Origin of the sequence: Pseudomonas sp. NPDC087814, from assembly GCF_044742865.1 — a bacterium.
In the GTDB taxonomy this organism is placed as follows: Bacteria; Pseudomonadota; Gammaproteobacteria; order Pseudomonadales; family Pseudomonadaceae; genus Aquipseudomonas.
In genome coordinates this window covers 291,350-344,615 of the sequence record NZ_JBIUVK010000001.1, presented here as the reverse complement: position 1 = coordinate 344,615, position 53,266 = coordinate 291,350, and the positions used below count along the sequence as shown (strand labels likewise).

Below are 53,266 nucleotides of genomic sequence, written 5' to 3'. Positions count from 1 at the left end.
CTGCAACGCCAGGAAGTTGGCATCGAAGCCGAACGTATCCGGGTCTTTCAAACCGTTGGTTTTCTTCCACAGCCAGTCGTTTTTCCCCGGCAGCAATACCAGGGAAATGCTGCCGTAGCGGGCGGCGGTCAAGCCCATCACCGACAGCGAAATCAAACCGCCGGCGCCCATCACATCCGGCACGAACTCCACCGGTTTGCCGGCGATATGGATGGTCAGTTTCTCGGTCTTGAAGGTGGAGGTCTCCACCGGCACGCTGGGACCGGAAGCCACGTACGCCTCGCGCTGCACTTCCAGCAAACCGACCGTCTTCACAGGCGCAAGCCACTGCTCGATCTGGCCGAACAACTCGCCGATCTTCTGCGCCCAATGGGCCGACTGCACTTCGAACTGCTGTTTCTTGTGGGCTTCGCTGTCGGCGTAATGACGCAGCATCTCGCCCAGTTGTTGTACATCGTCCATTGCCGTGTTCCTTGGGTGACCCATGTTGCGAGCCTTGATCATGGCAGATGCCGCACACCGGCGTATGACTAAAGCGCAGCGCGCGGGTAATGTGGTGCCCTCGCCCGTCCAATTCAGGAGCATCGCATGCGCACCATCGGCCTTATCGGCGGCATGAGCTGGGAGTCCAGCGCCGAGTATTACCGCATCATCAACCAGAACGTGCGCGACCAGCTCGGGCCGCTGCGCTCGGCACAACTGTTGATGTACAGCGTCGACTTCGGCCCGGTGGAGCAGGCCCAGCACGCCGGGCGCTGGGACGATGCGGCGCTGATCCTCGAAGACGCCGCCCGCCGCCTGCAAGCCGGTGGCGCCGAATGCATCGTGCTGTGTACCAACACCATGCACCTGGTAGCGCCGCAGATTGAAGCGGCGGTGTCGATACCGTTTCTGCATATTGCAGACGCTGCCGGCGCGGCGGCCGTGGAAGCTGGCACCCTGAGCGTTGGCCTGCTGGGTACCGCGTTTACCATGGAGCAGGAGTTTCTCAAGTCACGCCTGGCGGCGCAGGGGCTGACCGTGCTGGTGCCCGACGCTGAAGAGCGCCAGGCCGTGCACCGGATCATTTACGAAGAGTTGTGCGTCGGGGTGATCAGCGACGCATCGCGCGAGGTGTACCAGCGGGTGATCGAGTCTTTGGCCGCCCGTGGCGCCCAGGCCATCATCCTCGGCTGTACGGAAATCAGCCTGTTGATCAAGCCGCAGCACAGCGACCTGCCCTTGCTGGACACCACCGAGCTGCATGCGCAGGCTGCGGTGGCGTTTGCGTTGCAGGACGACTAGGCCGGCTTGCGGATGCGCGCCATGGTCAGGGTGTCGACGAATGCGCCGTCACGCACGGCGTAGTCGCGCAGCAGGCCTTCGGTCTCGAAGCCGAACTTGTGGTACAGCCGGTGGGCGGCTTCGTTGTCGGCGTACACCGTGAGTTCCACCCGGTGCAGGTTCATCCAGTTATCCGCCACCTCCAGCGCCGCGCCCAGCAGCCGGGAGCCCACGCCCTTGCCCTGCCAGGCGGTGGCGACGCCCATGCCGAATGAACCGACGTGGCTTTGGCGCACGCGCAAATACTGTTCCAAACCCAGCTGGCCGATCACTTCACCGGCATGCAGCGCCACCAGCTGTAGCCGCCGCTCGTTGTCCTGCACCAGGCGTTTGCGCCAGGCCTCGACTGACTGGAAAGGCATTTGCAGCACCTGACGGCAGACAGCCGGGTCGTTGTAGAGCGCAGCGACGCCTTCAAGGTGGGCCTCGGTGAAGCGCGTGATAACGATCTTGGGTTCAGGTGTGTGCATGGTGTTTCGTCCTTTGAAAAACACGTGGCCGACCAGTGTAGGCGGCAAAGCGGTTTTTTGGCGAGTACAAATCCTGCCGCACATCATGCATCTGTAGGATAGCGATCAGCCCCCGCAGCGCCGATACTTCACCCAGGCCCTGCCCCGTTTCGGCCTTTAAACCCTGTGACTAGAACAATAAAAAAGTCCCACAGAGGAACGCCCATGAGCCGTCTTGATCCCCCCGGCCTGTTACAGGCTTTCAGCACCCTGACGCTTGATCTGCAACGCCTGGCCCAGCATCAGGACATCGAACAGTTTCATGGCCATGCCCTGTCGCGCATCAGTCAACTGCTGCCCTTCGACAGCGCATGGTGGGGGCGTGCCGCGATCATCGATGGCCTGCCGGAAGAACACAGCAGCTACCTGCATCACCTGCCAGACACGTACTTGGCCGACTGGCAGTCGATCCGCCATGTGGACGTGACGGTCGGGCTGGTGCACGAAGCACCCGGCCAGGCAGTGATTGTCGACATGCTCGACCCCGCCAACGGCCCGGGCCAGAATTGGTTGGGTCAGCGCCATGACATTGGCGAGTTGTTGTGTGTGATCCACGTCGACCCGCAAACCCGCCTCAGTGACCACTTGAGCCTGTACCGCAAACCGGGAGCGCCACGGTTCAACCAGGACGACTGCCAACTGCTGAACAACCTGATGCTGCACCTGGTGGCGGCCGTCTCGGCGAACCAGATCCGCACCCTGGTGGCCATGCGCGAAACCCTTACCAGCCCGCGCAACCTGGCCCTGGCGGTCTGCGACCAGCGCGGGGTGTTGCAGTGTGCCGAACGCGGGTTTGTCGACCTGCTGCTCAGTGAGTGGCCGCAATGGAGCGGCCCCGCCCTGCCGGTGCCGTTGAATCAGCGCGGGCATGAGGGCAAGCACATCCATATCGAAGCCTCGGCCGTGGGCGATCAGTTTCTGTTGGCCGCGCGCCTCAACCGCGCCCTGCCCCAGCTCAGTCCCAGAGAGAACGACGTGGCCCAGGGCTTTGGCGAAGGCAAGACCTACAAGGAAGTCGCCCGCGACCTGGGCTTGTCGCCGAACACCGTGCGCCATCACATCCGCGCCATCTACAGCAAGCTCGGGGTCAAGGACAAGGCGCGCATCGCGCACTTGCTGCACGCCCCGCCCGACTGACCTCACCCCTTAATTCGTTGCTTTTTTGCGCTGTCGTTTTGACGGCCTCGGGCGCCCTTTGCCCATTTTCCGCTGCCATCCATCACATTCCATAAGAGATGCCTCGCGATGAATCACTCCACCTTGCGTCACCTGGCCATGCTGCTGGGCGGCACCCTACTGAGCCTCGACAGCCAGGCCGCCGACCTCAACGCCCGGGACTTTTTCGGCGCGCCGTCCGGTACCAGCCTCGGCGTGCTGTACTTGCCGGCGACGCGCTACGATGATTTCCACGGCCCGGCCGACACCACCGGCAAGGCCGACTTGAAGGTCAACGCCGTGGCGTACCGCCAGGTGTTTTTCACTGACGTCTGCGGCACGCTGTGCACCCCGCAATTTATCCTGCCGTTCGCCGACATCAATGCGCGCTTGCCCGGCGCCAGCCAGCACACCGGCGAGAGCGGCTTTGGTGACCCGCAGGTGGGCGGCACGCTGTTTTTCATCAACGACCCGGCCTCACGCACCTACAGCGGGCTGTTGAGCCTGATCACCGTGCCGGTGGGCGAGTACCACAGTAAAAACCCCGACGTGTCCCCCGGGGCCAATCGCTGGGGCGCGACCTTCGTTTACAACTACACCCAGGGCATTGGCGAGAAATGGGTGCTGGAAGCCAACCTCGAAGCCCAGTTGTACGGCACCAATGACGACTATTTCGGCAGCGACCTCAAGCAAGACCCGCTGTACCGCCTGCAAGCCTTCGCCTCCTACGACTTCAGCCCGGCCACCTACGGCGCCCTGCGTTTGATCCACGCCGATGGCGGCGAGCTGCGCATCAACGACCAGCGCATCGACGACACCCACAAGCGCTACACCCAGGTGGGTTTCGAGGTAGGGCATTGGCTCGACCGGCAGAACCAAGTGATGTTCAGCCTTTCGCAAAACGTCGCGGCATCCAACGGCTACGCAGGCACCGACGCCCTGTTGCGGCTGGTCCATGTGTTCTGAATCACTTTCCCGGAGCTTGCCCATGAACACTCAGACCCACGCTGCAACCGCCGGCCTTTCAGCACGGTCATGGCCGTTGCTGGCGGCGATCATTCTGTTCGCCGCCATCACCCCGACCATCCTGATGACCGCACCGGCGGTGGCCGCGCAACTGGCCAGCCAATGGCAGTTGAGCCCGTCCCACATCGGCGACCTGTTCTCCACCGAGCTGGGGGCGATGAGCCTGGCCACCCTGCCCGCCTTCTGGTGGCTGAAACGGGTGGACTGGCGCCTGGCAGCCCTGGTCGCCGCCGTGGCATTCATTGCCGCCAACCTGTTGTCGATGCTCGCCGACACCTACGCCACCTTGCTTGCCTTGCGTTTTATGAGTGCCTTGGCGGGCGGTTCGTTGATGATCATCTGCCTGGCCAGCGCGGCTGCCACTGCCAATCCAAGCCGGGTCTACGGCTTGTGGGTGATGGGGCAACTGGTGGTCGGAGCGATCGGCCTTGGCGTGCTGCCCGGACTGTTTGCGCGCTATGGCCTCGGCGCCTGCTACCTGATTCTTGCGGGACTGATGACGCTGCTGTTGCCACTCGCCCGGTGTTTCCCGTCCGGCAGCCCGCCGCGCGAGCAAACCGATGCAGCGCCGATACCTGTCTCCCGGGTGAAGGCTGCGCTGGGCATCGCCGGGATCCTGGCCTTCTACGTCAGCCTCGGCGGTGTCTGGACCTTTATCGGCGCCATCAGCAGTGGCGCCGCAATCTCCGCGCAACACAGCGGTGAAGTGCTGGCCCTGGCCACCGTGATGGGCATCGTCGGCGCCGGCTGTGCCTCGCTGATCGGTACGCGCTTGCCACGCCTGCTGCTGTTGCTGGTGGGCTACGCCCTGATGGCCGGTGCGGTGCTGTTGCTGAGCGGTACGCCAACACTGCTGCGCTTTGCCCTGGCAGCGCTGCTGTTCAAATTCACCTGGACCTTCATCCTGCCGCTGATTCTCGCCTGCCTCGCCGACCTCGACCGCAGCGGCAAGCTGATGAACACCTCCAACCTGGTGATCGGTGCGGGCCTGGCCATCGGGCCGGCCATTGCCGGGCGGCTCATCGAAGCCAGCGGCGGGTTTGCCTCGCTGCTGGTGGGCGGCGCCGCCGTCACCCTGTTGTCCCTGGCGCTGATGCTCGGCAGCCGCGCCACGCCTGACGCTGTTTTAACCCGCTGAACTGGAGACTCTGATGAACCGAACCACCGCGTTTTTCTTTGATGAACTAAGCCTCTGGCACAGCGCCGGCGCCCACGCACTGACCTTGCCGGTGGGCGGTTGGGTGCAGCCGCCTGCCAGCAGCGGGCATGCCGAGTCGCCGGAGACCAAGCGGCGCTTGAAAAGCCTGCTGGACGTATCCGGGCTGAGCCGTCACCTGCAACAGCACAGCGCAGTTCCGGCCACTGACGAGGACTTGCGACGGGTACACGGTGCCGACTACCTGCAACGCTTCAAGGCCCTGAGCGATGCCGGCGGTGGCGAACTGGGCCCACAGGCACCGATCGGTCCGGGCAGTTACGAGATCGCCCGACTCTCCGCCGGGCTGGCCATCGCTGCAGTGGACGCAGTGCTGAGCGGGCAGGTCGAGAATGCCTACTCACTGTCGCGGCCGCCGGGGCATCACTGCCTGGCGGACGGCGCCATGGGCTTTTGCTTCCTGGCTAATATCGCCATCGCCATCGAGGCCGCCAAGGCGCGCCGCGGGCTGGGCAAGGTCGCCGTGATCGACTGGGACGTGCACCATGGCAACGGCACCCAGTCCATCTTCGAAACACGTGGCGATGTATTGACGATCTCCCTGCACCAGGACGGTTGCTATCCGCCGGGCTACAGCGGTGAACAGGACCGTGGCCGTGGCGCCGGCCTGGGCGCCAATATCAATATCCCGTTGCCGCCAGGCAGCGGCCACGAAGCCTATCTGCACGCGATGGAGCGCATCGTGGTACCGGCCCTGGAGCGCTTCGAGCCGGAACTGATCATCGTCGCCTGCGGCTATGACGCCAACGCCGTGGACCCGCTGGCGCGCATGCTGCTGCACAGCGAGTCGTTCCGCCTGATGACCCGTACAGTACGCCAAGCCGCCGAGCGCCTGTGCCAAGGGCGCCTGGTGCTGGTGCATGAAGGTGGTTACAGCGAAGCCTATGTGCCGTTTTGCGGGCTGGCGGCGCTGGAGGAGTTGGCCGGCGTGCGCACGGCGGTGGAAGACCCGATGCTGGAGTTTGTCCAGTTGCAGCAGCCCAAGGACGTACTGCTGGGGTTTCAGCGCCAGTGGATCGACCGACTGGCGCAGGGCTTTGAGGCTTAGACCGCCAGGGCGGCCACACGCCAAACCCGGGCAATGTCCGAGGCGCGCTCGCGCAACAGGCGCGGTGCGTCGCTGCAGGCCTGTTCCAGGGTAGTCGGGCCGGACGGCAAGGCGAACGCGGCATCCACACCGTGGGCGTACATTTGCTCGTAGCCATCCCCCAGGGTGCCGGCGATCACGATCACCGGCACGTTGTGCTGCCTGGCGATCCGCGCCACGCCAAACGGGGTCTTGCCGCGCAGGGTCTGGGCATCAAACCTGCCTTCGCCGGTGATCACCAGGTCGGCGCCACGCACGGCTTGCTCAAGCCCAACAAGCTCTGCGACCACTTCAACACCCGCGCGAAACTGCGCGCCAAGGAACGCCTTGGCGGCGAAACCCAAGCCACCGGCGGCGCCGCTGCCGGGTTCGTCGCGTACGTCTTTGGGCAATACCCTGGCGCAGTGATCGGCAAAATGGCCGAGGGCCGCATCCAGTTGCTCGACTTGCTGGGGAGTGGCGCCCTTTTGCGGGCCAAAAATCGCCGAGGCCCCGTGAGGACCGCATAAAGGGTTGTTCACGTCGGCGGCGATTTCGAAGCGCACTTCGTTCAGGCGGGGGTCCAGTTGCTCAAGGCTGATGCGCGACAGCTTGCCCAGCGCCAGGCCGCCAAGGGGCAGCGCTGCTCCCTCGGCATCAAACAACTGCACACCCAGGGCTAGCATCGCCCCGGCGCCGCCGTCGTTGGTGGCGCTGCCGCCAATGGCCAGGATGATGCGCTGGGCGCCGGCATCCAGGGCGGCGCGGATCAGTTCGCCAGTGCCGAAGGTGCTGCTGGAACACGCATTTCGCTGACCCGGTGGCACGAGTTGCAGGCCGCTGGCTTCGGCCATTTCGATGATTGCGGTGTGGCTCTCGGCCAACCAGCCCCAATGCGCGTCGACACTGCCGCCCAATGGCCCTTGCACACGGCTGGTGCGCAGCTCGCCCTGGCAGGCGGCGAGTACCGATTCCACCGTGCCCTCACCACCGTCCGCCATTGGGCACTTGATCAGCTCGGCGTCGGGCCACACGCTGGCCAACCCCTCGGCAATGGCATTCGCCACGCCTTCAGCACTCAGGCTGTCCTTGAACGAGTCGGGGGCGATGATGATTTTCATGGGCTTTCTCCGGTTTTTATAACGCCCATGCTGCCAGTTGGCACCGGCAATAACGCCGGTCCATTGCACAAGAGTGGCTGGGGTTTGTTGTTCATTTGGACAAAGCTTGCGGCAATAGCTGCACGCCGAGGTACAACGCGAGCATGCCGTCGAGGGTCAGCGCGTCGACGCCGCTCAGCTCGGCGATGCGTTCCATGCGGTAGCGCAGGCTGTTGCGGTGGATCCCCAGGGCATCGGCGCAGGCCTGGCTTTGGCCGTCGTGGTCGCACCAGCTGCGCAGGGTCGCCAGCAACTGGCCGTTGCTGTCCTTGGCCAGTACCTTGCGCAGCGGGTTGAGCAGTTCGTCGAGGGCGTCGTCGTTGCGGTGGCGCCAGAGCATGACCGGCAGGCGGTAGCGATTGAGGGTCAGCAACCGCGATTCGGGCAGCACATCACGGCCATAGGCGAGCAGGTCGCCGACCCGCCGGTAACAACGGCGCAGGCCGGCCAGCCCGTCCGCTTGCCCGCCGACGGCGACCCGCAGGATGTTCCAGCCCAGGCCGTCGAGCTTTTCCAGCAGGCGCGGGTTATCGACTTGCACCGACGCCGGCCGGCACCACAGCAGGGAAAACTGCGCGGAGCTGACGCACCAGCTGTCGGGGTAGCGCGAGGTCAGCCAGGCGCTCAAGGCCTCGGCCGACTGGCCGCTGCCCAGCTCGAACAGGTACGGCGTGCGCGCCAGCTGCGGCTTGAGGCCCAGTTGCTGGGCTTCATCCACCAGGCGCGGCGAATCACCGGTCTCGGCCAGCAGCAGTGCCAGCAGATCATCGCAGCGCTGGCGCCGCCATTGCTGCTCGGCTTGCTGGTGACGCTGGCTGACCAGCATTTCGGCGGTCATGCGCACCAGTTCGGCATAGGTGCGCAGCAATTCCGGCTCACCGGTAATGCCCAGCACGCCGATCAGGCGCTGGTCGTGCAGCAGCGGCAGGTTGATCCCGGGTTGCACGCCCTTGAGGTGCTTGGCGGTCTGGCCGTCGATCTCCACCACCCGCCCGTTGGCCAGCACCAACTGCGCGCCTTCGTGGCGGGTGTTGATCCGCTCGGGTTCGCCGCTGCCCAGGATCAGGCCCTGGCTGTCCATGACGTTGACGTTATAGGGCAGGATCGCCATGGTGCGATTGACGATATCCTGCGCCAGGTCATGATCCAGCTCGAACATGGGGCTAAATTCCTGAAAAAAACCGGTTGTTCATAGGCACAGCGCAAACCATGCTTCACTGTGCGCGAGCACAAAGACAGCACCCCTTGAGGTGGCCGAGACTCGTTGGGCGATCAACGTTACCCTCGCATCGCGAAAAATCATAATAAAGAGAGACTGCCATGTCACAGAGCGCCGCTGTTACCCAGGCCACCGATGACGATAAAAACGCCGTATACAAGCGCATCACCCTGCGCCTGATCCCCTTCATTTTCATCTGCTACCTGTTCAACTACCTCGACCGCGTCAACGTCGGCTTTGCCAAGTTGCAGATGCTCGACGACCTGAAATTCAGCGAGACCGTGTACGGCCTCGGTGCCGGGATCTTCTTTATCGGCTACGTGCTGTGCGGCGTGCCGAGCAACCTGGCGCTGACCAAATTCGGTCCACGGCGCTGGATTGCGCTGATGATGATCGTCTGGGGCGCCCTGTCCACCTGCCTGTTGTTCGTTACCACACCGACGCACTTCTACGGCTTGCGCCTGCTGACCGGCGCCGCTGAAGCCGGGTTCTTCCCGGGCGTGGTGCTGTACCTCTCGCAGTGGTTCCCGACCTTCCGCCGTGGGCGGATCATGGCGCTGTTCATGTCGGCGATTCCGGTATCCGGCCTGCTCGGCAGCCCGTTCTCCGGCTGGATCCTCAACCACTTCGCCGCCGGCCAGGGCGGGCTTGCGGGCTGGCAGTGGATGTTCCTGCTGCAAGGCGTGCCGACGGTGATCCTCGGCGCCCTCGCCTACTTCCTGCTCAGCGACAGCTTTGCCAACGCCAAGTGGCTCACGTCCCATGAGCGCGCGGTGCTGGAAGCCGACCAGGCGACCGACCTGGCCAACAAGCCGAAGACCACCAGCGACTCGCTGCTGGAAGTGTTCAAGAACCCGGCGATCTGGGCGTTCGGCCTGATCTACTTCTGCATCCAGAGCGGTGTGTACGCCATCAACTTCTGGCTGCCATCGATCATCAAGAACATGGGCTTCAGCGATAACCTGGTGATTGGCTGGTTGAGTGCGATCCCGTACCTGCTGGCGGCGGTGTTCATGCTGCTGGTGGGCCGCTCTGCCGACTTGCGCAAGGAGCGTCGCTGGCACCTGGTGGTGCCGATGCTGATGGGCGCGATCGGGCTGGTGATTGCGGTGAACTTTGCAACCACGCCGGCCATTGCGATCCTCGGCCTGACCATCGCCACCATGGGTGCCCTCACCGGCCTGCCGATGTTCTGGCCGGTGCCAACCGCGATGCTCAGCGCAGGTGCGGCAGCGGGTGGTCTGGCGTTGATCAACTCCATGGGCCAGATGGCGGGGTTCCTCAGCCCGTATATCGTCGGGTTTGTGAAAGATGCCACCGGGTCTACGGACCTGGCGCTGTACCTGCTGGCGGCGGTGATCGTCGCGGGCAGTGTGTTGGCGTTGCGCATGACGCGCACACTCAAGGCTTGAATCAGCGCTGACCGGTGCCGCGATATCGAGGGCGGCGCCGGTCATCTATCTGCTCATATAAAGGCGTGTTTTTATAGGCAAACAACTGCCTGACAGCCGTATTAACCTCTACGCCCATTCCAGGTAACAAATAGGCTACAACCTTTACCCAGCCTTTACTTTCGTACTCCATCATCCCGTCCGAAACCGCTGTCTGAAGCATATGCCCGGGGATATTATCAAGACCGGTTCGGTGCATACGTAGAGGACTTATCATGATCAGTCGACTCTCAAAAATGAAAGTAGCCATGTTGCTCATTGCCACCCTCGCCATCGCAGGGCAAGCAGAAGCCCGTGGAGGATATGGCTATGGCTGGGGTCACGGTTATGGGTACGGGCATGGCGGTGGTTGGGGCTGGGGTGGCCCGGCTTTGCTGGGTGCGGTTGTCGGCGGTCTCGTAGTGGGTTCGGTGGTCGCCAACTCCCAGCCTCCGGTCTATGTGCAGCAGCAACCGGTTTACGTGCAGCCGCAGCCGGTGTACATCCAACAGCCGCCGCCGGTCTATTACCAGGCGCCGCCTCCAGGCTATTACTACCCGCCACAACCGGTTCCGGTGCCACGTTATTAAGCACGGCCCTGTTACTGATAATGCAGGTCCCGCCTGAAAGCGGGACCTTTTTTATTCAGCTGCCTTTAGAGTAATCCGCCGCCGTCGACATCAATCACGCTACCGGTGATAAACCCGTTCTCCATCGCCAACACATACCCGGCAGCCACTTCTTCGGCCTGCCCCACGCGCCCCACCGGCAACGCCCCGCCCGCCTTGGCAAACATTGCCAGTCGCTGCTCATCGGACAACCCGGCATACGCCTCGGTGTCGATCACGCCCGGGCTGACCACATTGACCCGGCGTGGCGCCAGTTCCTTGGCCAGTTGCTTGCCCAGCGCTTCGGTCGCCGCATTGATGCCGGTCTTGATGAATTGCCCCGCAACCGTTTTGCGCCCCAACTGCCCCGACGTCAGGGTGATGCTGCCGCGCTCGGCGAGAAATGGCAGCGCCGACTGGATCGCCCGCAGCGAACCCCAGAGCTTCACGTTGAAGTTGTCTTGCGCCAGGTTCAGGTCGGTCTCGATCAACGCCTTGGCCTGCACCGCAGGCCCTGCGGTGTAGACCAGATGGTCAAACTGCCCCACGGTTTCGAACAAGCGCTGTAATGAGGCTGCGTCGGTCACGTCCACCTGCTCGCTGCGCACCCCGTTCTCCACGGTTGAAGACAAGCGCCGCCCGGCCAGCACCACATGGGCACCGCGTGCCACGGCCTGCTTGGCCACCGCGGCACCAATGCCGCTGCTGCCGCCAATGACGATGATGGTTTTGCCGTTGAGGGGAGATGTCATGGGGAAATACCTGGCTGAGAAAATGAGCTTTCATCTTCCCAGCTTGGCAATCGTTGAAAAATCCAGGTAAAACGACAAGATCTTTAAAGGATTTTTACAAATGAGCTCAATCCTCGACCTTGAAGTGTTCGTGCGCACCGCCGACACCGGCAGCCTGTCGGCAGCCGCCCGCAGCCTCAGCCTGACCCCGGCCGCAGCGAGCATTGCCCTCAAGCGCCTGGAAACCCGCCTGGGCATCCGGCTGCTGGCGCGTTCCACCCGCAGCATGCGCCTGACCGAAGAAGGCCGGCGCTACCTCGACAGTGTGCGCGTGGCCCTGGAGGCGCTGTCGGAAGGCGAACAGGCGGTCAAGCAGCAAGGCCAGAGCCTCAGCGGATTACTGCAATTGGCCGCGCCCTCGGATTTCGGGCGCAATGTGCTGCTGGGCTGGCTGGATGAGTTCAAGCTCGAACACCCGAACGTGCGCCTTCAGTTGCTGCTCAACGACAGCAATGCCGACCTGTTCCGCGAAACCGTCGACATCGCCCTGCGCTTCGGCGTACCACGGGACTCCAGCCTGGTCGCGTTGCCGGTGGTGCCCGACCACACGCGGGTGGCGTGCGCCAGCCCCGACTACCTCGCGCGCCACGGTACGCCACGCCTCCCCCAGGACCTGGCACAACACAACACGCTGCGCTATATGCGCCAGGGTCGGGCGAACAACACCTGGTACTTTCGCCAGGGCGAGGTGCTGCAGGAAGTCGAGGTCGGCGGCGACTACCTCAGTGATGACGGCGAGATCGTGCGGCGCTGGGCATTGGCCGGGCACGGCATCGCCTATAAAGCGCGGCTGGATGTAGCGCGCGATATCAAGGCCGGGCGCCTGGTGCCGTTGCTCACCGATTGGCAAGGCGAACCGACCCCGTTCAATCTGATGTGTCCCCATCGGTTGCAGGTGTCGGAGCGGGTCAAGGTACTGCACCGCTTCCTGCAACTGCGCTGCGCCGAACTATTACCGCAATAACCGTCGCGGGGCTTGTTCCAGAGCCTTGCTCTCTGGTATTGGATAGGGCCTGTCTCCCCCTTTTGAGGTGTTCACGATGATTTACCGCACACTGGGCCAGTCCGGGTTGAAGGTCAGCGCACTGACCCTGGGCAGCATGATGTTTGGCGAGCAGACCAACACCGAGGACTCGCTGCGCATCATCGACAAGGCCTGGGATCAAGGCATCAACTTTATCGACACCGCCGACGTCTACACCGGCGGGCGCTCCGAGGAAATCGTCGGCGAAGCCATCGCCCGCCAGCGCCAGGATTGGGTGCTGGCCTCGAAGGTCGGCATCGGCCCGGCGGATGGCCTGCCGAACCGCAGCGGCCTGAGTCGCAAGCGGATTTTCAATGCGCTGGAAGCCAGCCTGACGCGCCTCGACACCGATTACCTGGACATCTATTACCTGCACCGCGAAGACCACAACACGCCACTGGAAGTCACGATTTCAGCGATTGGCGACTTGATCCGCGAGGGCAAGATCCGCCACTGGGGCTTGTCCAACTACCGCGGCTGGCGGATCGCTGAAGTGATCCGCGTGGCCGAGCGCCTCGGGGTGGACAAACCGATCATCAGCCAGCCGCTGTACAACATCGTCAACCGCCAGGCCGAGGTGGAGCAGATCACCGCCGCCGCCGCGTATGGCCTGGGCGTGGTGCCTTACAGCCCGCTGGCCCGTGGCGTGCTCAGCGGCAAATATGCGCCGGACGTAACGCCTGAAGCCGGCAGCCGTGCCGGGCGCCAGGACAAGCGCATCCTGGAAACCGAATGGCGCGTTGAATCCCTGCGCATCGCCCAGCAGATCCAGCAATACACCCAGGGCCGTGGCGTGGGGATTGTCGAGTTCGCGATTGCCTGGGTCCTGAACAACTCGGCGGTCAGTTCGGCGATTGTCGGGCCGCGCACCGAGGCGCAGTGGGATGCCTACACCGGCGCGCTGGAGGTGAAGATCACGGCGGAGGACGAAGCATTCATCGACTCGCTGGTCACGCCAGGGCATGCGTCGACGCCAGGGTTCAATGATGTGAGCCACTTTGTGTCGGGGCGAGTTGCCCGGCCATAAGTCCCTTTTATGGGGGGACCTGAGAAATCCTCCCATAAACCGCTCCAAAACAGAGCAAACATCTCACCTCAAAAGCACTATATTCCCTCCCTGAAATCCCCCCTTCTTTTGTATCAATCGGCTTTCGTGAGGACAGTGTGTCTAAAGGTGTTGTGTTATCGGTCTTGGCCTCGGTGTTGTTTGCCGTAATGTATTACTTCACGTCGCTGCTTACGCCCTTGAGCGGCCTGGAGATCTTCGGCTGGCGCATGTTGTTGACGGTGCCCTGCATGACCGTGTTCATGATTGTCAGCGGCGAGTGGCGACGGGTGTGGGAACTGGTTCGGCTGGTTGCGGCCAAACCCGCGCTGATCGGCGGGGTCGTGGTGTCTTCGGCGCTGCTGGGGGTGCAGTTGTGGCTGTTCATGTGGGCGCCGCTCAACGGTCGCAGCCTGGATGTATCGCTGGGCTATTTCCTGCTGCCATTGACGATGGTACTGACCGGTCGGCTGGTGTATGGCGAACAATTGTCACGCCTGCAAAAGATTGCGGTGTTCTTCGCCGGTGCTGGTGTGCTGAACGAGTTGTATCAGGTGGGCGGATTCTCCTGGGCAACCCTGGTAGTGATCATCGGCTACCCGGTTTACTTCGTATTGCGCAAACGCCTGAAGACCGACCACCTCGGCGGGCTGTGGCTCGATATGGCGCTGATGTTGCCGGTGGCACTGTGGTTCGTGCAAAGCGGCGAACAGGGTTTTGCCGTGCTCGACGCCCACAAGGGCTTGTACGCCTTGATCCCGATGCTGGGCTTGATCAGTGCGTCGGCGCTGGTGTGCTACGTCGTCGCCAGCCGCTTGTTGGCCTTCAGCCTGTTCGGGCTGCTCAGCTATGTAGAACCGGTGCTGCTGCTCGGCGTGGCCTTGTTGTTGGGCGAAAGCATCAAGGCGGGGGAATGGCTGACGTATCTTCCGATCTGGCTCGCGGTGATGGTGCTGGTGTTTGAAGGCTTCAAGCATTTGGTGCGTCAGCAGAAGGCCTGACAGCGCTTTTTTTTGCTGCCATTTCGAGCATTACAGCCGTTTGCGACAACCCCCCTCGGATGGCCCCGTAATACGGAATCCTGCCTTGGATTTCGTCGCCTATTTGCGTCAGTGCGGCGTCCATTTGCGCCTTTTCAACGCCAAACAGCTTACCGAGCCGGTTGCCATGGTTGAGTTCAAGCAAGGTGCCGGTGACGGGGTTTTTGACGATTTTTTCGATGGACTGCGCCACATCCTCAGGCACGCCCAGTGCGATCAAGGCCGTCCCAATGCCTGAACCCGGATTCTTCAGTTGGCGGATGAACTCGTCGAACAGCCCCCATAAATCGTTGGCACCTACATTATCCAGGCTGACACTGACGACCGTTTTCAAGTATTGCTCTCGCGAGACAGGCGACAGCGGCTGGTCATTGTTCAGGCCGTTTTTCACAAAGTAGAAGTTGCCCTTGTTACCTCCTCCATGGAAGTTGCCGTAGGCATCGTACTGATAGAGTACGGTTTCTCCGTCCGGACGTGTGCCTGCGAAAGTCACCCGGCCATCACGGGTCTCAACTTTCAGGTAGGTCCCCGTCAGCCCGTTGACCGGTACCGGCGGCACGCTTGTGTGCTTGTCCAGGCGATTGAAGATATCGCCCTTTTCGTAGCCAAAAGGCCCGACCACGGCATTGATATCGCCTGCGGCGAAGCGCGTCATCGTGTCTTTTACCCGCTTTGTCTGATCGGCAGGTGCATTGCGGGAAAAATGCCCGGCAAATACATCCAACTTGTCAGGGTCGGTGGCGACCTCTTTGAGCCAGGCGTTCATTTCTTCAAGGTTATTGAATTCGAAGAACGAATTGCCCTCAACGTCAGGAATATACAACAGGACATTCGTTCCGGTTTCAGAGGCGGGTACGCGTTTGACCACCAGAATGTCGCTCGACTGGATCCCGTCCGCCGCGAACGTGCAGACCTGCGCGCCGACGGTTGATGAGGTACCCGGGGCCAATACGGCATTGGCCAGTTCGACGCCTGCGGCGGTCAGCTCGCCTTGCGCACTGCTCCATTCCACGTTCGAGGAAAACGTCACGCGGGCGACAGTGGCAGGACTTAATGGGGAGGGAGCAGTTGGGGCCAAGGGACTGATGGCCGGTTCGTCGTTGACGGCTGCTGCCTGATTCAAACCTGGAGGTGGACTACCGGTGTGCGCAATGACTGTCATACATGAACCTCAACTGGGCATATGACACTGAGTAACGCTGGCAGTGAATTCCGTTCCTGGCCGCTGGCAACCGCCTGTGTCCCGATGTTTCTGCCGGGCAACAAAAAGCCCGGCCGGGTGCAATCCCGGTCGGGCTTTTTTGTGTATCGCCCAGGCGATCAGTCAGCGGTCAACACACCACGACGCACTTGGTCGCGCTCGATGGATTCGAACAGTGCCTTGAAGTTGCCTTCACCAAAGCCGTCGTCACCCTTACGCTGGATGAACTCGAAGAACACCGGGCCCATCAGGGTTTCCGAGAAGATCTGCAGCAGCAGGCGCTTGTCCCCCGCCACTGACGAGCCGTCCAGCAGGATGCCGCGTGCCTGCAGTTGATCCACCGGCTCGCCGTGGTTCGGCAGGCGGCCTTCGAGCATCTCATAATAGGTGTCTGGCGGCGCGGTCATGAAGCGCATGCCGATCTTCTTCAACGCATCCCAGGTCTTGACCAGGTCATCGGTGAGGAAGGCAACGTGCTGGATGCCCTCGCCGTTGAACTGCATCAGGAACTCTTCGATCTGCCCGGCACCCTTGGACGACTCTTCGTTCAGCGGGATGCGGATCATGCCGTCCGGGGCGCTCATGGCCTTGGAGGTCAGGCCGGTGTATTCGCCCTTGATGTCGAAATAGCGCGCCTCACGGAAATTGAACAGCTTCTCGTAGAAGTTCGCCCAGTAGGCCATGCGGCCGCGGTACACGTTGTGGGTCAAGTGGTCGATGACCTTGAGGCCCGCGCCCACCGGGTTGCGCTCGACACCTTCGAGGTACACGAAGTCGATGTCATAGATCGAGCTGCCTTCACCAAAGCGGTCGATCAGGTACAGCGGCGCGCCGCCAATGCCCTTGATCGCCGGCAGGTTCAGCTCCATCGGGCCGGTTTCGATATGGATAGGCTGGGCGCCCAGTTCCAGGGCCCGGTTGTAGGCCTGTTGCGAGTCCTTGACGCGAAACGCCATGCCGCACACCGACGGGCCGTGCTCGGCCGCAAAGTAGGAGGCGATGCTGTTGGGTTCGTTGTTGAGGATCAGGTTGATCTCGCCCTGCCGGTACAGGTGTACGTTCTTGGAACGGTGGGTCGCGACCTTGGTGAAGCCCATGATCTCGAAGATCGGCTCCAGGGTGCCCGGGGTTGGCGATGCGAATTCGATGAACTCAAAGCCCATCAGGCCCATTGGGTTTTCGTACAGGTCTGCCATTTTCGGTGCCTCATCATCATTCTTGTAATTAACAAATGCTTATTTGCGAGCAAGGATGAGGTCAGCGGGTGGCGCACAGGAGATACCCCGCACGCTGCGGGCGAGGAAGTCACCAAAGATGAGGGGGGACCCGAGTAGCTTCATGGTTACATCAGTCTCTGACGGGCGAGGCTTGCGTTAGCGCAAGTCCTTATTCTTGTATGCGTAAATCGATTCTACACAGCGTAAACAGATTTGTCCGTACTCTTATCAAATCCCCATTGCCCTGGCCCGCGCAAGGGGTTTGTTGCACAGATAGATGCCCAGCAGAATGACCGCCCCACCCAGCAACATCGGCACGGTCAGTTGCTCGCCAAGCAGCAATGCGCCGCAGATCACTGCCGTCAGCGGATTGAGGGCGATAAATACACCCGCACGGGTGGCGCCGATGCGGCGCAGGCCATCGTAGTAGCCGATGTAGGCCAGTGCCGAGCCCAGCACGCCCAGGTACAGCAAACTCATCAGTTGGGGCAGATCAATCCGGCCCAATGCGGCCACCGTTAGTCGGCCCGTCACCAGCGTGGTGATCGTCAGCATCAGCGTGCCCAGCAGGATCGACCAGGTCACGGTTTGCAACGGCCCCAGGCGCTGGTTGAGACTCCGGGAAAACAGCGAGTACACGCCCCACCCCACCACGCAGCCGAAAATCAGCAAGTCGCCTACCCACGCATCTGCCGTGCCCTGCAGCAACTGAGGGTTGCGACTGACGATCACCAGCCCTGCGCCACCCAGGCACAGCGCGATCCCCACCAGCTTGAAGCAGCCCAGGCGTTCCTTGAACAGCAGCCACGAGGCCAGGCCAATCACTGCCGGGTTCAGCGCCACGATCAACGACGCCCGGGACGCATTGATGTAATGCAGGCCGTAGAAAAAACACAGGTTGTAGAAAAAGATCCCGAAAAAGCCCAGCACCATCAATTGCATCCATTGCGCGGTGGTCGGACGCACCAGGCGAATACGCGCGACGCCCAGGAAGGCCAGCAGCGCCAGGCTGGCCAGTGCAAAGCGCACGGTTGCCGCCAACAGTGGGTCCAGGCCTGCCGCCAGATAGCGCCCGGCAACGAAGGTGCCGCCCCAGATCATGGTCACGGCCGCCAGCTTCAGATACGTCAGACGGTCAGGGCTCGGGTTCATCAGATTTCTACTCACAAGACACGGGATTGGCTTATTGTTTGGTTAATCCCCGATCATCGTAAAATGAGTAAATACTCATGACCCTTACCCAACTGGAAATCTTTTCCCTGGTGGCCGAACTTCAAGGTTTCACCAGCGCCGCCAATCGCCTGGGCATCAGCCAATCGGCGGTGTCCCATGCGATCAAATCCCTGGAGCAGGAACTGGGTGTGGAGTTGATCCGACGTCATCAGTCCCAGGTCGAACTCAGCGATATCGGCCAACAACTGCTGTTGCGCGCCCGGGCCATGCTCGGGTTGGCCAACACGCTGCAACAGGAAGCCGCCGATGCCCGCGGGATGAAGCGCGGCACGCTGCGCATCGGCTCGTTCGGGCCGACCTCATCGATTCGCCTGTTGCCCGCGATCCTGCAGCATTTTCGCGAGCAGCATCCGGGCATCGAGGTGCATGTCGACGAAGGCCCCGATCGCCAGGTGACGCAGTGGCTGGAAGAGCGGCGCGTCGACGTTGGGTTTGTGGTGCTGCCTGAAGAGCGCTTCGATGCGTTCCCGTTGATTGAGGACCAACTGGTCGCGCTGCTGCCCTTGGGGCATCACTTGGGCGCGCAGCCAAGTGTCAGCCTGAAAGCGCTGTGTGGTGAACCTTTTATCCTGACCCAGGCCGGTTCGGCCGAACTGGTCTCAAGGCTGTTCGTCGGTGCAGGGTTGCAGCCGGATGTGCGTTACCGCTGCTCACAGCTGCTCAGCACCCTGGACACCGTGCGCCGGGGCGACGGCGTGACCATTGTCGCCGAGTTGTCGCTGCCTGAATCCACGCAGGCGGATTACCTGATCAAACCGCTCAAGCCTGCCGTCAAACGCCAGGTGGGGCTGGCGGTACTGGACCGTCGGCAGTCCTCGCCGGCAACCCTGGCATTTATTCAACTGGCCACACGGTTGAAGCTTTATTGAACATGCACAGACGCCTGCCGCCATCTATCATGGCCAATACCGATACGCTTTGTTGGAAGGCCACCGAGGTTGTCCCGACCGCATTTGAGCGTCCTATTGCCCTCTCCCGCTACAGGCTGCGCAAATGCCACTGACCGTCAAAGGCCCCCGAAAGGCCTCCACTCGCCACCTGATCACCCTGCTCAGTGGCGCGCTGCCCATTTTGCTGGGTGTGCTTATCCTGTATTGGCAAGCCGGGCGCACCCTCGAGCACAGCACAGCGCAAACCGCCCAGGAGGCCGTGCGCCAGTTTGACCTGATGCTCGACAACACCGCCCTCGCCGCCCAGGACCTGCTGCCACTGGCCGGCCATGAATGTGATAACCCGACTCAACTGAAGCTGCGGGAACAGGTCACCCGCCGGCCGTTCGTGCGCGCCACCACCTTGTCCTGGCAGCGCAACATCTATTGCAGCTCGTTGTTTGGTGGCAACTACCAGTCACCGGTCAACCCTGAGGACTACGTCGGCGGCCGTCTCTGGCTGATGAAAGGCAACCCGGTGACACCCGACACCGCATTGCTTGTTTATCGCCTCACCGAGGGAGAACGGGGGGCCTTTGCCTCCATCGATGGCTACCACCTGACAAACGCCTTGCGCCTGATCAGCCGATATACCGACCTGGTGTTGCAGGTGGGGCCTAACTGGCTGGCGGCGGATGGCAAGGTGCACAGCACAACGCTGCCGACATTTTCCGTCGCGCATCATCATCTCGACTCCACACGGTATACCTACAGCGTAGAAGCCGGGATGCCGGAGGGTGAAACCTGGCGCTACATGCAGGCGCGGTATCCTGCACTGTTCGTTCTGGTGGTGTTTTTCGGCGTGCTGGCAGGCATCCTCGCCCACTGGCTGCAAAAGCGCTCATCGGCACCGACCCTGGAACTGCAACGGGCCCTGGGCGCCAATGAATTTGTGCCCTATTACCAGCCAGTGGTGCGTGGCGACAACATCCGGCAGTGGGCCGGCTGTGAAGTGCTGATGCGCTGGAATCATCCCAGGGAAGGCCTGGTGCGCCCGGACCTGTTCATTCCCCTGGCCGAACATTCGGGCCTGATCGTACCGATGACCCGCGCCCTGATGCGCCAGACCGCCGCACAGTTGGCGCCCCACACCGCGCAGTTTGCCGACAATTTTCACGTGGGCATCAACATTACCGCTCGCCATTGTCACGACCTGGAGCTGGTGGAGGACTGCCGGGAGTTCCTCGCTGCCTTCCCGCCGGGCAAGGTGATCCTGGTCCTGGAGTTGACCGAGCGCGAGTTGATCGAACCCACGGATATCACCCGCCAGCTGTTCCAGGCGCTTCATGAAATGGGGGTAATGATCGCGATCGACGACTTTGGCACCGGCCACTCCAGCCTGGGTTATTTGCGCAACTTCAATGTCGATTACTTGAAGATAGATCAAAGCTTCGTGGCAATGATCGGTGTTGATGCACTCTCGCGGCATATACTCGACAGCATCATTGAACTGTCTGCCAAGCTGGACCTGGGCATCGTTGCCGAAGGCGTCGAAACACAAGAACAATGCGACTATCTGGCGGCCCAAGGCGTTGATTTCTTGCAAGGCTACCTGTTTGGCAAGCCTGTACCTTGCGACGAGTTCATTAGATTCCTGAACAGCCATTGAATAGCCAGCCACTTCAACGGAAATATTGTTATTTATACAAAAGACATGATTTACTCATGACTGATTAACTACTACAATTTTTCCTGCCTGTGCTGAATTGGCAGGAAGGCCACTTTCATTGAGTCGCCTTAAGGCTCTTGGCTTATCGCTTTGTTTGCAGTAGATATCAGCCAAATACACTATTGGAGTATAGATTTTGTCCAGACTCGCCGAATTTCGCGCAGCAGAAAAAGCCCTTCAAGAGCAGCTTGCCCAGCTGGAATCCCTGAAGAACGATGCTGGTTTGAAGAAAGAAATCGAATTCGAAGAAAAGCTGCAAGGGCTGATGAAGACCTACGGCAAAAGCCTGCGCGACATCATCTCCATCCTGGATCCTAACCCGGGCAAGTCCGGCGCTTCCGTCGCTGCCGCACCCAAACAGCGCCGTGCCCGCGTCGTCAAGGTTTACCACAACCCGCACACGGGTGAACTGATCGAAACCAAGGGCGGCAACCATCGCGGCCTGAAGGCGTGGAAAGAACAGTACGGCGCAGCCACAGTAGACTCCTGGCTTCGCGGCTAATGCTTTGCGGCTAGTACAAACGCACTAAGAAAAGCCCTGCACATGCAGGGCTTTTTTGTTTACAGGCATCGATAGTGAAACAAATCAGGACGCTGGCACTTTCAAAAGCGAACTTTAAAAAACATTTCACTTTGTTCAAATCGACTTATTTGTCGCGATGCCTACAACGCTCAAAGTTTAAGGCTGTCACGCACCGAACTGACTTCATCCTTGCTTGATTCGTAAGCGTCGGCCTGGCCTGCGTATGAAAAAACATAGGCCTTATCGGTATCGACAGCCCCCACCAACGTTTGCGACAGCACATGCCGACCGTTCTCGGTGATTACACAGGTAGTTTCCAATGCCTCAAGCCGGCTCAATGTTGTGGGGTGCATCTTGGTGCACACACTTTGATAACCACCCTGGGCAAAGTCCTTCTGGATGGATTTGCGCATTTCCAGCAGCACACCTTGCAGGTTGACCGTATGCCCCGCTTCGATTGGCGTGCCCGTCAACTCCATGACCATCAAGGTCGCGCCATTCTCATCATTCTTTATGGCCCGCTGGCGGGACACCGCCGACGGTTGCGCCGGGGCCTGGTCGTCGGGCGCCACTTCCTCTACCTGCCAGCCGCTGGGCCAATGAATTTCCGGGTCAGCCGCCCATGCAGCGGTGCTGCCCAGCAACAGGCCCAGGGTACTCAACAACGGTGCGCGAAATCCGGTCATTACGAAAAACACTCAAGGTTCAAGCGACAAAGTTTGGGCCCCTGCACCCGCTGGCCGCAAGGGTTGCGTGACCTTTTTCATTTGGCGCAACCGGCAGGGCTGCGTATCATGGACCGGCTGCACGGATGCCAGCCGCAAGCCAAGGGATGCTCCAACCGGAGCCACGTTTGCCCCATTTTTCTCTGGAGGGCCCATGAGCCTGCACGAACTGAACACTTTCCCGGGCGTCACCGCCCAGCCTGACGCCGCCACCACGAACTTCGTATTCAACCACACCATGCTGCGGGTCAAGGACATCACCAAGTCGCTGGATTTCTACACCCGCGTACTGGGTTTTTCCCTGGTTGAAAAACGTGACTTCCCGGAAGCCGAATTCAGCCTGTACTTCCTGGCCCTGGTCGACAAGGCCCAGATCCCGGCCGACGCTGCCGCCCGCACCCAGTGGATGAAGTCGATCCCGGGCATCCTCGAACTGACCCACAACCACGGCACCGAAAACGACGCGGACTTTGCCTACCACAACGGCAACACCGACCCGCGTGGCTTTGGCCATATCTGCATCTCGGTGCCGGACATCGTTGCTGCCTGCGCGCGCTTTGAAGAACTGGGCTGCGACTTCCAGAAGCGCCTGAGTGACGGCCGCATGAAAAGCCTGGCCTTCGTGAAAGACCCGGATGCGTACTGGGTTGAAATCATTCAGCCAACGCCGCTGTAAGGTTCCGCCGGCAATAAAAAACCCCATGATCACTCATGGGGTTTTTCATTTCCGGGCCGGAATTTACGCCGGGGCGGAAGTGCGGATCAGGTGATCGAAAGCACTCAGGGAAGCCTTGGCGCCCTCGCCTACTGCAATCACGATCTGCTTGTACGGCACAGTCGTTACGTCGCCGGCGGCAAAAACGCCTGGCAGCGAAGTCTCACCACGTGCATCGACGATGATCTCGCCACGTGGAGTCAACTCCACAGTGCCTTTAAGCCAGTCGGTGTTGGGCAGCAAACCGATCTGTACAAAGATGCCTTCCAGGTCGATAGTCTTGAATTCGCCACTGTCGCGATCCTTGTAGGCCAGGCCGGTAACTTTCTGGCCATCACCCTTGACCTCACTGGTCAGCGCGCTGGTAATCACGTCAACGTTCGGCAGGCTGTACAGCTTGCGCTGCAACACGGCGTCGGCGCGCAACTTGCTGTCAAACTCAAGCAAGGTCACGTGGCTGACGATACCGGCCAGGTCGATGGCTGCTTCAACGCCGGAGTTACCGCCGCCGATCACCGCCACGCGCTTGCCCTTGAACAGCGGGCCGTCGCAGTGCGGGCAGAAGCACACGCCTTTGGCCTTGTATTCCTGCTCACCCGGTACACCCATTTCGCGCCAGCGGGCACCGGTGGCCAGGATCACGGTCTTGGACTTGAGGGTCGCACCGCTTTCGAAACGGATTTCGTGCAGCTCACCGTTGTTTTTCGCCGGGATCAGCGCAGTAGCACGCTGCAGGTTCATGATGTCCACGTCGTACTGACGCACGTGGGCCTCCAGGGCGCTGGCGAGTTTCGGCCCTTCGGTTTCCTGTACCGAGATAAAGTTCTCGATCGACATGGTGTCCAGCACCTGCCCGCCGAAGCGCTCGGCTGCAACACCGGTACGGATGCCTTTACGTGCAGCGTAGATAGCCGCTGCCGAACCCGCTGGGCCACCGCCGACGACAAGTACGTCGAACGCATCTTTGGCGCTGATTTTCTCGGCGGCTTTTTCGATACCGCTGGTGTCGAGCTTGGCGAGGATTTCTTCCAGGCCCATGCGGCCCTGGCCGAAGTTCACACCATTCAAGTAAACGCTGGGCACGGCCATGATCTGACGATCATCGACTTCTGCCTGGAACAGCGCACCGTCGATGGCGACGTGGCGGATGTTCGGGTTCAGTACTGCCATCAGGTTCAGCGCCTGGACCACGTCCGGGCAGTTCTGGCACGACAGCGAGAAGTAAGTCTCGAAGCTGAACTCGCCTTTAAGGGCGCGAATCTGTTCAATCACTTCGACACTGGCCTTCGAGGGGTGGCCGCCGACTTGCAGCAGCGCCAACACCAGCGAAGTGAATTCATGGCCCATTGGGATGCCGGCAAAACGCAGGCTGATATCGGCACCCGGGCGGTTGATGGAGAACGATGGCTTGCGCGCATCATTGCCATCGCTTTTCAGGGTAATCAGCGTCGAAAGGCTGGCTACATCCTGCAAGAGGGCAAGCATTTCCTGGGATTTCGCACCGTCATCGAGGGAGGCGACGATCTCGATCGGCTGGGTGACCCGTTCCAGGTATGACTTCAACTGAGCTTTAAGATTGGCGTCCAACATACGGGCGATTTCCTATTAATTCGGTTTATTGCAGACAAAAAAACGCCCGAGCGAATCTCGCCCGGGCGTTTCGAGGGCGGATGCAGCTTACTTAGGTGCGGTAACCCGCCCTTGGCATTTCACAGACTTAGATCTTGCCGACCAGGTCCAGGGACGGAGCCAGGGTGGCCTCGCCTTCTTTCCACTTGGCTGGGCAGACTTCGCCCGGGTGAGCAGCAACGTACTGGGCCGCCTTGATTTTGCGCAGCAGCTCGGAAGCGTCACGGCCAACGCCGCCATCGTTCAGTTCAACGATTTTGATCTGGCCTTCAGGGTTGATCACGAAGGTGCCACGGTCTGCCAGGCCAGCTTCTTCGATTAGCACGTCGAAGTTGCGGGAGATGGTCAGGGTCGGGTCGCCGATCATGGTGTACTGGATTTTGCCGATGGCTGGCGAGGTGTTGTGCCAGGCAGCGTGGGCAAAGTGGGTGTCGGTGGAAACGCTGTAGATTTCGACGCCCAGTTTCTGGAATTCGGCGTAGTTGTCAGCCAGGTCTTCCAGTTCGGTTGGGCAGACGAAGGTGAAGTCGGCTGGGTAGAAGAACACGACAGACCATTTGCCTTTCAGGTCAGCATCAGTCACGTCTACGAAGTTGCCGTTTTTGTAGGCGGTAGCTTTGAACGGTTTTACTTGGCTGTTGATGATAGGCATCGTTGACTCTCCGTCAGGTTTGTAGAAGGGCTTAGTAAGTTGATGAGGTGAATCCTACCCACTCTCCCGGCCGATGGCTCATTGGCAAACCTGATGCTGACGATTGGTTTTCACTATCAAGAGACTGTATTAATAGAAGAAACCTTGAATCACTCGAGGGATGCCCGGGTCATGCCGAGAAAGGGCGTCGCTTCAACATAGCGCATGGCCGATTTCATGTCTTTCCAGCCGACGTAAGTCATCAACGACTTCAAGTCCCAGCCACTGCGATGAGCCCAGGTAGCGAAGCCCCGGCGCAGGGAGTGGCTGGTGTACTGATCGGCCGCAATCCCGGCACGCTCCAGCGCCTGGCGCAACAGCGGGATCACGCTGTTGGCGTGCAAGCCCTCCTCGCCCAGGTTGCCCCAGCGATCAATGCCGCGAAACACCGGGCCGCGCACCAGCGCTGAAGCGCTGAGCCATTCGCTATAGGCCTGCACCGGGCACAGCCGCAACAGCGCCGGCGTCTGGTAAGTGCGGCCGATATTTTCCCGATCACTTTTGCTGCGCGGTAGATACAGGGTGATGCCCGAACCGGGCACCGCCTGCACGTGCTCGATATTCAACCGGCATAACTCATCGCTGCGAAAGCCACGCCAGAAACCCAGCAGGATCAACGCTGCGTCACGCTTGGCCCGCAGCCATCGGGGATGGTCTTCTGCGGCTCGGGCGTCGTGGCCTTCCTGTTCGAGGAACTGGATGACCTGCTCCAGGTGCTGCAGTTGCAATGGCTCTGCCTGCTTTTCCTGAGCCGGGTGCAGGGCGCGAATGCCTTTCAGGACTTTGCGCACCACTGGCGCCTTGGTCGGATCAGGAAACCCCTGGCTGGTGTGCCACTGGGCCAGCGCCGATAAACGCAGCTTCAACGTGTTGACCGACAGCACGCCCGCATGCGCCACCAGATAGCGCGCCACGCTGTCGCTGGTCGCCGGCAGGAATCCACCCCAATTCACCTCGAAATGCTCGATTGCCGCTCGATAGCTGCGGCGGGTGTTATCGCGGGTGGCCGCATTCAGATAACGGTCCAGCTCACTCATGCCTGTACTGCCATTGGCTGTTGTCCATTTCAAAACCTGTATCACACGGGATAATACGCCAATATCCCATCTGATAAATCATCAATTTCGGCTTTAAAACAATTGTGGTATATTACGTATATACATACTACGTACCACAGTACTAAATCGACGGAGACTCCATGGCTCGCGGCGGTATCAATAAAGCAGTAGTTCAAACGGCACGCCTGGCAATCCTTGCCCGTGGCGAAAACCCGAGCATCGATGCAGTACGCATCGAGATGGGCAATACCGGCTCGAAAACCACGATTCATCGCTATCTGAAGGAGCTGGACGAAAGCGAAACCCGCCAGACCATCACCGAAGCGCCCATTGACGACGAACTGGGTGAACTGGTGGCGCGACTGGCCCAGCGCCTGAAGGAGAAGGCCCAGGAGCCTATCGACCTGGCCCTGGCGCAGTTCCAGCAACAGAAAACCGCCCTGCTCGCCCAGGTTGAGGAGCTGGAAGCGGCCCACTCCCAGCTCAAGCAGCAGTTCGATATCCAGTCCGCCGCCCTGGCCGATGAAAGCGCGGCCTTGCAAAGCACTCGCTCCAGCCTGCAAACCGAGCAAACCCGCAACGCCGGGCTGAGCCAGGCGTGCAGCGATTACGAGTTGCGGATCAACGACAAGGACGAGCAGATTCGCTCACTGGAAGAGAAGCACCTGCATGCCCGGGACGCCCTGGAGCATTACCGCAATGCGATCAAGGACCAGCGTGAACAGGAACAGCGTCGCCATGAAGGCCAGTTGCAGCAGGTCCAGGCAGAGCTGCGCCAGGCCCAGCAGAGCGCGATGGTGCGCCAGGATGAAATCACTCAGTTGCACCGCGATAACGAGCGCCTGCTGATCGAGCATCGAGTGACCGTGAAGGAATTGAGCGCACTGCAGGAACAGGCTCGCCAGGACCGCGAACAGCAGCGCCAATTGAGCGAGCAAGTGAGTGTGATCGACAGCGAGCGTACCCTGTTGCAGGAACGCTTGCGGGTTGCCCAACTGGAGAATCAGGCGCGCCAGGAAGCGCTGGCCGAGCATCAGAAGGCCAACAAAACCCTGGAACTGGACCTGGTCAAGGCCCAGGCCAGTATTGATGCGCTGCGCCTGGCAGCCGCCGTTGCGACGGCGCCGGAAGCAACTACCAAGGACTGATTACTGCGCCACTGGCGTGCGCATGGTGACGAACTCTTCCGCCGCCGTTGGGTGCACGCCGATGGTTTCATCGAAATGCTGCTTGGTCGCGCCCGCCTTGAGCGCGATCGCCAGGCCCTGCACGATCTCGCCAGCGTCGGGGCCGACCATGTGGCAACCCAGGACCTTGTCGGTCTCGGCGTCGACTACCAGCTTCATCAGCGTCTTTTCCTGGCAGTCGGTCAGGGTCAGTTTCATCGGCCGGAAGCGGCTTTCGAACACCTGCACCTTGTGCCCGTCTTCACGGGCCTGCTCTTCGCTGAGGCCCACGGTGCCGATATTCGGCAGGCTGAACACCGCCGTCGGGATCATCGCGTAGTCCACCGCACGATATTGCTCAGGCTTGAACAAGCGACGTGCCACGGCCATGCCTTCAGCCAGGGCCACTGGCGTCAGTTGCACGCGGCCGATCACATCACCAATCGCCAGGATCGACGGTTCGGCGGTCTGGTAAAGCTCATCCACTTCGACAAAGCCGCGCTTGTCCAACTTGACGCCAGTGTTTTCCAGCCCCAGGTTATCGAGCATCGGACGTCGGCCAGTGGCGTAGAACACGCAATCGGCTTCCAGCACGCGGCCATCTTTCAAGGTGGCCTTGAGGCTGCCATCGGCCTGTTTGTCGATACGCTCGATGTCGGCGTTGAACTGCAGGTCCAGGCCGCGCTTGGTCAGCTCTTCCTTCAAGTGCGTGCGCACCGAGCCGTCAAAACCGCGCAGGAACAGGTCGCCGCGATACAGCAGCGAAGTCTGTGCGCCCAGGCCATGGAAAATCCCGGCGAACTCGACGGCGATATAGCCACCACCGACTACCAGCACACGCTTGGGCAGCTCCTTGAGGAAGAACGCCTCATTGGAGCCAATGGCGTGCTCGCGCCCCGGGATGTCCGGGATCTGCGGCCAGCCACCGGTGGCCACCAGAATGTGCTTGGCGGTAAAACGCTCGCCGTTGATTTCTACCTGGTGCGGGTCCACCAGCCGCGCATGCCCTTCGTGCAGGGTCACGCCGCTGTTGACCAGCAGGTTGCGGTAGATGCCATTGAGGCGGTTGATTTCACGATCCTTGTTGGCGATCAGGGTCGCCCAATCGAAATTCGCTTCACCCAGGGACCAGCCAAAACCGCTGGCCTGCTCGAAGTCTTCGGCGAAATGCGCGCCGTATACCAACAGTTTCTTCGGCACGCATCCCACATTCACGCAGGTACCGCCCAGGTAGCGGCTTTCAGCCACCGCCACTTTGGCGCCAAAACCCGCAGCGAATCGTGCAGCGCGCACACCGCCGGAACCGGCACCAATTACATAAAGGTCAAAATCGTAGGCCATTTCACTCTCCTCGGCAGGACAACAGCATACCTGCTGCCGCGCCAGAGGTCAGCGCCTTACCAGCGATACGTCGCGCTGGCCTGCAACGAACGGGTTGCGCCCCAGTAGCAAAGGAAACCGTTGCTGCAGTAGGCCAGGTATTCCTTGTTGAACAGGTTGCTGGCGTTGAGGGCCAGGCGCCAGTTCTGCACGTCATAGTGCGCCGCGGCATCAAACAGCGTGCGCGATGACACCTCCAGCGTGTTGTCGGCGCTGCCGTAGCTCGGCCCGAAATAGCGCGCACCCGCCGCGAAACCGACGCCCTGCAGCGGGCCGTCGTGGAAGGTGTAGTCCGCCCACAGCGAGGCACTCTTGCCCGGGATGCCGGTCGGGTGTTCGCCCTGGTCGCCGTCATTGGATTTGAGGATGCGCTGGTCCATCCAGGTGTAAAAACCGATCAGGCTGAGGTTCGAGGTGACCTCGGCATGGGCTTCCAGCTCGATGCCGCGGGAGCGGATTTCGCCTTTCTGGGTGGCAAAATTGGGGTCGACATCGTCGGTGGTCAGGACGTTTTGCTGACGCAGGTCGAACACTGCCGCGCTGTACAGGCTGCGGGAGCCCACAGGCTGGTATTTAACGCCGGCTTCGTACTGCTTGCCGGTGGTCGGCACAAATGTCGCGCCCAGCCGGTCAGTGCCCAGTTGCGGCTGGAACGATTCGCTGTAGCTGACATACGGCGCAACGCCGTTATCAAACACGTAGCTCAGGCCCGAACGCCAGGTGAGTTTCTCGTCGTGCTGGCGCGTGTTGCTCAGGTTGGCGCCGGTCAACGCGCTGTCCTGATTGTCGTAGGTACGCGCCCAGTCTTGCCGCACACCGATCAGCCAGCGCCAATGGTCGAAGCTGAGCTGGTCCTGCAGGTACACGCCAAACTGGCTCTGGGTGGTGTATTGGTTGATGGACACCGGCACCCTTGGCAAGGCGCTGAAGTCGGGGTTGTAGATATTGATCGCACTCGGGAAATACTGACCGCCCCGGTTGATGGTCTGCAACAGCCGCTGGAAGTCCGCCCCCATCAGCACAGTGTGCTTGACCGGGCCGGTGCTGAAGTCGGACTGCAACTGGTTATCAAGGGCGAACTGGCCAAGGTGCTCATGATTGACGTTGGCCCACAGCGGCGCGGTGGCAAGGTTGGCGTCCAGCGGCCCGGTGAGGGAAGTCTGGTAGTAGTCGACGTCATCATGCATATAGCGCAGGTGCTGGCGAAAGCTCCAGGTGTCGTTGAACCGGTGGCTGAACGCGTAGCCCAGGGAAAACTGATTGCGCTTGAAGCGATCGCGGTCCGGGTCGCCCAGGTAATCATCGGGGCGCAAGCGCCCATTCGGGTTGTGCAGCGCGGTGCCATACGCGGGTACCGGGTTGAACAGCCCACCTTCCGGGTCGTATTGATAGTTGGCCAGCAGGGTCAGGCTGGTGTCGTCGTCGATGTTCCAGGTGATGGCCGGCGCGATGGCGATGCGCTGGTCCTTGATGTGATCGGTCTGGGTATCGGCCATGCGGCCCAGCCCGGTCAGCCGATAGGTCACATCGCCCTGCTCGTCCAGGCGCCCGCCAAAATCGAAGCCGGCCTGATAGCGGTTGTCATTGCCCACGCTCATTTGCAACACGTGCAGTGGCTCATCCGTCGGCCGCTTGCTCTGCATGTCCACCAGGCCGCCCGGCCCGCTCTGGCCGTACAGCACGGAAGCTGGCCCGCGCAGCACGTCGATGCGCTCCAGAAACCAAGGGTCGACCCGAGGCGTAGCGAACCAGGTCGTGCGATTGAGCTTGAGCCCGTCGAGGTAGGAGTCGGCATCGAAGCCGCGAATGCTCAACTGGTCAAACCGCAGGTCGTTATCCTGGGAGTAAACCCCTGGTGTGTAGCGCAATGCCTGGTCGACGGTTTGCGCCGCCTGGTCATCCATCTGCTGGCGGCTGACCACCGAGATCGATTGCGGCGTCTCCACGATCGGCGCGCCGGTTTTGGTGCCCACGGTGGTGTTGCGCGCCACATAGCCTGGCACCACGCCGTCTGCCGGCTCGGCCTCGGCGGCTGTCACCGCGGTGTCCTTCAACACGATGGGCGCGTCATCGGCCCACACAACAGGAGCAAGCGCCAACACCACCAGCGCCAGCCTGGAAAGGTAAAACGGAGGAGAAGACAACGCACCGGACATGACGATTCCTTGAAAAGTCTTTTTGTTAATCGTTCTTATTTAATATTGAATCGCGTTAAAGATCCGGTCATTCTTCTACGCGCACGGGTCAATTAATGACCGTTCCAACTTAAATCTCAGGAATCCTTCTTGATTGGACAACATCTGGCGTAAACGCTTTGGGGCGCCCGCTCGCAGCACCAGCGAGGAATTGCGGGTTCGGGCCCATGACTATGTCGATGGCGCACGGGAGATTTGGCACAGCCATGAATATGGCCAACTGGTGCACGCCACCCAAGGCGTGATCCGGGTGCTGACCCGCATGGGCGCCTGGACCGTCCCGCCGGCATACGGCTTTTGGATTGCGCCGGGTGTCGACCATGAATTGCACATGGTCGGTGAGGTTGCGATGCGCGCACTGTACGTGGAAAGCGATCAATTACCCACGGCGTGGCAATCCTGCCGATTGATCAGGGTGGAGCCGCTGCTGCGGGAGCTGATTCTGGGCATGCTCGCACCCGACGCCCACACTGCCCTGCTCACGCCATTGCTGCTGCACCAGTTGATATCCGCGACTGAAACCGAAGGCTGCAGCCTGCCATTGCCCCGGGACAAACGCGTGCTCAGTGTGTGTGAAATGCTTCTGGAAGACCCGGCGAACCCGGCCACCCTGGAAGACTGGAGTGAATCCATCGGCGCCAGCGTGCGCACCCTGCGCCGGCGGTTTCGGGATGAAACCGGGCTGAGCTTCAACCAATGGCGCCAGCAGCTACGGATTGCCGAAGCCGTTTGCCAGTTAGCCCAGGGCCGACCATTGGGGGCTATTGCACGGGACATGGGCTATGCCAACGGCAATGCGTTTGGTGCAATGTTCAAGCGGGTACTGGGCGAAGCCCCCAGCCGCTATTTGGGCAAGGCATAAAAAAACCTGCGGTCTTTCGACTCGCAGGCTTTTTCAATGGGCTGGCAACGATGAATCAGTAAGCCTTGCCAGTCTTGTAGAAGTGCTCGTAGCAGAAGTTGGTCGCTTCGATGTAGCCTTCAGCGCCACCGCAGTCAAAACGACGACCCTTGAACTTGTAGGCAATCACGCAACCGTCTTTTGCCTGCTTCAGCAGGGCGTCGGTGATCTGGATCTCGCCACCCTTGCCTGGCTCGGTTTCTTCGATCAGCTTGAAGATATCAGGGGTCAGGATGTAGCGGCCGATGATCGCCAGGTTCGACGGAGCATCTTCCGGCGCTGGCTTTTCAACCATGTCGCGTACGCGGATCAGGCCATCACCGATATCGTCGCCGGCAATCACGCCGTACTTGTTGGTTTCCTGAGGATCGACCTCTTGAACCGCGACGATGGTGCAACGGTACTTCTGGTACAGCTTGACCATCTGGGTCAGGACGCCGTCGCCTTCCAGGTTTACACACAGGTCATCGGCCAGTACCACGGCGAACGGTTCGTCACCGATCAGCGGACGACCGGTCAGGATCGCGTGCCCCAGGCCTTTCATTTGGGTCTGGCGGGTGTAGGAGAACGAGCACTCGTCGAGCAGCTTACGGATGCCGACCAGGTATTTTTCCTTGTCGGTGCCCTTGATCTGGTTTTCCAGCTCGTAGCTGATGTCGAAGTGGTCTTCCAGGGCGCGTTTGCCACGGCCGGTCACGATCGAGATTTCGTTCAGGCCGGCATCCAGTGCTTCTTCCACGCCATACTGGATCAGTGGCTTGTTCACCACCGGCAGCATTTCTTTGGGCATGGCCTTGGTCGCTGGCAGGAAGCGAGTGCCGTAACCGGCTGCTGGGAACAAGCATTTCTTGATCATATGAGTCCTTACAAAGGGCTGTGCGTACGAAATTCGGCGCAGTCTAATCAGGCCGCAGTCACCTTACAATGGGTCCTGCTGGCGTTGCGATGTCAACATAGAGAAAAAATGTCGGCGTAAGTTCCGCCGGCATTCAATCAAGTACCTTCGCCGCTGTTAGAAATCGTCGGCTTGTGCCCGTCATTCAAAGGGCTCCAACCTTTTTAGCACGCTTTATGGCGATCGGCACTGACCTGCAACAACTTGCGCCGCCCCACGCCGTTTGGCGCTATCATTACGCCCTTGAACCAGACAACGAGATTGATAGATGTCAGAACCAAAAGGCGTGAACGGCTACCTGATCACCAAGCGAGCGGACGGCTGGCACTTGATCAACTTCCATGGCGACAGCGTTGCCGGCGCATTCGCGACCGAAGCTCAAGCCTGTGCCGTGGCCGAAGTGTTTGTGGATGAGGCCGGCCACGCGTCGAGCAAGCGTCCGAAAACCAAGTAACACCGCGGTAACGCCAATCAAGCCTCGTTTGACGGGGCTTTTTTGTGTTTGTCTGTACGTTGATGGCGGTTCGCTATAATCTCGCCTGTAACGCCCCACGACAGTGTCAGCGCTCCCCTCCAACACCCTGATGACGACTCCTACATGAACAAGATCCTGGCACTGATTGCGGTACTGGCGCTTACCGGTGGCTGCACCACCACTTCCGACACGGTCCTGAAGAACGGCGAACAAGGACTGGCCATCGACTGCTCCGGCGAAGCCAACTCCTGGGCCAGCTGTTATGAAAAGGCTGATGCGTCCTGCGCGGGCACCGGCTACCGGATTGTCGGCACCGAAGGCACACCGGCCCTGAAAGAAAGCGACAAGACCCTGGGCAAGGATGTCGGCAACTACAAGACCCGCAGCGTGACGGTGGTCTGCAAATAATTACATGTGAATTTCGGCGAACTTGATGCCCAGGCCGCGAATGGTCTCGATCAAGTCGTCCAGGCGGGAGAAGGATTCGACTTCATCCTGGTCATCCACCAGGAAGTAACTGCGACCGCCGCTCTTCTTGAAGAACACGATCCACTCGCCCGTATCCGCGGGATTTTGAATCACATGGGTCGCAGAAATATGCCCCCCTGCATGCTGTTCCCTGACTTGCTCACGTTTCATGACTGAGTTTCCGAAAAGACAATGCCGCTGATTCAGCGGCATTTTTTATGGGTTATCGACAGTTTAACGGATGCCTTGGCCAATCAGTACGCCATCGACCGTCTGCCCGTAAAGATTGACGCCGTCATTGGCGTGGAACTTCACCCGGGTTTTCTCCACGGAGCCGTCCACCAGGCGCGGGTCCTGAGGACGCTCGTGACGGTTGACGTAGGCCGCCACGTCCCAGGCTTGCTGGTCGGTCAGGCTGCCGCCCTGGCCCAGGGGCATGTTGTGCTTGATGAAGGACGCTGCCGTATTGATTCGATGCATCCCGGCGCCCCAGTTGTAGGAGTCTTTACCCCAGAGCGGCGGCATCACGTAGTTGTCGCCCACTTTCTGGCCCTGGCCTTCGGCGCCATGGCACACCGCGCACTGGCCCTTGTAGACCTCTGCGCCCTGGGCCAGGCCGTAACCCTTGGCGGGTGCCGGCACGTCCGGGTAGCCACGGCCCGGCAGTTCGACGCCCAAGGGAGCCTTGCTCGCCAGCCAGTAGGCATATACCGACAGCGCGGTAATCTCCGGGCTGTCTGCAGCCGGTGGCGTGCCGCCATCCATGCTGAACTGGAAACAGCCCTGCAAACGCTCGGCGAAGGTGTTGACCTTGTCGTTCTTTTTTCGATACGCCGGGTACATCGGGTAGGCACCCCACAGCGGCGCCGAATTGGCCAGGCGACCCTGGTCCAAGTGGCAATTGCTGCAATTGAGGCCATTACCGACAAATTGCGGCGCCAGGCGCTTGGTGTCGACAAACAGCGCGTAGCCCTGTTTCACCAGCTTGCCGTAGGCGTTGTCCGGCAGCTCGCTTTCTTTGGGCGGCTGGAACTGCACGGCAGCCCCATGAGCGCCGGCTGGCTGCAACTGTGACTGGTCTTCCATGGCAATAGGGGCGGCATGAACGGGTACGCCGATCAGGCTTCCCAGCAGCGGAGCAAACAAGAAGCGCTTCATGGCTTGGCCTCCTGGCCGCTCAACGAGGCAAAATAGGTGGCCACGGCCTGCACTTCTTCAGCGCTGAGGGATTTGGCGATATGGCCCATCAGATCATTCGGATCGTTATGGCGCGTGCCGCTGCGCCAGGCGTTCAACTGCGCCGCGAGGTAGGCCGCAGATTGTCCGGCCAGGGGTGGAAACCCGTCGCCGACGCCCACGCCGGCCGGGCCATGACAGCTGACACAGGCCGGAATCTGGCGCTCCCACGCACCTTGCAGGGCAATCTTTTGCGCAGCGTCAGTAGGCATCTCGCTGCGGTGCACCGGCACAGGTGCGGGCGCAGGCATTGCCGCCAGCTGCCGGGTTACAGCGCTGACTTCCTCTTCCGTCAGGGCGTTGGCCAGTGGCTGCATCACCGGGCTGTTCCGGGCGCCACTTTTAAAATCCTGCAGCTGCTTACGCAAATACACCGCCGATAAACCGGCCAAACGCGGAAAACCCGCGGCTGCCAGCCCCAGGCCATCAGCCCCGTGGCAGGCCACGCACGGCGCAGCTCCCGGCTGCGAGCCGCCCTGCATATAAACGTTTTTCCCCTCCAGCGCGTGGGCATTGCCCAACATCAGCAACAACGCGCTACCCATCAGAACTCGTTCCAGAGACATCATCACGACTCCATTTTTATAGTTATATGCTTAGGCGAATTAGGCATAAGCCTACAAATGGTAGGGCAATGGCCCGGTCGCGACAACACTCATCCGCGAGCAAAAGGACGGTGTACTGAACCTCGCGCACAAAAAAGCCCGACGCTGCGGCAACAGGGTCGGGCTTCTTGATCGGATTCGAGGTGGGCGGCTACAGACTCAGCCGGAAATGCACGCTTCCCCCGCAGCCTTCACGTCACCTGGACGAATAGGCACATTGGACATGCTCTCGTAGAGCTTGATACTGCTCCCGCTGGAGCGCTCTTCAATTTCAAAAATGGCCGACGGGTCGGCAGAAAACTTCTGCGGTACGATAACTTGAACACCATCCTTGTGAGGCTCGATCTGCGAAGGCCTGCGGGTTTTAGACAATTTCTGGACAACGCACGCCGCGTATTCCTGTGGTTTTTTCCCGGAGATCACTGCCAGCGTTGGTGGGGTCTGCTTGATATCCGCCACCGAAGCACATCCACCCAACGCCAGGGCCAGAACCAACACACTCCACTTCATATAAAAACCTCCGATAAAGACCCTACGACAGCGAAGAAGGTATTTTTCTCCCGCCCACGTAGGATTTATCCCTGATAACTCGGTAAATAACTGTTTTAAATTGTCGAAGTCGTCGACGACGGTCCGATAATAAACGTGCTGGGGCTGATAAACTCCATCTTAACCTACGTATCGTTCTGATTTTTCAGAAAAAGCCCTTCTGGAGACACCTTATGAAATTCATCCACCAGCGTGAGCACCTCAATGAAGGAGATATTGTCGTCATTGAATGCTCGCAAACCTGCAACATCCGCCTGATGAGCGATGCCAACTTTCGCAGCTTCAAGAACGGCGGCCGCCATACTTACCACGGCGGCGCGTTCGACAAGTTCCCGGCAAAAATCACTGCGCCCAGCACCGGGTTCTGGAACATCACCCTGGACGTCGTGACCCGCCGCGCCATCAGCGTGACCAAAAAGCCGACCTTGTCCCACAAGATCCGCATTGTGCGCCGCACCAATTCGAAACTGAGCTGACAGGAATGCCCGTGACTACCACCAAATATGTGATCAAGTACAAACTCAACGGTGAGCGCCGCTTCGAGTTCGCCCAACTGCAAGCAGGCAGCGTGGAGGAAGCCAAGGAAGCCCTGGCGAAAATCCACGATGCCAGCGATGAGATTACCGACATCAATGTGAGCAAGGCGCTGTAATTCGAGCGCAAGCATCGGAGTGTTCTGCCGCTGACGACTTTCTAGACTGGCAGCCCTAATGCGCTGCCACAGGAACTTGTCGATGCCTTCCACTCCACTGCATGAACGCCTGGCCAAGCTGGACTGGGCCGCCATCGAGCAAGCCCTCGATGAACAGGGTAACGCACTGATTCCGGCCCTGCTGGATCAGCAGGAATGCGCTGAACTGAGCGGCCACTACCCCCGACCCGAACTGTTTCGCTCCCATGTGACGATGGCCAGGCACGGCTTTGGCCGGGGCGAATACAAATATTTCCGCTACCCGCTGCCAGCGCCGATCTGCGCGCTGCGTGAACAGCTGTATGGGTTCCTGGCGCCCCAGGCCAATCGCTGGAACGAACAGATGAACCTGCCGATCACCTATCCGGTGCACCATGCCGACTTCATTGCCCGCTGCCACGCTGCCGGGCAGCAACGCCCTACCCCGTTATTGCTGCAATACGGCCCAGGCGACTACAACTGCCTGCATCAGGATCTGTACGGGGAACATGTGTTTCCCCTACAAGTAGCCATCCTGTTGTCGCAGCCGGGAGAGGACTTTCGTGGCGGGGAGTTGGTGCTGACGGAGCAGCGGCCAAGAATGCAATCCCGGGCCCAGGTCGTCCCTCTTAACCAGGGTGACGCGGTAATTTTCGCGGTCAATCAGCGACCCATGCCGAGTGTGAGGGGGTTTCATCGGGTGACCTTGCGCCATGGGGTCAGTGTTCTGCACAGTGGTACCCGGCATACCTTGGGAGTGATTTTTCACGATGCGCAGTAAGACCCTTCCCGGATCAACCGCCGATTTATTCGCCGATGAGGCGCTGCAACAGCCCCCGGGGCGCGAGCAAATCGGTGAACAATCCTACGTCCTCAGAGGCTATGCCCTGCCCTGGGTCGAGCGTTTGCTACCGGAGCTGCGACGGGTATTGGCTCAATCGCCCTTCCGGCAAATGGTCACGCCCGGTGGTTTTACCATGTCGGCGGCGTTAAGCAGTTGCGGTGACTTGGGCTGGACGACCGACTCCACCGGTTATCGCTACTCCCCGATTGACCCGAATAACCAACAACCCTGGCCAGCCCTGCCGGCCGCATTGCGCGAACTGGCCGTGATGGCCGCAGCAGATGCAGGTTTCGACGATTTCGAGCCGGATGCCTGCTTGATCAACCGCTATGTGCCAGGCGCGAAAATGTCCCTGCACCAGGACAAGAACGAGCGGCGCTATGCCGCCCCGGTGGTCTCGGTGTCATTGGGTTTACCGGCGATCTTCCTGTTCGGCGGCCATGAGCGCAGCGACAAGACGCAAAAAGTCTCGCTGTTCCATGGCGACGTAGTGGTATGGGGCGGCGTGGACCGCCTGCGCTTTCACGGCGTAATGCCGATCACGCCCGGCACGCATCCGGTCATGGGGCCGCAGCGCATCAACCTGACGTTTCGCACGGCCGGATGAATTTGACCGCAAGCATCGGAGTGATGGGAATGCCCCACGGGACTAACCTGGCATTCTTCAACCAGGAGCCACCACCATGACCGCGCGCCACGCCACCGAACAAGACCCGCGCTGGGCCGCGATTGTCGCCCGTGACGCCAAGGCCGACTTGACCTTCGTCTATGGTGTGAAAACCACCGGTGTGTACTGTCGCCCCAGCAGTTCCGCACGGCGCCCGCGCCCGGAGAACGTCGAGTTCTTCGACACCCCGCAACAGGCTGAAGCGGCGGGCTACCGGCCCAACAAGCGCGCGTCGGGGGACCAGACCCAGGTGGCCGCACGCCATGCGCAACTGGTGGCAGCGGCCTGTCGGCACATCGAACAGGCCGAAACCCTGCCGCCCCTTGAAGATCTGGCCGCCCTCGCCGGCTTGAGCCCGTTCCATTTTCATCGGGTGTTCAAGGCGGTGACCGGCCTGACGCCCAAGCGCTACGGCAGCGCTCATCGCTCGCGCAAGGTACGGGACGGCCTCAAGGACCAGCACTCGGTGACCGAAGCGCTGTACGACGCCGGCTTCAATTCCAACAGCCGCTTTTATGAGGCTGCCGACCAATTGCTCGGCATGAAGCCCCGCGACTACAAAGCCGGCGGCACCAACACGGATATTCGCTTTGCCGTTGGCCAATGCTCGTTGGGCGCCATTCTGGTGGCCCAGAGCAATCGCGGTGTGTGCGCGATCCTGCTGGGGGATGACCCGGACAAACTGGTGCGCGACCTGCAGGACCAGTTTCCCCGCGCCAATCTGCTGGGTGCCGATCACGACTTTGAACAATTGATCGCCCAGGTGGTGGGCTTTATCGAAGCGCCGGCCCTGGGCCTGGACTTGCCCCTGGACTTGCGCGGCACTGCGTTTCAGGAACGCGTGTGGCAAGCCTTGCGGGAAATCCCGGTGGGGTGCACCGCCAGCTACGCCGAGATCGCCCAGCGCATCGGCGCGCCGACCGCCTATCGCGCCGTGGCCCAGGCGTGTGGTGCCAACAGCCTGGCGGTGGCGATTCCCTGCCATCGCGTGGTGCGCGCCGACGGCAATCTGTCGGGCTACCGCTGGGGTGTCGAGCGCAAGCGGCAGTTGCTGGAGCGCGAAAGCCCGGCAGAATCCTGAGGACGTCTACACCAGTTTGCGCTTGCGAAACTCGGCCACCTTATGCCGATTGCCACACAGCGCCATGCTGCACCAGCGGCGCCTGTGGCCCTTGGTGCGGTCGTAGAACCACAGCACGCACTCGGGATGTTCGCAGGTGCGGATCAAACCGAAATCCCCCTCTACCAGCAACGTCGCCGCGGCTTCGGCGATTGGCGCCAGGAACTGCTCAGCGGTTTGCTGTTTGCGCTGGCGCTCCAGGCGCAACTCCCCGGGCGCCGGCCAAGCCAGCTGCGGATGGCTGACGGCCTTGCGCAAAAATGCATTCAGTGCCGCAGGATCACCCTGCTGCCCAGCCTTGCGCTGTTCCAGCAACAAGCGAATCACTTCCCGCAGCCCCCGCGCCGCGCCCAGCAAAGCGCCCTCCTCGAATACCGGCGCCGCGCCCTCTTCGCACCAGCCCAGTCGCACCAGCCAGCGCTGCACATCGGCATCGCCTTGCCAGAATTCAAACGGCACACCGTCGACATTCGCCCGAGTGTTGAGCATGTCCAACACCGGATGGTCGGCTAGCACGTAGGGTTCCATCGGGGATGGTGTGATGGCGGTCATGACGAGTCCTCTTCAAGTCCGCGACATCGTAACCGCTGATATCGCTTTTGGATAGTTACTAAACACACCTATATGTAACCCATTAAATTAATTTGACAGGTTACTTTTTCGAGCGCAGCCTGCGAAACCAGTAACCCAACAAATCAACTTATCCAGTTACGCAGAGGATTCCGATCATGTCGATTTCAGCCCCCGTTGTGCGCTACCAGCATGTTGATGCCGATGGCGTTCGCGTGTTCTACCGCGAAGCCGGCGACCCGTCTGCGCCCGTGCTATTGCTGCTGCACGGTTTTCCAAGCTCGTCCCATATGTACCGCGACCTGATCCCGCTGCTCGCCACCCGCTACCGGGTCATCGCCCCCGACCTGCCGGGTTTCGGCTTCACCGAAGTGCCTGCCGAACGTCATTACCACTACAGCTTCGATAACCTGGCGATTACCGTCGGCCATTTCGTCGACGCCCTGCAGCTCAGCCGTTATGCCCTCTACGTGTTCGACTACGGCGCACCGGTGGGCCTGCGCCTCGCCGTGGCCCACCCGGAACGGGTCAGCGCGCTGATATCGCAAAACGGCAATGCCTACCTGGAAGGTTTGGGTGACGCCTGGGATCCGATCCGGGCCTACTGGGCCGAGCCGAGCCAGGCCAATCGCGAGGTGATTCGCAACGCGGTCATCAGCCTGGAAGGCACGCGCTATCAGTACCTGCATGGCGTGTCGCAACCGGAGCTGGTGGCGCCGGAGTCCTACATGCTCGACGTGCTCCTGATGCAGCGTCCCGGCAATGACGAGATCCAGTTGGACCTGTTCCTCGACTACCGCAACAACCTGACGCTGTACCCGGCGTTCCAGGCGTTTTTCAAGGCCACGCAAGTGCCAGCGCTGGTGATCTGGGGCCAGAACGATCCCTTCTTCATCCCGCCGGGCGCCCATGCCTACAAAGGCGACAACCCCAATGCCGTGGTGGAATTACTCGACACCGGCCACTTCGCCCTGGAAACCCACGCCGCGCACATTGCCCAGCGGATTCATGCAGTACTGGGTGACGCCATCAACTGATAACCGCCCATGAAACACTGGATTCGTCCAGTGAATAATACAGACTGGCCTGGTGCTGCCTGGCCCTGCTAAAACGACGGAACAGCATTCCACCGTTGGAGAAGCGTCCCATGAGCACCTGGCCAGACACCCGAATTCTTGACCTGCTGGGCATCGAGTTACCGATCATTCAGGCGCCCATGGCCAATGCCACGAGCACGGCCATGGTGATTGCGGCCAATCAGGCCGGCGCCCTCGGTTCGATGCCGGCGGCGGCGCTCAGCATCGAGCAACTACGCGAAGCACTCACCACGATTCGCCAGGCCAGTTCGCGGCCGCTGAACGTAAATTTCTTCTGCCATCAGCCACCGACGCCGGATGCTCACCGCGACCTTCAGTGGAAGAACCTGCTGGAAACCTACTACCGTGAGCTGGGCGCCGATTTTGACGCGCCGACGCCCGTCTCCAACCGCGCACCGTTCAACAACGCCGCCTGTGAAGTGGTGGAAGAATTCCGCCCGGAAGTGGTGAGCTTTCACTTCGGCCTGCCGGAAAAATCCCTGCTGGACCGGGTCAAGGCCACCGGGGCGAAAGTGCTGTCGTCGGCTACCACCGTCGAAGAAGCCATCTGGCTGGAACAGCACGGATGCGATGCAATCATCGCCATGGGCAACGAAGCCGGTGGCCATCGCGGGATGTTCCTCAGCGACGACCTGAACAGCCAGATCGGCACCATGGCGCTGGTGCCACAGGTTGTCGATGCCGTGCGCGTGCCGGTGATTGCGGCCGGCGGCATCGGGGATGCCAGGGGCATTGTCGCGGCCTTCGCCCTTGGCGCGTCAGCGGTGCAGATTGGCACCGCGTACCTGTTTACCCCCGAGGCCACCGTCTCGAAGTCACACCACCACGCCTTGCGCACTGCCCAGGCCAGTGAAACCGCGCTGACCAACCTGTTCACCGGGCGCCCGGCGCGGGGCATCATCAACCGCGTAATGCGTGAGTTGGGCGCGATCAACCCCACGGCGCCGGCGTTCCCGCTGTCCGGCGGTGCGTTGATGCCGCTCAAGGCCAAGGACGAAGCCGGCTTCAGCAACTTGTGGTCGGGCCAGGCGCTGCGCCTCGGCAAAGACATCTCCAGCTATGACCTGACGCTCGAACTGGCCGCGCAAACCCTGGAAAAACTCGGCCGACGCTGATCCTGAACTCCCGGGACAACTTTGCGCTGTACCGGCAGTGGCCAACCGCTATATATTCCCATACATAGCGGTAGTCCCCCTCTGCCTAACAAGCCGCAAACCCCAAGGAGCTTCTTGATGATGATTCGCGCCTCACGCCTGGCCCCCACGGCCCTCGCCACCCTGATCGCCGCGTTTGGCTTCTCCTCGGCGAATGCCGATGAAGTACAGGTGGCCGTGGCTGCCAACTTCACCGCACCGATCCAGGCGATTGCCGCCGACTTTGAAAAAGACACCGGCCATAAACTGGTCGCTGCTTACGGCGCTACCGGCCAGTTCTACACCCAGATCAAGAACGGCGCGCCGTTTGAAGTGTTCCTCAGCGCCGACGACACCACCCCGCAGAAGCTCGAAGCCGAGGGCGACACCGTCAAGGGCTCGCGCTTCACCTACGCGGTCGGCACCCTGGCGCTATGGTCGGCCAAGGAAGGCTACGTCGATGCCAAGGGCGAAGTGCTGAAGAAAAACCAGTTCCAGCACCTGTCCATCGCCAACCCGAAAGCCGCGCCTTATGGCCTGGCCGCCACCCAGGTGCTGGCGAAGGAAGGCCTGACCGAGAAGGTCAAGGACAAGCTCGTTGAGGGCCAGAACATTACCCAGGCCTATCAGTTCGTCTCCACCGGCAACGCCGAACTGGGTTTTGTAGCGCTGTCGCAGATCTACAAGGACGGCAAAGTCACCAGCGGTTCGGCCTGGATCGTGCCGTCGTCGATGCATGACCCGATCAAGCAGGACGCGGTAATCCTCAACAAGGGCAAGGACAGCGCCGCCGCCAAGGCCCTGGTTGAATACCTCAAGGGTCCGAAAGCCGCCGCGGTGATCAAGTCCTACGGTTACGAGTTGTAAATGCCGCTGTCGAGTGCCGATTTTTCCGCGATCTGGTTGACCCTGAAACTGGCATCGCTGACCACGGTCATCCTGCTGATCATCGGCACTCCGATAGCCCTCTGGCTGTCGCGCACCCGCTCGTGGTGGCGCGGCCCCATTGGCGCGGTGGTGGCCTTGCCGTTGGTGTTGCCACCCACGGTGATCGGCTTCTACCTTCTGCTGACCATGGGCCCCAACGGCTACTTCGGCCAGTTCACCCAATGGCTGGGCCTGGGCACCCTGACCTTCAGCTTCGCCGGGCTGGTGATTGGCTCGGTGATCTATTCGATGCCGTTTGTGGTGCAGCCGTTGCAAAACGCCTTCTCCGCCATTGGCACTCGCCCGCTGGAAGTGGCCGCGACCTTGCGGGCCAATCCCTGGGACACCTTTTTCACGGTGATCCTGCCCCTGGCGCGCCCGGGGTTTATCACCGCGTCGATTCTCGGTTTTGCCCACACCGTCGGCGAGTTCGGCGTGGTACTGATGATCGGCGGCAATATTCCCAACAAGACCCGGGTCGTCTCGGTGCAGATCTACGACCACGTCGAAGCCATGGAATATGCCCAGGCCCACTGGCTGGCCGGGTCCATGGTGGTGTTTTCTTTCCTGGTGTTGCTGGCGCTCTACTCCAGCCGTAAAACCAAGGCGGGCTGGAGCTGATGTCGATGATCGAGGTACGCCTGCAACTGAAGTATTCCGGGTTTGCCCTGGACGTCGACCTGCACCTGCCCGGTCGTGGGGTGACGGCGCTGTACGGCCATTCCGGCTCCGGCAAGACCACCTGCCTGCGTTGCATCGCCGGGCTGGAGCGGGCTGAAGAGGGTTTCGTGCAGATCAACGACGAGGTCTGGCAAGACAGCCGCAAAGGACTGTTCGTGCCACCCCACAAACGCGCCCTGGGTTACGTGTTTCAAGAAGCCAGCCTGTTCCCGCATTTGTCGGTGCTGGCCAACCTGGAGTTCGGCCTCAAGCGCATCCCGCGCCAGCAACGCCGGGTGGAGATGAGCCACGCCACCGAACTATTGGGCATCGGCCACCTGCTGGACCGCCATCCGCAGCACCTTTCCGGCGGTGAGCGCCAGCGCATCGGCATCGCCCGCGCCCTGCTCACCAGCCCGAGTCTGTTGCTGATGGATGAACCGTTGGCCGCGCTGGACAGCAAACGCAAAAGCGAGATCCTGCCGTATCTCGAACGCCTGCATGACGAACTGGAGATTCCGGTGCTGTACGTCAGCCATGCCCAGGACGAAGTGGCGCGCCTGGCCGATCACATCGTGTTGCTCAGCGACGGCAAGGCCCTGGCCAGCGGCCCCATTGGCGAAACCCTGGCCCGGCTGGACCTGCCCATGGCCCTGGGCGACGACGCCGGTGTGGTGATCAACGGCACCGTCAGCGCCTACGACGCGCACTACCAGTTGCTCACCCTGCAATTGCCCGCGAGCCAATTGCAGATGCGCGTGGCCCATGCACCATTGGCGCTGGGCAAACAGTTGCGTTTCAAGATCCAGGCGCGGGACGTCAGCTTGAGCCTGCAGGCCGAGGAACACAGCAGCATCCTCAATCGCCTGCCGGTGACGGTGACCCAGGAAATCCCGGCGGACAACGCAGCCCACGTGCTGGTAAGCCTGGACGCCGCCGGCACGCCGCTGCTGGCGCGCATCACCCGTTACTCGCGGGACCAGTTGCAGCTGCATCCCGGCCAGACGCTGTGGGCGCAAATCAAGGCGGTGGCGGTACTGGCCTGACTGCCCGACAGCTGCTACGGGGGAGCAAACTTGTTGGCACGACCGCAAAACCCTGCGGTCAATCAGAAATACCTGCCAAGGAATTTGCGCCATGCCCGATCCTGCGTTGCTTGCCGACCTGCCCCGCGACCTGCATTACGTCGACGATACCCAACCCGGCCTGTCCCGGAAAAAGCTGCGGGGCAAATTCCAGTACTTCAAGGCCGACGGCACGCGCATAACCGATGCCGACGAAATCAAACGCATCAACGCACTGGCAGTGCCGCCGGCCTATACCGATGTGTGGATCTGCGCCGACCCGCGCGGCCATCTGCAGGCCACCGGGCGGGATGCCCGGGGGCGCAAGCAGTACCGCTACCACCCGCGCTGGCGCGAGGTGCGCGACACCGACAAATACTCCCGGCTGCAACAGTTCGGCAGCGCGCTGCCCAAGTTGCGCAAACAGTTGGAAGCACAGATCGAGGCGCCAGGGTTCAATCGGGAAAAGGTCCTGGCCACGGTGGTGCTGCTGCTCGACGCCACCCTGATCCGCGTCGGCAATACCCAATATGCCCGCGACAACCGCTCCTACGGCCTGACCACCCTGCGCACCCGCCATGTGGATATCAAGGGCAGTGAGATCCTGTTCCAGTTTCGCGGCAAGAGCGGCATCGAGCACCAGATCAGCGTCAAGGACCGGCGCCTGGCCACGGTGATCAAGCGTTGCCTGGAGTTGCCGGGGCAGAACCTGTTCCAGTACCTGGACGAGAATGGCGAGCGCCATACCGTCAGTTCCACCGATGTGAATGCCTACCTGCACACCCTGACCGGCGCGGATTTTACCGCCAAGGACTACCGCACCTGGGCCGGCAGCGCCCTGGCGCTGGCAGTGCTGCGCGAGCTTGAGTGGCAGCCGGAATCCGACGCCAAGAAACATGTGGTGGAGATGGTCAAGAACGTTGCCAAGCAACTGGGCAACACGCCGGCGGTGTGTCGCAAGTGCTACATCCACCCGGCGGTGCTGGAGCATTTCAGCCTGGGCGAACTGGCGAAACTGCCAAAGCCCCGAGTGCGCAAAGGCTTGAAGGCCGAGGAAGTCGGGCTGGCGATGTTTCTGGAGCAACTGGCCGAACGCCTGTAAGTGCGCCAAGTCATTGCAGCGGAGCACGAAGCGCCCTACGGTAGTGGCCGGATAATCTCACCGAGGAACCCGGCCCCATGTTGCCTTCATCCCTGAAGCCCTACACCAACGCCGCCTTGCTGCATCGCCACAAATGGCGCGGGCGTGTCGGGTTGCTGCTGGTGGCGAGCCTTTCCGTGCTGGCGGGCATGACCGATGCGATTGGTTTCATGGCCAGCGGGGATTTTGTGTCGTTCATGAGCGGCAACACCACGCGCCTCGCCGTGGCGATCAGCGAAGGCGACCTGGGCCTTACCGCGCGCCTGACACTGCTGGTGGCGACGTTTATCGCCGGGAATGCGCTGGGCGTGATGGTCAGCCGCGTCAGCCGGCGCCACGCCCTACCCTTGTTGCTGTGCATCGCCACCCTGCTGTGCGGGGCTGCGGCCTGGCCGTTCGCCGATCAATTGCCGGCGTTGCTGGCAGCGATCATCGCCATGGGCATGCTGAATGCCGCCGTCGAAGAAGTGAACGGGTTGCCCGTGGGGCTTACCTATGTCACCGGGGCGCTGTCACGCTTTGGTCGCGGACTGGGCCGCTGGATGCTCGGTGAACGCCGCAACGGCTGGCGCGTGCAACTGATCCCGTGGGCCGGAATGTTTGTGGGTGCGGTGATCGGTGCGTTGCTGGAGCACCACATGGGGATTCGTGCGCTGCTGGTCAGCGGGGTGCTGTCGGCGCTGTTGGGGCTGGTGTCGCTGAAGATTCCGCGGCGCTGGCACCTGGGGTACATGCCCCGCTAGAAAACAGTTGCCCTCCCGACGCTCCGGCCTCGACATCCCTGTACCGGTAAAGAGCCGTCACGCCGGGTGAGCGGGAAAATACTAAAACAATGCCTGCGGGACTGTCCGCAGGGCATTTCTGAACTTTTCTAACGGAATGGATTACAGGCAGGTCGCCAGTGCCGCCAGGCGGCGCTTGGCCGGATAGTCATCCTGGGCCGCGTAATAGTTGACGGAGGCGCCGGCGCCGGCACTGCGCACGTCGACAAAATAGTCACCTGCCGTGGTGTAGATGGTGAAGCCACCAGCCTGTGCAGGCTCCATGAAACCACCGGCATCCACCCCGAACACCGCTTCATCCTGCCAGCCGAACTGGATGCACTGGGCAACCACCAGCGGAGCCTTGTCCGAGGCCAGGGTTTTGTAGGGCGCGCCGGTACGCGCCTCTTTCATCTTCGAGCCCGCGCAACCGGCCAGCGATGCCAGGACCAAAGCGCCAATTACCACCATCCGCATACCGAAGCTTCCTTGGAAAAAACGCGACTGTACCATTAGCAGGCGACACCGAAGGATTATTGCGTCACCCTGCCGCCTACTTACGAACCCGCTTTTACCCGGAAACCCCATGACACCCAATGCCGAGCGCTACAACCCCTCCACCGACTACGCCGACAAGCTGATCAGCCGCATCGGCCAGACGCCTTCGTGGATCGCCAAACGCATCGGCGTGACCGACAAACGCATCCGCTACATCCTTGACGGCGAGCGCACCGTGAAGGGCGAAAGCACCCCGATCCAGATGACCTACACCGAGCAATTTGCCCTGGAATGCCTGGCGGCCGAGGCGAAAGCCAACAAGAAAGCCGCCGCCCCGGTTATCGAATAGCTGACAGATTCATGAACTTTGTTTCACTGTGAAGGAAGACCTCGCCGCCTATAGTCGGCAGGCTCATTTTTAAGAAGTCTCCCTTCCAGCCTGCCCTCCCGCAGGCTTTTTTTTGCCTTGGTTTTGCTCCCCCCGTAGCAGGAGTTTGTTGGTCAGAGCAGCCAGCGGAACAGATAGAACAGCGCCATGCTCAGCAACACGGTGATCAGCACGCTACGGGTCCAGAACATCAACGCCACGGCGCTGATTCCGGCCAGCAGGTAGGGGTTGCCCACACTCAGGTTGAGCTTGTGATCAGCCAGGAAAATGATCGGGCCGCAGATGGCGGTGAGCATCCCCGGTACGGCAAACCCGAGAAACTCCCGCGCCCCGCGATTGAGGCGCACCGGCAGGCGCGGCTCGAGAAACAGGTAGCGGTTAAGAAACACGATCAGGCCCATGCCAAAAATCATCACGAAGATCATTGTTGCCCTACTCCCAGCCGCTTGCAGGCAAACCCTGCGCTCATCCCCAACACACCGGACACCACCACCGCCGATTCCCAGTGCAGGTAGCTCAGCCAAACCGAGCACAGCAACGACACGGCTACGCAGACGATGGTCGGCACGTCGCGCACTACCGGGGTGATCAGGGCGATAAAGGTCGCTGCGATCGAGAATTCCAGGCCCAGTTGATCCAGCCCGGGAATGCTTTTGCCGAGCACGATGCCGGCGAAGGTAAAGACGTTCCAGATGATATAGAACGTCAGGCCGACGCCCAGGGCGTACCAGCGATTGAAGGTCTGGCGGTCGTACTGGCTGACCAGGGCGAAGAATTCGTCGGTCAGCAAAAAGCCCAGGCTCATGCGCCACCTTGGCTTGAGCGGCGACAGCGTGGGACGCATGTGCATGCCGTAGAGCAAATGCTGGGAGGTCAGCAGCAAGGTGGTCAGCAGGATCGAAATCAGGCTGGCGCCGCTCTTGACCATACCGATGGCCACCAATTGTGCGGCACCGGCAAACACGATGGTCGACAGCCCCTGGGCTTCCAGCGGCGTGAATTGGGCATCAATTGCAGTCGAACCGGCCAGCAATCCCCACGGCGCACACGCCAGGGACAATGGAATGATCGCAATCGCGCCACGGGAAAAGGCATTCAGAGGCAGAGCGTTAGGCATACACAACAAGCTCATCGACAGTCAGTCGACAAGCATGCCAGCGGTATCAGGGATTGTCTTGAACGATCGTGCTCAAGCCAGTTTGACCGACACCCGCTCCACCGCGTCCCGGGCTTCGCGCAGTTCGTGGGCGTCCTGGTTGAGCCGGTGGATGGTATTGAGCAGGCGCTGGCGCAGCACTTCATCGCTGAGCTTTTCGACGGCGCGCATCAGGTCAAACGCCGCGGTTTCGTTATTGTCCGCGACGGAATCCAGGGTCTTGCGCAGGTTGCGAGTGGCACGGGTCACACGTTTTCTTCCTTCATCACCAATGGGCAGGCACTTTAGGACATTTGTGTTTCAGTTTAATTTCAACCACTTGTCATCGATTGTCGGGCACTTGACGCAGGTCAATCGAAACAAGGTTTGACCAATACATATGGAAATACGTATATTCGTATTTCCATATGTATCAAGGCACTGACCATGTCAGATCTTTTCTCCCCGCCCAACGTCTTCAAATGCCTGGCCGACGCCACCCGCGCCAGGCTGACGTTGTTGATCCTGCGTGAAGGCGAACTTTGCGTGTGCGAATTGATCCATGCTCTGGACGACAGCCAGCCGAAAATCTCCCGCCACCTGGCGCAACTGCGCAGTTGCGGGTTGCTGCTGGACCGTCGCCAGGGCCAGTGGATTTATTACCGCCTCAACCCGGCCTTGCCGGAGTGGGTGACGGAAGTGCTCGACACCACCCTGCAAGCCAACCAAGCCTGGTTAAAAACAGACGCCCAGCGTCTGGAAACCATGGGTGACCGACCACAACGGGCCAGCGCCTGCTGCTGATCCTGCGGAGAGCTTTTCATGCTTGTAGCCGTTGCTATCTTTCTGTTCACCATCATTTTGGTCATCTGGCAGCCCAAGGGCCTGGGCGTCGGCTGGAGCGCCACGATGGGTGCGATCCTGGCCCTGGCCTGTGGGGTTATCAGCCTGGCCGACATCCCGGTGGTGTGGCACATCATCTGGAACGCAACCGGGACCTTTGTCGCGCTGATCGTCATCAGCCTGCTGCTGGATGAGGCGGGCTTCTTTGCCTGGGCTGCCTTGCATGTGGCGCGCTGGGGCCGTGGGCGCGGTCGGCGACTGTTCGCGTACATGGTGCTGCTGGGCGCGCTGGTATCGGCTTTGTTCGCCAACGACGGCGCGGCGCTGATCCTCACGCCCATCGTGATGTCGATGCTGTTGGCGTTGCGCTTTTCCCCGGCGGCCACCCTGGCGTTCGTCATGGGCGCCGGGTTTATCGCCGACACCGCGAGCCTGCCGCTGGTAGTCTCCAACCTGGTGAACATCGTCTCGGCCGACTATTTCAAGATCGGCTTCAACGAATACGCCGCAGTGATGGTGCCGGTGAACCTGGTGAGCGTCGCCGCGACCCTCGCCGTATTGCTGTGGTTTTTCCGCCGGGACATTCCGCAAACCTACGACCCGGCAGACCTCGACGACCCTGCCAGTGCGATCCACGACCGCGCCACTTTCCGCGCCGGCTGGTGGGTGCTGGGCATCCTGCTGGTGGGCTGCTTTGCCCTGGAACCGCTGGGCATTCCCATCAGCGCAATTTCTGCCGCCTGCGCCATATTACTGCTGGTGATCGCCGCCAAGGGCCACAAAATCTCCACCCGCAAGGTGCTGAAGGAAGCGCCCTGGCAGATCGTGATTTTCTCCCTGGGCATGTACCTGGTGGTCTACGGCCTGCGTAACGCCGGGCTGACCGACTACCTCGCGACCTGGCTCGACACCTTCGCAAGCTATGGCGTATGGGGCGCGGCCTTGGGCACCGGTGTACTCACCGCGCTGCTGTCTTCGGCGATGAACAACCTGCCAACCGTGCTGATCGGCGCGCTCTCCATCGAGGCCAGCCACGCCGTGGGCGTGGTCAAGGACGCGATGATCTACGCCAACGTGATCGGCAGCGACCTAGGCCCCAAAATCACCCCTATCGGCAGCCTGGCGACCTTGCTCTGGCTGCACATCCTGGCACGCAAAGGCATCACCATCACCTGGGGTTACTACTTCAAGGTCGGGATCGTGCTGACCCTGCCGGTACTGTTGATCACCCTCGCCGCCCTGGCCTTGCGCCTGAGTTTCTGACGGAGTTCGCTTGATGAAAGTCCTGTTCATGTGCACCGCCAACAGCTGCCGCAGCATTCTTTCGGAAGCCTTGTTCAACCATCTGGCGCCGGACGGTTTCCAGGCCATCAGCTCCGGGAGCTTCCCCAAGGGCCAGGTGCTGCCACGCAGCCTGACCACGCTGAAAGCCGCCGGCATCAGCACCGAAGGCTTGTACAGCAAGGGCAACGACGCCTTTGAAGGCAGCCCGCCAGACATCGTCGTCACCGTATGCGACAAGGCTGCCGGAGAAGCTTGCCCGGTGTATTTCGGCCCGGCGCTCAAGGCGCATTGGGGATTGGAGGATCCGTCGGATGTTCAAGGCGATGAAGCCCAAGTCGACCCCGCGTTCCGCGCCACCCTGGAAATCATTGAACGACGCTGCCGGGCTTTTTTCGCGATCCCGTTCGCCAGCCTGAGTCCCGTTGAACTCAAGGCCGAGCTCGATCGCATCGCCACGCTATAACCGGAGAGCCGGGCGAGTAGTCGATCTGAAGCCCTTTTCCGGCGTATGCTCGCGGGCAACGGTCACAGCGAGCCCCCTCAATGAGTTCCATGCAGCACGCCTGGCTGGGCAACTACGAAGTCAGCAGCACCACCTGCACCGGCCTGACATTTGCCCGCCACAGCCATGATGAATGCGTGATCGGCGTCAACCTGCTCGGCGAGGAACAGGTGTGGCTGGATCGTCGCACCTTCGAGGCCGGCCCAGGCAGCATCACCCTGTACAACCCGGGGCAGATTCAAGGCGGCGGCGCGGCCGAAGGGCAGCCGTGGCGGTTTGTCAGCTTGTATGCGACTGCCGAGCAATTGGCAGCTGACCTGGGCCTGGCGCACCTGGAGTTTGACCGTTCGCTGTGCTTCCAGCCGGCGTTGGCGATGAAACTCGCCGGGGCGATTGAAGGTGCGTTGAGTGTCGATCCGCTGGCCCGGGAGCTGAGTGAGGAAGCCCTGGTGGTGCTGCTCGGCGAAGTCGTCGGTTGCAGCGGCGTCCGCTTGCCTGGCAGCACTGCGGTGGGACGCGGGTTGGTGATCAAGGCCCAGGAATTGCTGGCTGAAAACCTGCACCAGGCGGTGGCACTCGAGACCCTTGGTGACGAGTTGGGCCTGTCGAAATTCCATCTGCTGCGGGCTTTTCAGAAAGAAACCGGGCTGAGTCCACGCCAGTGGGCGATGCAACTGCGTACCCGGCGCGCCAAGGGGCTGTTGCGCTCAGGCGTTGCGGCGTCGCAGGTTGCCCATGCCTTGGGGTTTGCTGACCAGAGCCATCTGAATCGGCATTTCCGGGCGGCCTACGGGATCACACCGGGGCGCTATCAACGCGTGCTCAAGGGCTGAAAAGCGCAATCTGGTTCAAGACGACTTACACACCCTTCCCTAAAATGCCGGCCATCACTTGAAGGAAAGCAGGCATGTTGACGATCTTTTTTTCGGCGCTGGTGTTTGGGTTTGTGTTTTGCCTGTCGCCGGGGGCGGTGCTGGCGGAGACGCTGCGCCGTGGGCTGTTGCAGGGGTTTACCCCTGCGCTGTTGGTGCAGATCGGTTCGCTGGTGGGCGATGCCGTGTGGGCGGTGATCGGGCTTACGGGCATGGCGTTGTTGATCCAGCATGAGTCGGTGCGGGTCCCGCTGACGGCCGTTTGTGGGCTGTATCTGGCCTGGCTCGGGATTCGCAGCCTGATGGATGCCTGGCGCTTGCCAGAGGCCGGGAGTGCGCCGGCCAGGTCCGGGCAGAATGCGCTGGTGGTGGGGGCGGCGATTTCCCTGGCCAATCCGAAGAACATTGTCTATTGGGGGGCGCTGGGGAGTGCGTTGTCGGGGATAGTCGGAGCGGCGCCTAGCCATGGGCAGACGTTGATGTTTTTTGCGGGGTTTATGCTGGCTTCGGTGTTGTCGTGTTTTTTGATTGCGGGGTTGGTCAATTTGCTGCGGCGGAATGCTTCGCCCATGTGGCAGAGGGTTAGCTATGGGGCCTGTGGGGTGGTGCTGCTGTATCTGGCGATGTTGGCGTTGCGGGGGATTTGAGGGGGCATATCCGCTATTTGGGTGACGGCGGCCTATGGTTCCGCTCTTACAGCGGCTCACTTTGGAAAAGCCGGAATGCCGGCCCAGCCCAAAGTGGGCAAAGGGCTCCGCAATACCTGCGTTCGGCCTCGGGCTTATTGGGGCAGTCAGATCAAGATCAAAAGCAAGAGCACGGCGGCCTGAAAGCCGACCTGAGTGTTAAAAGCAAAAGCAATGACCAGAGCGAAAACAGATCTGCTTTTCTGTGGGAGCGGGCTTGCTCGCGAAAAACCTGAGAGCGCCGCGTTCATCCAGAATACCCACGTCATCGTTAACGACCTTCGCGAGCAAGCCCGCTCCCACATTTGGACCGTGCCCGCTTTAGCTTTTGA

The 53,266-nt window shown here is 61.0% G+C and carries 61 protein-coding genes (1 of these 61 only partly in view); 36 read left to right on the top strand and 25 right to left on the bottom strand.

The annotated features are described in order from the left end of the window. Window positions 1-462 carry the 5' portion of a hypothetical protein gene (locus ACIOMR_RS01735; RefSeq protein WP_003212554.1) on the bottom strand. The gene continues 33 nt to the left of window position 1, outside the view, so only the first 462 of its 495 coding nucleotides appear in the window; its start codon is at window positions 460-462; the stop codon falls past the left edge of the window. Window positions 463-588: 126 nt separating this feature from the next. Here ACIOMR_RS01735 and ACIOMR_RS01730 point away from each other — a divergent pair, with 126 nt between their 5' ends. Next, the gene (locus ACIOMR_RS01730; RefSeq protein ID WP_008432548.1) at window positions 589-1,284 is read left to right on the top strand and encodes an aspartate/glutamate racemase family protein; all 696 of its coding nucleotides are present in this window, start codon (window positions 589-591) and stop codon (window positions 1,282-1,284) included. Here ACIOMR_RS01730 and ACIOMR_RS01725 read toward each other — a convergent pair. Then, a complete protein-coding gene (locus tag ACIOMR_RS01725) occupies window positions 1,281-1,793 on the bottom strand; it encodes a GNAT family N-acetyltransferase (RefSeq protein WP_003212556.1) in 513 nt (170 codons plus the stop codon). The two genes, ACIOMR_RS01730 and ACIOMR_RS01725, sit on opposite strands and share 4 nt — an antisense overlap. Window positions 1,794-1,997: 204 nt before the next feature. On the opposite strand from ACIOMR_RS01725, the gene ACIOMR_RS01720 reads away from it, so the two are divergent. From ACIOMR_RS01720 to ACIOMR_RS01705, 4 genes are all read left to right on the top strand, one after another. After that, the gene (locus ACIOMR_RS01720) at window positions 1,998-2,969 is read left to right on the top strand and encodes a helix-turn-helix transcriptional regulator (RefSeq protein ID WP_087693883.1); all 972 of its coding nucleotides are present in this window, start codon (window positions 1,998-2,000) and stop codon (window positions 2,967-2,969) included. A gap of 138 nt (window positions 2,970-3,107) precedes the next feature. Beyond that, window positions 3,108-3,953: a transporter gene (locus tag ACIOMR_RS01715; protein WP_371317077.1), complete on the top strand. Its 846-nt coding sequence runs from the start codon at window positions 3,108-3,110 to the stop codon at window positions 3,951-3,953. Between the two features lie 22 nt (window positions 3,954-3,975). Then, on the top strand, window positions 3,976-5,151 hold the full coding sequence (locus ACIOMR_RS01710; RefSeq protein WP_087693885.1) for an MFS transporter: 1,176 nt from the start codon (window positions 3,976-3,978) through the stop codon (window positions 5,149-5,151). A gap of 13 nt (window positions 5,152-5,164) precedes the next feature. Further along, window positions 5,165-6,277 (top strand): class II histone deacetylase, encoded by a 1,113-nt coding sequence (locus ACIOMR_RS01705; RefSeq protein ID WP_087693886.1) that lies wholly within the window; start codon window positions 5,165-5,167, stop codon window positions 6,275-6,277. Here ACIOMR_RS01705 and ACIOMR_RS01700 read toward each other — a convergent pair. Both ACIOMR_RS01700 and ACIOMR_RS01695 read right to left on the bottom strand, forming a co-directional pair. Next, window positions 6,274-7,416: a glycerate kinase gene (locus ACIOMR_RS01700; RefSeq protein ID WP_087693887.1), complete on the bottom strand. Its 1,143-nt coding sequence runs from the start codon at window positions 7,414-7,416 to the stop codon at window positions 6,274-6,276. The two genes, ACIOMR_RS01705 and ACIOMR_RS01700, sit on opposite strands and share 4 nt — an antisense overlap. A 91-nt stretch (window positions 7,417-7,507) precedes the next feature. Continuing rightward, the gene (locus tag ACIOMR_RS01695; protein ID WP_087693888.1) at window positions 7,508-8,614 is read right to left on the bottom strand and encodes a sugar diacid recognition domain-containing protein; all 1,107 of its coding nucleotides are present in this window, start codon (window positions 8,612-8,614) and stop codon (window positions 7,508-7,510) included. Between the two features lie 161 nt (window positions 8,615-8,775). Between ACIOMR_RS01695 and ACIOMR_RS01690 the strand changes: the two genes are divergently transcribed. Beyond that, on the top strand, window positions 8,776-10,086 hold the full coding sequence (locus ACIOMR_RS01690; RefSeq protein ID WP_177123023.1) for an MFS transporter: 1,311 nt from the start codon (window positions 8,776-8,778) through the stop codon (window positions 10,084-10,086). Window position 10,087: 1 nt separating this feature from the next. On the opposite strand, the gene ACIOMR_RS01685 is transcribed toward ACIOMR_RS01690, so the two are convergent. After that, window positions 10,088-10,375, bottom strand: coding sequence for a hypothetical protein (locus tag ACIOMR_RS01685; RefSeq protein WP_087693889.1), 288 nt, complete (start codon window positions 10,373-10,375; stop codon window positions 10,088-10,090). Between ACIOMR_RS01685 and ACIOMR_RS01680 the strand changes: the two genes are divergently transcribed. Further along, window positions 10,341-10,694: a hypothetical protein gene (locus ACIOMR_RS01680; RefSeq protein WP_023658819.1), complete on the top strand. Its 354-nt coding sequence runs from the start codon at window positions 10,341-10,343 to the stop codon at window positions 10,692-10,694. The two genes, ACIOMR_RS01685 and ACIOMR_RS01680, sit on opposite strands and share 35 nt — an antisense overlap. 65 nt (window positions 10,695-10,759) lie before the next feature. Here ACIOMR_RS01680 and ACIOMR_RS01675 read toward each other — a convergent pair whose 3' ends face one another. Then, on the bottom strand, window positions 10,760-11,464 hold the full coding sequence (locus ACIOMR_RS01675) for an SDR family oxidoreductase (RefSeq protein ID WP_087693891.1): 705 nt from the start codon (window positions 11,462-11,464) through the stop codon (window positions 10,760-10,762). Window positions 11,465-11,564: 100 nt separating this feature from the next. On the opposite strand from ACIOMR_RS01675, the gene ACIOMR_RS01670 reads away from it, so the two are divergent. From ACIOMR_RS01670 to rarD, 3 genes are all read left to right on the top strand, one after another. Further along, window positions 11,565-12,467 carry a LysR family transcriptional regulator gene (locus tag ACIOMR_RS01670; RefSeq protein WP_177008521.1) on the top strand — a complete coding sequence of 301 codons (903 nt, stop codon included), beginning with the start codon at window positions 11,565-11,567 and terminating at the stop codon, window positions 12,465-12,467. A gap of 76 nt (window positions 12,468-12,543) precedes the next feature. After that, window positions 12,544-13,554 (top strand): aldo/keto reductase, encoded by a 1,011-nt coding sequence (locus ACIOMR_RS01665; protein WP_008432538.1) that lies wholly within the window; start codon window positions 12,544-12,546, stop codon window positions 13,552-13,554. Window positions 13,555-13,691: 137 nt separating this feature from the next. Next, on the top strand, window positions 13,692-14,573 hold the full coding sequence (gene rarD, locus ACIOMR_RS01660; protein ID WP_023658818.1) for an EamA family transporter RarD: 882 nt from the start codon (window positions 13,692-13,694) through the stop codon (window positions 14,571-14,573). Here rarD and ACIOMR_RS01655 read toward each other — a convergent pair. The 3 genes from ACIOMR_RS01655 to ACIOMR_RS01645 all read right to left on the bottom strand — a co-directional run bounded on the left by ACIOMR_RS01655 (window position 14,542) and on the right by ACIOMR_RS01645 (window position 18,182). Next, window positions 14,542-15,774, bottom strand: coding sequence for a dermonecrotic toxin domain-containing protein (locus tag ACIOMR_RS01655; protein ID WP_401191832.1), 1,233 nt, complete (start codon window positions 15,772-15,774; stop codon window positions 14,542-14,544). The two genes, rarD and ACIOMR_RS01655, sit on opposite strands and share 32 nt — an antisense overlap. A 158-nt stretch (window positions 15,775-15,932) precedes the next feature. Further along, on the bottom strand, window positions 15,933-17,009 hold the full coding sequence (hppD, locus tag ACIOMR_RS01650; RefSeq protein WP_003212566.1) for a 4-hydroxyphenylpyruvate dioxygenase: 1,077 nt from the start codon (window positions 17,007-17,009) through the stop codon (window positions 15,933-15,935). A gap of 249 nt (window positions 17,010-17,258) precedes the next feature. Further along, window positions 17,259-18,182, bottom strand: a complete 924-nt coding sequence (locus ACIOMR_RS01645) for a DMT family transporter (protein WP_178912621.1) — start codon at window positions 18,180-18,182, stop codon at window positions 17,259-17,261. A gap of 77 nt (window positions 18,183-18,259) precedes the next feature. On the opposite strand from ACIOMR_RS01645, the gene ACIOMR_RS01640 reads away from it, so the two are divergent. The 3 genes from ACIOMR_RS01640 (at window position 18,260) to ACIOMR_RS01630 (ending at window position 21,363) form a co-directional block, all read left to right on the top strand. After that, on the top strand, window positions 18,260-19,132 hold the full coding sequence (locus ACIOMR_RS01640; RefSeq protein WP_401191828.1) for a LysR family transcriptional regulator: 873 nt from the start codon (window positions 18,260-18,262) through the stop codon (window positions 19,130-19,132). 124 nt (window positions 19,133-19,256) lie between these two features. Continuing rightward, window positions 19,257-20,801, top strand: a complete 1,545-nt coding sequence (locus ACIOMR_RS01635) for an EAL domain-containing protein (protein ID WP_401191825.1) — start codon at window positions 19,257-19,259, stop codon at window positions 20,799-20,801. Between the two features lie 196 nt (window positions 20,802-20,997). Further along, window positions 20,998-21,363: a histone-like nucleoid-structuring protein, MvaT/MvaU family gene (locus ACIOMR_RS01630; protein WP_003212570.1), complete on the top strand. Its 366-nt coding sequence runs from the start codon at window positions 20,998-21,000 to the stop codon at window positions 21,361-21,363. 170 nt (window positions 21,364-21,533) lie between these two features. Here ACIOMR_RS01630 and ACIOMR_RS01625 read toward each other — a convergent pair whose 3' ends face one another. Next, the gene (locus tag ACIOMR_RS01625; RefSeq protein ID WP_008432526.1) at window positions 21,534-22,070 is read right to left on the bottom strand and encodes a DUF4946 domain-containing protein; all 537 of its coding nucleotides are present in this window, start codon (window positions 22,068-22,070) and stop codon (window positions 21,534-21,536) included. 193 nt (window positions 22,071-22,263) lie between these two features. On the opposite strand from ACIOMR_RS01625, the gene gloA reads away from it, so the two are divergent. Then, on the top strand, window positions 22,264-22,785 hold the full coding sequence (gene gloA, locus ACIOMR_RS01620; RefSeq protein ID WP_008432524.1) for a lactoylglutathione lyase: 522 nt from the start codon (window positions 22,264-22,266) through the stop codon (window positions 22,783-22,785). A gap of 63 nt (window positions 22,786-22,848) precedes the next feature. On the opposite strand, the gene ahpF is transcribed toward gloA, so the two are convergent. The 3 genes from ahpF to ACIOMR_RS01605 all read right to left on the bottom strand — a co-directional run bounded on the left by ahpF (window position 22,849) and on the right by ACIOMR_RS01605 (window position 26,181). Continuing rightward, on the bottom strand, window positions 22,849-24,414 hold the full coding sequence (gene ahpF / locus ACIOMR_RS01615; RefSeq protein WP_003212573.1) for an alkyl hydroperoxide reductase subunit F: 1,566 nt from the start codon (window positions 24,412-24,414) through the stop codon (window positions 22,849-22,851). A gap of 127 nt (window positions 24,415-24,541) precedes the next feature. Further along, entirely contained in the window at window positions 24,542-25,105 is a 564-nt protein-coding gene (gene ahpC / locus ACIOMR_RS01610) for an alkyl hydroperoxide reductase subunit C (RefSeq protein ID WP_003173835.1), read from the bottom strand. A gap of 149 nt (window positions 25,106-25,254) precedes the next feature. Then, on the bottom strand, window positions 25,255-26,181 hold the full coding sequence (locus tag ACIOMR_RS01605) for a site-specific integrase (RefSeq protein WP_087693896.1): 927 nt from the start codon (window positions 26,179-26,181) through the stop codon (window positions 25,255-25,257). A 161-nt stretch (window positions 26,182-26,342) separates the two neighbouring features. On the opposite strand from ACIOMR_RS01605, the gene ACIOMR_RS01600 reads away from it, so the two are divergent. Continuing rightward, window positions 26,343-27,350, top strand: coding sequence for a DNA-binding protein (locus ACIOMR_RS01600; RefSeq protein WP_401191818.1), 1,008 nt, complete (start codon window positions 26,343-26,345; stop codon window positions 27,348-27,350). Here ACIOMR_RS01600 and gorA read toward each other — a convergent pair whose 3' ends face one another. Both gorA and ACIOMR_RS01590 read right to left on the bottom strand, forming a co-directional pair. Next, complete coding sequence (gorA, locus tag ACIOMR_RS01595) at window positions 27,351-28,709, bottom strand: glutathione-disulfide reductase (protein ID WP_401191815.1); 1,359 nt, start codon at window positions 28,707-28,709, stop codon at window positions 27,351-27,353. A gap of 56 nt (window positions 28,710-28,765) precedes the next feature. Beyond that, a complete protein-coding gene (locus ACIOMR_RS01590; protein WP_134326572.1) occupies window positions 28,766-30,904 on the bottom strand; it encodes a TonB-dependent siderophore receptor in 2,139 nt (712 codons plus the stop codon). A 133-nt stretch (window positions 30,905-31,037) separates the two neighbouring features. On the opposite strand from ACIOMR_RS01590, the gene ACIOMR_RS01585 reads away from it, so the two are divergent. Further along, entirely contained in the window at window positions 31,038-31,805 is a 768-nt protein-coding gene (locus tag ACIOMR_RS01585) for a helix-turn-helix domain-containing protein (RefSeq protein ID WP_177020095.1), read from the top strand. 55 nt (window positions 31,806-31,860) lie between these two features. Here ACIOMR_RS01585 and galU read toward each other — a convergent pair whose 3' ends face one another. Continuing rightward, on the bottom strand, window positions 31,861-32,700 hold the full coding sequence (galU, locus tag ACIOMR_RS01580) for a UTP--glucose-1-phosphate uridylyltransferase GalU (RefSeq protein ID WP_003212579.1): 840 nt from the start codon (window positions 32,698-32,700) through the stop codon (window positions 31,861-31,863). Window positions 32,701-33,007: 307 nt separating this feature from the next. Here galU and ACIOMR_RS01575 point away from each other — a divergent pair, with 307 nt between their 5' ends. Together ACIOMR_RS01575 and ACIOMR_RS01570 are read left to right on the top strand one after the other, a co-directional pair. Beyond that, window positions 33,008-33,193, top strand: coding sequence for a hypothetical protein (locus tag ACIOMR_RS01575; protein ID WP_003212580.1), 186 nt, complete (start codon window positions 33,008-33,010; stop codon window positions 33,191-33,193). Window positions 33,194-33,337: 144 nt separating this feature from the next. Beyond that, window positions 33,338-33,622 carry a hypothetical protein gene (locus ACIOMR_RS01570; RefSeq protein WP_003212581.1) on the top strand — a complete coding sequence of 95 codons (285 nt, stop codon included), beginning with the start codon at window positions 33,338-33,340 and terminating at the stop codon, window positions 33,620-33,622. Here the strand turns inward: ACIOMR_RS01570 and ACIOMR_RS01565 are convergent, their stop codons facing one another. The 4 genes from ACIOMR_RS01565 to ACIOMR_RS01550 all read right to left on the bottom strand — a co-directional run bounded on the left by ACIOMR_RS01565 (window position 33,623) and on the right by ACIOMR_RS01550 (window position 36,033). After that, window positions 33,623-33,853 (bottom strand): hypothetical protein, encoded by a 231-nt coding sequence (locus tag ACIOMR_RS01565; RefSeq protein WP_003212582.1) that lies wholly within the window; start codon window positions 33,851-33,853, stop codon window positions 33,623-33,625. 63 nt (window positions 33,854-33,916) lie between these two features. Continuing rightward, on the bottom strand, window positions 33,917-34,840 hold the full coding sequence (locus tag ACIOMR_RS01560) for a c-type cytochrome (protein ID WP_401191809.1): 924 nt from the start codon (window positions 34,838-34,840) through the stop codon (window positions 33,917-33,919). After that, entirely contained in the window at window positions 34,837-35,487 is a 651-nt protein-coding gene (locus tag ACIOMR_RS01555) for a c-type cytochrome (RefSeq protein ID WP_134326569.1), read from the bottom strand. Before ACIOMR_RS01555 ends, ACIOMR_RS01560 begins: the two co-directional genes overlap by 4 nt. Window positions 35,488-35,682: 195 nt before the next feature. After that, the gene (locus ACIOMR_RS01550) at window positions 35,683-36,033 is read right to left on the bottom strand and encodes a hypothetical protein (protein ID WP_003212585.1); all 351 of its coding nucleotides are present in this window, start codon (window positions 36,031-36,033) and stop codon (window positions 35,683-35,685) included. A gap of 212 nt (window positions 36,034-36,245) precedes the next feature. Here ACIOMR_RS01550 and ACIOMR_RS01545 point away from each other — a divergent pair, with 212 nt between their 5' ends. The 5 genes from ACIOMR_RS01545 (at window position 36,246) to ada (ending at window position 39,334) form a co-directional block, all read left to right on the top strand. Further along, window positions 36,246-36,548: a DUF1883 domain-containing protein gene (locus ACIOMR_RS01545; RefSeq protein ID WP_003212586.1), complete on the top strand. Its 303-nt coding sequence runs from the start codon at window positions 36,246-36,248 to the stop codon at window positions 36,546-36,548. Between the two features lie 11 nt (window positions 36,549-36,559). Beyond that, window positions 36,560-36,724: a hypothetical protein gene (locus ACIOMR_RS01540; RefSeq protein WP_166742130.1), complete on the top strand. Its 165-nt coding sequence runs from the start codon at window positions 36,560-36,562 to the stop codon at window positions 36,722-36,724. Between the two features lie 82 nt (window positions 36,725-36,806). Then, window positions 36,807-37,523 carry a 2OG-Fe(II) oxygenase gene (locus ACIOMR_RS01535; RefSeq protein WP_401191804.1) on the top strand — a complete coding sequence of 239 codons (717 nt, stop codon included), beginning with the start codon at window positions 36,807-36,809 and terminating at the stop codon, window positions 37,521-37,523. Further along, window positions 37,513-38,193 (top strand): DNA oxidative demethylase AlkB, encoded by a 681-nt coding sequence (gene alkB / locus ACIOMR_RS01530; protein WP_401191801.1) that lies wholly within the window; start codon window positions 37,513-37,515, stop codon window positions 38,191-38,193. The genes ACIOMR_RS01535 and alkB overlap by 11 nt, the downstream gene beginning before the upstream one ends. A gap of 76 nt (window positions 38,194-38,269) precedes the next feature. Continuing rightward, complete coding sequence (ada, locus tag ACIOMR_RS01525; RefSeq protein ID WP_401191798.1) at window positions 38,270-39,334, top strand: bifunctional DNA-binding transcriptional regulator/O6-methylguanine-DNA methyltransferase Ada; 1,065 nt, start codon at window positions 38,270-38,272, stop codon at window positions 39,332-39,334. Between the two features lie 6 nt (window positions 39,335-39,340). Here the strand turns inward: ada and ACIOMR_RS01520 are convergent, their stop codons facing one another. Continuing rightward, window positions 39,341-39,925, bottom strand: a complete 585-nt coding sequence (locus tag ACIOMR_RS01520) for an ABATE domain-containing protein (RefSeq protein ID WP_003212591.1) — start codon at window positions 39,923-39,925, stop codon at window positions 39,341-39,343. A 176-nt stretch (window positions 39,926-40,101) separates the two neighbouring features. Here ACIOMR_RS01520 and ACIOMR_RS01515 point away from each other — a divergent pair, with 176 nt between their 5' ends. The 7 genes from ACIOMR_RS01515 to ACIOMR_RS01485 all read left to right on the top strand — a co-directional run bounded on the left by ACIOMR_RS01515 (window position 40,102) and on the right by ACIOMR_RS01485 (window position 46,708). Then, window positions 40,102-40,980, top strand: coding sequence for an alpha/beta fold hydrolase (locus tag ACIOMR_RS01515; protein ID WP_401191795.1), 879 nt, complete (start codon window positions 40,102-40,104; stop codon window positions 40,978-40,980). 110 nt (window positions 40,981-41,090) lie between these two features. Continuing rightward, on the top strand, window positions 41,091-42,155 hold the full coding sequence (locus ACIOMR_RS01510; RefSeq protein WP_008432497.1) for a nitronate monooxygenase family protein: 1,065 nt from the start codon (window positions 41,091-41,093) through the stop codon (window positions 42,153-42,155). Between the two features lie 117 nt (window positions 42,156-42,272). After that, on the top strand, window positions 42,273-43,040 hold the full coding sequence (gene modA / locus ACIOMR_RS01505; protein WP_003212594.1) for a molybdate ABC transporter substrate-binding protein: 768 nt from the start codon (window positions 42,273-42,275) through the stop codon (window positions 43,038-43,040). Next, window positions 43,041-43,721: a molybdate ABC transporter permease subunit gene (modB, locus tag ACIOMR_RS01500; protein WP_003212595.1), complete on the top strand. Its 681-nt coding sequence runs from the start codon at window positions 43,041-43,043 to the stop codon at window positions 43,719-43,721. After that, window positions 43,721-44,806 (top strand): molybdenum ABC transporter ATP-binding protein, encoded by a 1,086-nt coding sequence (gene modC, locus ACIOMR_RS01495; RefSeq protein WP_401191790.1) that lies wholly within the window; start codon window positions 43,721-43,723, stop codon window positions 44,804-44,806. The genes modB and modC overlap by 1 nt, the downstream gene beginning before the upstream one ends. Window positions 44,807-44,897: 91 nt before the next feature. Further along, on the top strand, window positions 44,898-45,926 hold the full coding sequence (locus ACIOMR_RS01490) for a DNA topoisomerase IB (RefSeq protein WP_003212597.1): 1,029 nt from the start codon (window positions 44,898-44,900) through the stop codon (window positions 45,924-45,926). Window positions 45,927-46,003: 77 nt separating this feature from the next. Then, on the top strand, window positions 46,004-46,708 hold the full coding sequence (locus ACIOMR_RS01485) for a YoaK family protein (RefSeq protein WP_087693906.1): 705 nt from the start codon (window positions 46,004-46,006) through the stop codon (window positions 46,706-46,708). A gap of 141 nt (window positions 46,709-46,849) precedes the next feature. Here ACIOMR_RS01485 and ACIOMR_RS01480 read toward each other — a convergent pair whose 3' ends face one another. After that, a complete protein-coding gene (locus ACIOMR_RS01480; RefSeq protein WP_087693907.1) occupies window positions 46,850-47,203 on the bottom strand; it encodes a hypothetical protein in 354 nt (117 codons plus the stop codon). Between the two features lie 109 nt (window positions 47,204-47,312). Between ACIOMR_RS01480 and ACIOMR_RS01475 the strand changes: the two genes are divergently transcribed. Then, on the top strand, window positions 47,313-47,573 hold the full coding sequence (locus ACIOMR_RS01475; RefSeq protein WP_003212600.1) for a hypothetical protein: 261 nt from the start codon (window positions 47,313-47,315) through the stop codon (window positions 47,571-47,573). Between the two features lie 152 nt (window positions 47,574-47,725). Here ACIOMR_RS01475 and ACIOMR_RS01470 read toward each other — a convergent pair whose 3' ends face one another. The 3 genes from ACIOMR_RS01470 to ACIOMR_RS01460 form a co-directional block, all read right to left on the bottom strand. Next, window positions 47,726-48,037, bottom strand: a complete 312-nt coding sequence (locus tag ACIOMR_RS01470; protein ID WP_008432487.1) for an AzlD domain-containing protein — start codon at window positions 48,035-48,037, stop codon at window positions 47,726-47,728. Then, window positions 48,034-48,729: an AzlC family ABC transporter permease gene (locus ACIOMR_RS01465; protein WP_003212602.1), complete on the bottom strand. Its 696-nt coding sequence runs from the start codon at window positions 48,727-48,729 to the stop codon at window positions 48,034-48,036. The genes ACIOMR_RS01470 and ACIOMR_RS01465 overlap by 4 nt, the downstream gene beginning before the upstream one ends. A gap of 72 nt (window positions 48,730-48,801) precedes the next feature. Next, window positions 48,802-49,017, bottom strand: a complete 216-nt coding sequence (locus tag ACIOMR_RS01460) for a hypothetical protein (RefSeq protein WP_003212603.1) — start codon at window positions 49,015-49,017, stop codon at window positions 48,802-48,804. A 177-nt stretch (window positions 49,018-49,194) separates the two neighbouring features. Here ACIOMR_RS01460 and ACIOMR_RS01455 point away from each other — a divergent pair, with 177 nt between their 5' ends. From ACIOMR_RS01455 to ACIOMR_RS01435, 5 genes are all read left to right on the top strand, one after another. Next, window positions 49,195-49,551: a metalloregulator ArsR/SmtB family transcription factor gene (locus ACIOMR_RS01455; RefSeq protein WP_219407075.1), complete on the top strand. Its 357-nt coding sequence runs from the start codon at window positions 49,195-49,197 to the stop codon at window positions 49,549-49,551. A gap of 18 nt (window positions 49,552-49,569) precedes the next feature. Further along, window positions 49,570-50,853 (top strand): arsenic transporter, encoded by a 1,284-nt coding sequence (locus tag ACIOMR_RS01450; protein WP_003212605.1) that lies wholly within the window; start codon window positions 49,570-49,572, stop codon window positions 50,851-50,853. Between the two features lie 13 nt (window positions 50,854-50,866). Beyond that, window positions 50,867-51,337 (top strand): arsenate reductase ArsC, encoded by a 471-nt coding sequence (locus ACIOMR_RS01445; RefSeq protein WP_401191782.1) that lies wholly within the window; start codon window positions 50,867-50,869, stop codon window positions 51,335-51,337. Window positions 51,338-51,417: 80 nt separating this feature from the next. Next, a complete protein-coding gene (locus tag ACIOMR_RS01440; protein ID WP_177035512.1) occupies window positions 51,418-52,209 on the top strand; it encodes an AraC family transcriptional regulator in 792 nt (263 codons plus the stop codon). Between the two features lie 74 nt (window positions 52,210-52,283). Continuing rightward, window positions 52,284-52,895 (top strand): LysE family transporter, encoded by a 612-nt coding sequence (locus tag ACIOMR_RS01435; RefSeq protein WP_401191779.1) that lies wholly within the window; start codon window positions 52,284-52,286, stop codon window positions 52,893-52,895. The last annotated feature ends 371 nt before the right edge of the window (window positions 52,896-53,266 follow it).

Coding starts and splice junctions, on each gene's coding strand:
- ACIOMR_RS01730 (WP_008432548.1), top strand. CDS start 589: ATGCGCACCATCGGCCTTATCGGCGGCATGAGCTGGGAGTCCAGCGCC.
- ACIOMR_RS01725 (WP_003212556.1), bottom strand. CDS start 1,793: ATGCACACACCTGAACCCAAGATCGTTATCACGCGCTTCACCGAGGCC.
- ACIOMR_RS01720 (WP_087693883.1), top strand. CDS start 1,998: ATGAGCCGTCTTGATCCCCCCGGCCTGTTACAGGCTTTCAGCACCCTG.
- ACIOMR_RS01715 (WP_371317077.1), top strand. CDS start 3,108: ATGCTGCTGGGCGGCACCCTACTGAGCCTCGACAGCCAGGCCGCCGAC.
- ACIOMR_RS01710 (WP_087693885.1), top strand. CDS start 3,976: ATGAACACTCAGACCCACGCTGCAACCGCCGGCCTTTCAGCACGGTCA.
- ACIOMR_RS01705 (WP_087693886.1), top strand. CDS start 5,165: ATGAACCGAACCACCGCGTTTTTCTTTGATGAACTAAGCCTCTGGCAC.
- ACIOMR_RS01700 (WP_087693887.1), bottom strand. CDS start 7,416: ATGAAAATCATCATCGCCCCCGACTCGTTCAAGGACAGCCTGAGTGCT.
- ACIOMR_RS01695 (WP_087693888.1), bottom strand. CDS start 8,614: ATGTTCGAGCTGGATCATGACCTGGCGCAGGATATCGTCAATCGCACC.
- ACIOMR_RS01690 (WP_177123023.1), top strand. CDS start 8,776: ATGTCACAGAGCGCCGCTGTTACCCAGGCCACCGATGACGATAAAAAC.
- ACIOMR_RS01680 (WP_023658819.1), top strand. CDS start 10,341: ATGATCAGTCGACTCTCAAAAATGAAAGTAGCCATGTTGCTCATTGCC.
- ACIOMR_RS01685 (WP_087693889.1), bottom strand. CDS start 10,375: ATGGCTACTTTCATTTTTGAGAGTCGACTGATCATGATAAGTCCTCTA.
- ACIOMR_RS01675 (WP_087693891.1), bottom strand. CDS start 11,464: ATGACATCTCCCCTCAACGGCAAAACCATCATCGTCATTGGCGGCAGC.
- ACIOMR_RS01670 (WP_177008521.1), top strand. CDS start 11,565: ATGAGCTCAATCCTCGACCTTGAAGTGTTCGTGCGCACCGCCGACACC.
- ACIOMR_RS01665 (WP_008432538.1), top strand. CDS start 12,544: ATGATTTACCGCACACTGGGCCAGTCCGGGTTGAAGGTCAGCGCACTG.
- ACIOMR_RS01655 (WP_401191832.1), bottom strand. CDS start 15,774: ATGACAGTCATTGCGCACACCGGTAGTCCACCTCCAGGTTTGAATCAG.
- hppD (WP_003212566.1), bottom strand. CDS start 17,009: ATGGCAGACCTGTACGAAAACCCAATGGGCCTGATGGGCTTTGAGTTC.
- ACIOMR_RS01645 (WP_178912621.1), bottom strand. CDS start 18,182: ATGAACCCGAGCCCTGACCGTCTGACGTATCTGAAGCTGGCGGCCGTG.
- ACIOMR_RS01640 (WP_401191828.1), top strand. CDS start 18,260: ATGACCCTTACCCAACTGGAAATCTTTTCCCTGGTGGCCGAACTTCAA.
- ACIOMR_RS01635 (WP_401191825.1), top strand. CDS start 19,257: ATGCCACTGACCGTCAAAGGCCCCCGAAAGGCCTCCACTCGCCACCTG.
- ACIOMR_RS01625 (WP_008432526.1), bottom strand. CDS start 22,070: ATGACCGGATTTCGCGCACCGTTGTTGAGTACCCTGGGCCTGTTGCTG.
- gloA (WP_008432524.1), top strand. CDS start 22,264: ATGAGCCTGCACGAACTGAACACTTTCCCGGGCGTCACCGCCCAGCCT.
- ahpF (WP_003212573.1), bottom strand. CDS start 24,414: ATGTTGGACGCCAATCTTAAAGCTCAGTTGAAGTCATACCTGGAACGG.
- ahpC (WP_003173835.1), bottom strand. CDS start 25,105: ATGCCTATCATCAACAGCCAAGTAAAACCGTTCAAAGCTACCGCCTAC.
- ACIOMR_RS01605 (WP_087693896.1), bottom strand. CDS start 26,181: ATGAGTGAGCTGGACCGTTATCTGAATGCGGCCACCCGCGATAACACC.
- ACIOMR_RS01600 (WP_401191818.1), top strand. CDS start 26,343: ATGGCTCGCGGCGGTATCAATAAAGCAGTAGTTCAAACGGCACGCCTG.
- gorA (WP_401191815.1), bottom strand. CDS start 28,709: ATGGCCTACGATTTTGACCTTTATGTAATTGGTGCCGGTTCCGGCGGT.
- ACIOMR_RS01590 (WP_134326572.1), bottom strand. CDS start 30,904: ATGTCCGGTGCGTTGTCTTCTCCTCCGTTTTACCTTTCCAGGCTGGCG.
- galU (WP_003212579.1), bottom strand. CDS start 32,700: ATGATCAAGAAATGCTTGTTCCCAGCAGCCGGTTACGGCACTCGCTTC.
- ACIOMR_RS01575 (WP_003212580.1), top strand. CDS start 33,008: ATGTCAGAACCAAAAGGCGTGAACGGCTACCTGATCACCAAGCGAGCG.
- ACIOMR_RS01570 (WP_003212581.1), top strand. CDS start 33,338: ATGAACAAGATCCTGGCACTGATTGCGGTACTGGCGCTTACCGGTGGC.
- ACIOMR_RS01565 (WP_003212582.1), bottom strand. CDS start 33,853: ATGAAACGTGAGCAAGTCAGGGAACAGCATGCAGGGGGGCATATTTCT.
- ACIOMR_RS01560 (WP_401191809.1), bottom strand. CDS start 34,840: ATGAAGCGCTTCTTGTTTGCTCCGCTGCTGGGAAGCCTGATCGGCGTA.
- ACIOMR_RS01555 (WP_134326569.1), bottom strand. CDS start 35,487: ATGATGTCTCTGGAACGAGTTCTGATGGGTAGCGCGTTGTTGCTGATG.
- ACIOMR_RS01550 (WP_003212585.1), bottom strand. CDS start 36,033: ATGAAGTGGAGTGTGTTGGTTCTGGCCCTGGCGTTGGGTGGATGTGCT.
- ACIOMR_RS01545 (WP_003212586.1), top strand. CDS start 36,246: ATGAAATTCATCCACCAGCGTGAGCACCTCAATGAAGGAGATATTGTC.
- ACIOMR_RS01535 (WP_401191804.1), top strand. CDS start 36,807: ATGCCTTCCACTCCACTGCATGAACGCCTGGCCAAGCTGGACTGGGCC.
- alkB (WP_401191801.1), top strand. CDS start 37,513: ATGCGCAGTAAGACCCTTCCCGGATCAACCGCCGATTTATTCGCCGAT.
- ada (WP_401191798.1), top strand. CDS start 38,270: ATGACCGCGCGCCACGCCACCGAACAAGACCCGCGCTGGGCCGCGATT.
- ACIOMR_RS01520 (WP_003212591.1), bottom strand. CDS start 39,925: ATGACCGCCATCACACCATCCCCGATGGAACCCTACGTGCTAGCCGAC.
- ACIOMR_RS01515 (WP_401191795.1), top strand. CDS start 40,102: ATGTCGATTTCAGCCCCCGTTGTGCGCTACCAGCATGTTGATGCCGAT.
- ACIOMR_RS01510 (WP_008432497.1), top strand. CDS start 41,091: ATGAGCACCTGGCCAGACACCCGAATTCTTGACCTGCTGGGCATCGAG.
- modA (WP_003212594.1), top strand. CDS start 42,273: ATGATGATTCGCGCCTCACGCCTGGCCCCCACGGCCCTCGCCACCCTG.
- modB (WP_003212595.1), top strand. CDS start 43,041: ATGCCGCTGTCGAGTGCCGATTTTTCCGCGATCTGGTTGACCCTGAAA.
- modC (WP_401191790.1), top strand. CDS start 43,721: ATGTCGATGATCGAGGTACGCCTGCAACTGAAGTATTCCGGGTTTGCC.
- ACIOMR_RS01490 (WP_003212597.1), top strand. CDS start 44,898: ATGCCCGATCCTGCGTTGCTTGCCGACCTGCCCCGCGACCTGCATTAC.
- ACIOMR_RS01485 (WP_087693906.1), top strand. CDS start 46,004: ATGTTGCCTTCATCCCTGAAGCCCTACACCAACGCCGCCTTGCTGCAT.
- ACIOMR_RS01480 (WP_087693907.1), bottom strand. CDS start 47,203: ATGCGGATGGTGGTAATTGGCGCTTTGGTCCTGGCATCGCTGGCCGGT.
- ACIOMR_RS01475 (WP_003212600.1), top strand. CDS start 47,313: ATGACACCCAATGCCGAGCGCTACAACCCCTCCACCGACTACGCCGAC.
- ACIOMR_RS01470 (WP_008432487.1), bottom strand. CDS start 48,037: ATGATCTTCGTGATGATTTTTGGCATGGGCCTGATCGTGTTTCTTAAC.
- ACIOMR_RS01465 (WP_003212602.1), bottom strand. CDS start 48,729: ATGCCTAACGCTCTGCCTCTGAATGCCTTTTCCCGTGGCGCGATTGCG.
- ACIOMR_RS01455 (WP_219407075.1), top strand. CDS start 49,195: ATGTCAGATCTTTTCTCCCCGCCCAACGTCTTCAAATGCCTGGCCGAC.
- ACIOMR_RS01450 (WP_003212605.1), top strand. CDS start 49,570: ATGCTTGTAGCCGTTGCTATCTTTCTGTTCACCATCATTTTGGTCATC.
- ACIOMR_RS01445 (WP_401191782.1), top strand. CDS start 50,867: ATGAAAGTCCTGTTCATGTGCACCGCCAACAGCTGCCGCAGCATTCTT.
- ACIOMR_RS01440 (WP_177035512.1), top strand. CDS start 51,418: ATGAGTTCCATGCAGCACGCCTGGCTGGGCAACTACGAAGTCAGCAGC.
- ACIOMR_RS01435 (WP_401191779.1), top strand. CDS start 52,284: ATGTTGACGATCTTTTTTTCGGCGCTGGTGTTTGGGTTTGTGTTTTGC.